38 protein-coding genes, 2 tRNA genes and 1 pseudogene are annotated in these 43,879 nt (G+C 72.9%); 13 read left to right on the top strand and 28 right to left on the bottom strand.

The features are described 5' to 3' along the window. From AB4039_RS24220 to AB4039_RS24200, 5 genes are all read right to left on the bottom strand, one after another. Positions 1–1,466 (bottom strand): HD-GYP domain-containing protein (locus tag AB4039_RS24220; RefSeq protein WP_442271806.1); only part of this gene is annotated, 1,466 nt, incomplete at its 3' end. Between the two features lie 173 nt (positions 1,467–1,639). Continuing rightward, positions 1,640–1,942 carry a mycothiol system anti-sigma-R factor gene (gene rsrA / locus AB4039_RS24215; protein WP_030225838.1) on the bottom strand — a complete coding sequence of 101 codons (303 nt, stop codon included), beginning with the start codon at positions 1,940–1,942 and terminating at the stop codon, positions 1,640–1,642. Continuing rightward, complete coding sequence (locus tag AB4039_RS24210; RefSeq protein ID WP_007266438.1) at positions 1,939–2,583, bottom strand: sigma-70 family RNA polymerase sigma factor; 645 nt, start codon at positions 2,581–2,583, stop codon at positions 1,939–1,941. Before AB4039_RS24210 ends, rsrA begins: the two co-directional genes overlap by 4 nt. Before the next feature lie 335 nt (positions 2,584–2,918). Beyond that, positions 2,919–3,563, bottom strand: a complete 645-nt coding sequence (locus tag AB4039_RS24205; RefSeq protein ID WP_442271805.1) for an alpha/beta hydrolase family protein — start codon at positions 3,561–3,563, stop codon at positions 2,919–2,921. 24 nt (positions 3,564–3,587) lie between these two features. After that, positions 3,588–4,403, bottom strand: coding sequence for an SOS response-associated peptidase (locus AB4039_RS24200; RefSeq protein WP_266842176.1), 816 nt, complete (start codon positions 4,401–4,403; stop codon positions 3,588–3,590). Positions 4,404–4,456: 53 nt separating this feature from the next. Between AB4039_RS24200 and AB4039_RS24195 the strand changes: the two genes are divergently transcribed. From AB4039_RS24195 to AB4039_RS24180, 4 genes are all read left to right on the top strand, one after another. Continuing rightward, a complete protein-coding gene (locus tag AB4039_RS24195) occupies positions 4,457–5,170 on the top strand; it encodes a M50 family metallopeptidase (protein WP_266842175.1) in 714 nt (237 codons plus the stop codon). Positions 5,171–5,223: 53 nt separating this feature from the next. Beyond that, positions 5,224–6,573 (top strand): 3-phosphoshikimate 1-carboxyvinyltransferase, encoded by a 1,350-nt coding sequence (aroA, locus tag AB4039_RS24190; RefSeq protein WP_266842174.1) that lies wholly within the window; start codon positions 5,224–5,226, stop codon positions 6,571–6,573. Positions 6,574–6,581: 8 nt separating this feature from the next. Further along, positions 6,582–7,592, top strand: a complete 1,011-nt coding sequence (gene rsgA, locus AB4039_RS24185; RefSeq protein ID WP_030225857.1) for a ribosome small subunit-dependent GTPase A — start codon at positions 6,582–6,584, stop codon at positions 7,590–7,592. 91 nt (positions 7,593–7,683) lie between these two features. Next, positions 7,684–8,007: a DMT family transporter gene (locus tag AB4039_RS24180; protein WP_030225858.1), complete on the top strand. Its 324-nt coding sequence runs from the start codon at positions 7,684–7,686 to the stop codon at positions 8,005–8,007. Here AB4039_RS24180 and AB4039_RS24175 read toward each other — a convergent pair. Further along, positions 7,973–8,701, bottom strand: a complete 729-nt coding sequence (locus AB4039_RS24175) for a TetR/AcrR family transcriptional regulator (RefSeq protein ID WP_442271804.1) — start codon at positions 8,699–8,701, stop codon at positions 7,973–7,975. The genes AB4039_RS24180 and AB4039_RS24175 overlap by 35 nt on opposite strands. A gap of 152 nt (positions 8,702–8,853) precedes the next feature. Here AB4039_RS24175 and hisN point away from each other — a divergent pair, with 152 nt between their 5' ends. Together hisN and AB4039_RS24165 are read left to right on the top strand one after the other, a co-directional pair. Next, a complete protein-coding gene (hisN, locus tag AB4039_RS24170; RefSeq protein WP_442271803.1) occupies positions 8,854–9,657 on the top strand; it encodes a histidinol-phosphatase in 804 nt (267 codons plus the stop codon). Positions 9,658–9,822: 165 nt separating this feature from the next. After that, the gene (locus AB4039_RS24165; RefSeq protein ID WP_266842168.1) at positions 9,823–10,215 is read left to right on the top strand and encodes a CBS domain-containing protein; all 393 of its coding nucleotides are present in this window, start codon (positions 9,823–9,825) and stop codon (positions 10,213–10,215) included. Positions 10,216–10,343: 128 nt separating this feature from the next. Here the strand turns inward: AB4039_RS24165 and AB4039_RS24160 are convergent, their stop codons facing one another. Continuing rightward, entirely contained in the window at positions 10,344–11,816 is a 1,473-nt protein-coding gene (locus AB4039_RS24160; RefSeq protein ID WP_266842166.1) for a catalase, read from the bottom strand. A gap of 127 nt (positions 11,817–11,943) precedes the next feature. Here AB4039_RS24160 and AB4039_RS24155 point away from each other — a divergent pair, with 127 nt between their 5' ends. Further along, complete coding sequence (locus AB4039_RS24155; RefSeq protein ID WP_266842165.1) at positions 11,944–12,360, top strand: Fur family transcriptional regulator; 417 nt, start codon at positions 11,944–11,946, stop codon at positions 12,358–12,360. Between the two features lie 152 nt (positions 12,361–12,512). On the opposite strand, the gene AB4039_RS24150 is transcribed toward AB4039_RS24155, so the two are convergent. The 4 genes from AB4039_RS24150 to AB4039_RS24135 form a co-directional block, all read right to left on the bottom strand. Next, a tRNA-Met gene (locus AB4039_RS24150) sits at positions 12,513–12,586 on the bottom strand. Between the two features lie 58 nt (positions 12,587–12,644). Then, complete coding sequence (locus AB4039_RS24145) at positions 12,645–14,501, bottom strand: tetratricopeptide repeat protein (protein ID WP_266842164.1); 1,857 nt, start codon at positions 14,499–14,501, stop codon at positions 12,645–12,647. A 215-nt stretch (positions 14,502–14,716) separates the two neighbouring features. Continuing rightward, positions 14,717–14,790, bottom strand: a tRNA-Met gene (locus tag AB4039_RS24140). A 53-nt stretch (positions 14,791–14,843) separates the two neighbouring features. Next, complete coding sequence (locus AB4039_RS24135) at positions 14,844–17,738, bottom strand: UPF0182 family protein (RefSeq protein WP_266844019.1); 2,895 nt, start codon at positions 17,736–17,738, stop codon at positions 14,844–14,846. Positions 17,739–17,896: 158 nt separating this feature from the next. Between AB4039_RS24135 and AB4039_RS24130 the strand changes: the two genes are divergently transcribed. Beyond that, positions 17,897–18,469: a PPA1309 family protein gene (locus AB4039_RS24130; protein ID WP_266842163.1), complete on the top strand. Its 573-nt coding sequence runs from the start codon at positions 17,897–17,899 to the stop codon at positions 18,467–18,469. A gap of 52 nt (positions 18,470–18,521) precedes the next feature. Here AB4039_RS24130 and AB4039_RS24125 read toward each other — a convergent pair whose 3' ends face one another. From AB4039_RS24125 to AB4039_RS24110, 4 genes are all read right to left on the bottom strand, one after another. Further along, entirely contained in the window at positions 18,522–19,610 is a 1,089-nt protein-coding gene (locus AB4039_RS24125; RefSeq protein ID WP_266842161.1) for a YlbL family protein, read from the bottom strand. Between the two features lie 199 nt (positions 19,611–19,809). Then, positions 19,810–20,016, bottom strand: coding sequence for a hypothetical protein (locus AB4039_RS24120; RefSeq protein WP_266842160.1), 207 nt, complete (start codon positions 20,014–20,016; stop codon positions 19,810–19,812). A 166-nt stretch (positions 20,017–20,182) separates the two neighbouring features. Further along, complete coding sequence (locus AB4039_RS24115; protein ID WP_266842158.1) at positions 20,183–20,644, bottom strand: molybdopterin synthase catalytic subunit; 462 nt, start codon at positions 20,642–20,644, stop codon at positions 20,183–20,185. A gap of 109 nt (positions 20,645–20,753) precedes the next feature. Next, positions 20,754–21,875: an SDR family oxidoreductase gene (locus AB4039_RS24110; RefSeq protein WP_442271807.1), complete on the bottom strand. Its 1,122-nt coding sequence runs from the start codon at positions 21,873–21,875 to the stop codon at positions 20,754–20,756. Positions 21,876–22,112: 237 nt separating this feature from the next. Between AB4039_RS24110 and AB4039_RS24105 the strand changes: the two genes are divergently transcribed. Continuing rightward, a complete protein-coding gene (locus tag AB4039_RS24105) occupies positions 22,113–23,534 on the top strand; it encodes a zinc-dependent metalloprotease (protein WP_266842154.1) in 1,422 nt (473 codons plus the stop codon). Beyond that, entirely contained in the window at positions 23,531–24,061 is a 531-nt protein-coding gene (locus tag AB4039_RS24100; RefSeq protein ID WP_442271802.1) for an NUDIX hydrolase, read from the top strand. The genes AB4039_RS24105 and AB4039_RS24100 overlap by 4 nt, the downstream gene beginning before the upstream one ends. A 72-nt stretch (positions 24,062–24,133) precedes the next feature. Here the strand turns inward: AB4039_RS24100 and AB4039_RS24095 are convergent, their stop codons facing one another. The 4 genes from AB4039_RS24095 to AB4039_RS24080 all read right to left on the bottom strand — a co-directional run bounded on the left by AB4039_RS24095 (position 24,134) and on the right by AB4039_RS24080 (position 27,997). Next, positions 24,134–24,889 carry an AIM24 family protein gene (locus tag AB4039_RS24095; protein ID WP_442271801.1) on the bottom strand — a complete coding sequence of 252 codons (756 nt, stop codon included), beginning with the start codon at positions 24,887–24,889 and terminating at the stop codon, positions 24,134–24,136. A 17-nt stretch (positions 24,890–24,906) separates the two neighbouring features. Then, positions 24,907–25,587 (bottom strand): AIM24 family protein, encoded by a 681-nt coding sequence (locus tag AB4039_RS24090; protein ID WP_266844018.1) that lies wholly within the window; start codon positions 25,585–25,587, stop codon positions 24,907–24,909. A gap of 29 nt (positions 25,588–25,616) precedes the next feature. Next, positions 25,617–27,326 carry a TerD family protein gene (locus AB4039_RS24085; RefSeq protein WP_442271800.1) on the bottom strand — a complete coding sequence of 570 codons (1,710 nt, stop codon included), beginning with the start codon at positions 27,324–27,326 and terminating at the stop codon, positions 25,617–25,619. Positions 27,327–27,457: 131 nt separating this feature from the next. Further along, positions 27,458–27,997 carry a M48 metallopeptidase family protein gene (locus tag AB4039_RS24080; RefSeq protein WP_266842148.1) on the bottom strand — a complete coding sequence of 180 codons (540 nt, stop codon included), beginning with the start codon at positions 27,995–27,997 and terminating at the stop codon, positions 27,458–27,460. Positions 27,998–28,264: 267 nt separating this feature from the next. Between AB4039_RS24080 and AB4039_RS24075 the strand changes: the two genes are divergently transcribed. Beyond that, a complete protein-coding gene (locus tag AB4039_RS24075; protein ID WP_442271799.1) occupies positions 28,265–29,371 on the top strand; it encodes a ThiF family adenylyltransferase in 1,107 nt (368 codons plus the stop codon). Positions 29,372–29,509: 138 nt separating this feature from the next. After that, positions 29,510–30,838 (top strand): ABC1 kinase family protein, encoded by a 1,329-nt coding sequence (locus AB4039_RS24070; RefSeq protein WP_266842145.1) that lies wholly within the window; start codon positions 29,510–29,512, stop codon positions 30,836–30,838. A gap of 31 nt (positions 30,839–30,869) precedes the next feature. Here AB4039_RS24070 and AB4039_RS24065 read toward each other — a convergent pair whose 3' ends face one another. The 5 genes from AB4039_RS24065 to AB4039_RS24045 form a co-directional block, all read right to left on the bottom strand. Continuing rightward, complete coding sequence (locus AB4039_RS24065) at positions 30,870–31,076, bottom strand: hypothetical protein (protein WP_266842144.1); 207 nt, start codon at positions 31,074–31,076, stop codon at positions 30,870–30,872. Positions 31,077–31,198: 122 nt separating this feature from the next. Further along, on the bottom strand, positions 31,199–31,531 hold the full coding sequence (locus AB4039_RS24060) for a hypothetical protein (protein WP_030225914.1): 333 nt from the start codon (positions 31,529–31,531) through the stop codon (positions 31,199–31,201). Beyond that, entirely contained in the window at positions 31,528–31,899 is a 372-nt protein-coding gene (locus AB4039_RS24055) for a WhiB family transcriptional regulator (RefSeq protein WP_030225917.1), read from the bottom strand. Before AB4039_RS24055 ends, AB4039_RS24060 begins: the two co-directional genes overlap by 4 nt. 183 nt (positions 31,900–32,082) lie before the next feature. Continuing rightward, the gene (locus AB4039_RS24050; protein WP_373915907.1) at positions 32,083–32,400 is read right to left on the bottom strand and encodes a hypothetical protein; all 318 of its coding nucleotides are present in this window, start codon (positions 32,398–32,400) and stop codon (positions 32,083–32,085) included. A gap of 167 nt (positions 32,401–32,567) precedes the next feature. Beyond that, positions 32,568–34,736 carry an ATP-dependent DNA helicase UvrD2 gene (locus tag AB4039_RS24045; RefSeq protein WP_442271798.1) on the bottom strand — a complete coding sequence of 723 codons (2,169 nt, stop codon included), beginning with the start codon at positions 34,734–34,736 and terminating at the stop codon, positions 32,568–32,570. A gap of 229 nt (positions 34,737–34,965) precedes the next feature. Here AB4039_RS24045 and AB4039_RS24040 point away from each other — a divergent pair, with 229 nt between their 5' ends. After that, positions 34,966–35,226 carry a mycoredoxin gene (locus AB4039_RS24040; protein ID WP_266842139.1) on the top strand — a complete coding sequence of 87 codons (261 nt, stop codon included), beginning with the start codon at positions 34,966–34,968 and terminating at the stop codon, positions 35,224–35,226. A 69-nt stretch (positions 35,227–35,295) separates the two neighbouring features. On the opposite strand, the gene nudC is transcribed toward AB4039_RS24040, so the two are convergent. The 4 genes and pseudogenes from nudC to AB4039_RS24020 form a co-directional block, all read right to left on the bottom strand. Then, positions 35,296–36,249 carry an NAD(+) diphosphatase gene (nudC, locus tag AB4039_RS24035; RefSeq protein WP_442271797.1) on the bottom strand — a complete coding sequence of 318 codons (954 nt, stop codon included), beginning with the start codon at positions 36,247–36,249 and terminating at the stop codon, positions 35,296–35,298. 85 nt (positions 36,250–36,334) lie between these two features. Beyond that, complete coding sequence (locus AB4039_RS24030; RefSeq protein ID WP_442271796.1) at positions 36,335–37,744, bottom strand: dipeptidase; 1,410 nt, start codon at positions 37,742–37,744, stop codon at positions 36,335–36,337. Between the two features lie 10 nt (positions 37,745–37,754). Then, positions 37,755–41,780, bottom strand: a complete 4,026-nt coding sequence (locus AB4039_RS24025; protein WP_442271795.1) for a UvrD-helicase domain-containing protein — start codon at positions 41,778–41,780, stop codon at positions 37,755–37,757. Positions 41,781–41,823: 43 nt separating this feature from the next. Beyond that, a pseudogene (locus AB4039_RS24020) lies at positions 41,824–43,800 on the bottom strand (PD-(D/E)XK nuclease family protein); the annotation flags it as partial. Positions 43,801–43,879: the final 79 nt, after the last annotated feature.

The following is a 43,879-nucleotide window of genomic DNA, read 5'->3' as shown; positions in this document are numbered from 1 at the left end:
GCCGCGAGCCCCGGCGGCTGGGCGGGCACGGCGGGCAGCGCCGGACCCGCGGTGGCGGCCGGACCCACGGTGGCGGCCGGACCCGCGGTGGCGGCGCCGGCGCCGATCACCTGGAGGTCGTCGTCGGAGGTGACCACGGGGTGCCAGCCGTGCCGCCCGATGGCGGTGACCAGCGCCCGCACCATGGCCGGGTCGAACTGGGACCCGGAGCAGCGCTCCAGTTCCGTCAGGGCGACCGACACCGGCCGGGCCCGGCTGTAGGAGCGGGTCGAGGTCATCGCGTCGAAGGAGTCGGCCACCGCCACCACCCGGGCCAGCACCGGGATCTGCTCCCCGCTCAGCCCGTAGGGGTACCCGGAGCCGTCGACCCGCTCGTGGTGGTGCAGGATCGCGGACCGGGCCTCGCCCAGGAAGCCGATGCCCCGGACCATCTCGTGCCCGTACTCGGGGTGCAGCTCGATGACGCGGCGTTCCTCGGGGGTCAGCGGCCCGTCCTTGCGCAGCAGCCGGGTCGGTACGCCGAGCTTTCCGACGTCGTGCAGGATCCCGGCGATGCGGACGACCTCCAGGCGGTCGTCGGCCATGCCCAGCTCGCGGGCGATCATCGCGGAGGCCTGGCCGACGCGTTCGCTGTGGCCGCGCGTGTAGCGGTCCTTGAGGTCGACGGCCTGCACGAGGGCGCGGATCGTGGCCCGGTGGGCGGCGCGCTCGCGGTGGTACTGGGCGAAGACCCAGCAGGAGACGGACATCGGCAGGAGGACGAGCAGGGCGGCCGGGATCCCGTAGGGGCTGCGCCACATCACGGCCATCATCAGTCCGGCGAGGCCGTGCACGCAGTGCGGGGCGAGGGACCTGGTCAGGAGTCCGTGCCAGGCGTCGGCGGCCGGCCGGCGTTCGGCGGCGGCCAGGATCCCGCCGTCGAGGGCGGTGAGCACCAGGCAGAAGGCGACGGCGGCGGCCGCGGCGGGGAGCATCAGGGAGGGGAAGCCGGCCACCCAGAGGGAGGGGTCCGCGCCGTGGCCGGTCCCGCCCGGGGGGCCCGTGGCGCCGGCGGATGCCCCGGGTCCGGCCGTCGGCTCCCGGCCGCCGAGGAGCCCGTAGACCCGCCCGGCCAGGTGGGCGGCCATCGCCTGCTGAGCTCCGTGCCACACCCGGCGGACCCCGGCGGGCCGCCGGACGACGCTCTGGGCGAGCGCGCCCGGCACGGCCACGAGCGCGGCGGCCGCGGGCGGCAGCAGGAAGACGGCGGCCATCACGACGGGGAAGAAGGAGCCGAGGCCTTCGGGCGCCCGGCGGCCCGCCGGGGCGAGCACCCGGACCAGTTCGCAGGCCAGGGAGAGCGCGGCGAGCAGGAGGACGGCCGTCCAGGGCGTCGCGGGGTCCGTCAGCGCGGGGGCGGCACACGCGGCGGCGGCGAGCACAGCGGCCAGCACGCAGGCGCGCGCCGTCGGCGGAAGTGCCCGCATGGCGCTCGCCTCCCCCCTGTGCCGTGCGCACCGGGTGCCGAAGTGAACCGGCACCGAGAGGGGAGAATAGGCGGGCCCTGCGGGAAAGCAGGGCCCATTTTCGCATTGAGCCGTACGGGCGCCCCCGGATTAGCACCTTCGAGTGAACGAAGTGGCTTTCCGGGGGCGGTTGTTCAGCCGGTCGCGGGACCGGCGGTCACGTCGTGGTCGGGCACGGCCTGGCCCGAGCGGATCAGCTCGATCCGTCCCATGACCTTGGAACGCAGATCGCTCGGCACGTCGTCCGAACCGCAGCAGCGCTTCACCAGCTTCTTGACGGCCTGCTCCAGGCCGTACTTCTCAAGACAGGGATTGCACTCGCCGAAGTGGGTCTCGAACTTGGTGCAGTCACTGTCGGGCATCTCGTGGTCCAGGAACTCATAGAGATGGTCCAGAACCTCGGCGCACTCCGTCTCGTGCGGCTCTCCGCAGCTCATGAGCCCGAGCCTTTCAGGTCGTTCGACTCTCCCGCGCCCGCGGGGACCAGCCCGCGCTCACGGGCATAGTCCTCCAGCATTCCGCGGAGTTGACGGCGGCCACGGTGCAGTCGCGACATGACCGTACCGATGGGTGTACCCATGATGTCCGCGATCTCCTTGTACGCAAAGCCCTCTACGTCGGCAAGATAGACCGCGATGCGGAACTCTTCCGGAATGGCCTGCAGGGCTTCCTTCACGTCGGAATCGGGCAGGTGGTCGAGCGCCTGCGATTCCGCGGAACGCAAACCGGTCGACATGTGCGACTCGGCGCGCGCCAGCTGCCAGTCCTCGATCTCCTCCGCCGCGCTGCGCTGCGGCTCGCGCTGCTTCTTGCGGTAGGAGTTGATGAACGTGTTGGTCAGAATGCGGTACAGCCACGCCTTGAGATTGGTGCCCTCGCGGAACTGGTGGAAGGAGGCGTACGCCTTCGCGTACGTCTCCTGGACCAGGTCCTCGGCGTCGGCCGGGTTGCGCGTCATGCGCAGCGCGGCGGAGTACATCTGGTCGAGGTAGCCGAGGGCGTCCCGCTCGAAACGCGCGTTGCGCTCCGCCGTTGTCTCCTGCGCCTGGCCTTCGTCGGTCCCAGCGACAGGACCCACCTCCTCCGACAGCGTGGCGGCTCCGAAAGCGGATCCGCTCGAATCGGAGAATAGTCGACCATCCCGGCCTTCCGCCGCCCGAAGCGAGGCGCGCTTGGGGGCAGGCAGCACCGTCCAGTCCAGGTCAGCGGCCTGCGGACGGTTCTGGCTGATGACCTGGGTCATGCGCTCCCTCTCCTCCGACGAATTCCCCTACGTTCCGACACTCCACACAACAGGCGGGCCGTGCAGGGCATTCCCGGGCCCGCCAAGGGCTTTCGGCCGTATTCCGGTCCGGCCGGGGCCGGGTGACCGGGATCACTGCGGAATCCGTCAGGTCGGGCGCGCGGCCGCGCTCATCCGATGAGCCGGTCGAGCCACGGGCCCACCGCACCGGTGATCACGGCGAGGGTTTCCTCCTGGGTCGGGCCCGCCTTCTTCGGCACGGCGAAGCCGTGGTCGGCGTGGGCCACCTCCACCAGCTCGTACGGGTCCGCCCCGGCCGGCGCCGGGAACTCCTCGGGCCGCCCGAAGGGGTCCCGGCCGCCCTGCACCACCAGCACCGGCCTGTCGGCGCCCAGCAGCTCCGCCTCCCGGGACTTCTCGGGCCGGCCCGGCGGGTGCAGCGGGAACGCCAGCGCGAGCACCCCGGCCGCGTCGAGCCCGGCGGYGGTCCGGCAGGCCACCCGGGCCCCCGCGCTGCGTCCGCCGGCCACCACGGGCAGGCCCGGCCGGCGCAGAGCGGGCCACACGGCCCGCCAGCCCGCGTCCAGCGTCCCGGGGGCGGCGGCGACCTTCTTGCCCGCGACCCGCCAGGGCTGCTCGACCAGGGCGACGGTGACCCCGCGCGGGRGCAGGGCCGCGGCCAGGGCCGCGAGGTCCCGGGCCTCGATGCCGCCACCGGCACCGTGGCCGAGTGCCAGGACGAGCCGCGCGGCGCGGGCGGGGTGCCAGGTGACGCGGGCCTCGCCCGCCGGGGTGTCGACGCTCTCGGTGGTCATCCCCCGATCATGCCGGTCACCGGGTCAGAAGAGGGTGCCCTCCTCCGGCGCGGCCAGCTCGCCGAGCAGCTCCGGCCCGTTGTTGCGGACGTTGCTGACGGCGGTGGACACCGGGTAGGCGCGCATCAGCCCGCCGGGCGGCGGGGCGAGGAGGCCGCGCAGCTCGTCCTCGTCGGTGCGGGCGGGGTCCAGCCAGGCGTCCCAGCGGTCCGGGGTCAGCATGAGCGGCATCCGGGGGTGGATGTCGGACAGCGAGCGCGGGCCCTCGTCGGGAGCCGAGCCCAGCGGCCCGGTCTCGGCCTCGGCGGTGATCACCGAGCAGGTGGCCCACCAGGCCTGCGGGTGCTCGGCCGGCAGGGTCCCGTCGCGCCAGAACTCGTAGATGCCGGCCATCGCGAAGACGGAGCCGTCGGTGGGCAGGACGAAGTACGGCTGCTTGCGGGACCGCTTCTTCTTCCCCTCGACCTCCAGCTGCCGCTCGTCGTGCGCGGTGACCCACTCGTAGTAGCCGTCGGCGGGGACGATGCAGCGCCGCTGGGCGAAGGGCCGGCGGAAGGACGGCTTCTCGTGCAGGGTCTCGGACCGCGCGTTGATCATCCGGGCGGCGCCCTCGGGGTTCTTCGCCCAGGAGGGGACCAGGCCCCACTTCAGCACCCGCAGCTGGCGAACCGGACGCGGGTCCCGCGCGTCTTTGAGGGGACGGTCGAGGACGACGTGGACCTCCTTCGTCGGCGCCACGTTCCAGTCGGGGGCCAGGGTCTCCTGCGGCTCCCACCGCTCGACACCGAATATCGCCGCCAGCTCCCGGGGCGTCCGACTCGCCGCAAACCTTCCGCACATGGCTGACACACTGCCATGGCCCCCGCCCTCCACCGCAAGGAGTCCGCCACCCCATGGACAGCACCACGACGGCCGGTCTCTGGGACCGGCTGACCGGCATACAGCCCGAGCCCGCCTGGTGGCTGGTGGTCCTGACGGGCCTGGCCGCCCTGTCGGTGGTGGGGCCGCGGCCGGTGTGGCTGCTCTCGCGCAACGCGATCACCATCGCGCACGAGGGCGGGCACGGGCTGCTGGCCCTGCTGACCGGCCGGCGCCTCGACGGCATCCGGCTGCACTCGGACACCAGCGGGGTCACCGTCAGCAGCGGCAAGCCCACCGGGCTCGGGATGATCCTGACGGCCGCCGCCGGTTACACGGCGCCCTCACTGCTGGGCCTGGGCGGGGCGGCCCTGCTGTCGGCGCACCGGATCACGCTGCTGCTGTGGGCGGCGACCGCGCTGCTGCTGGCGATGCTGGTGATGATCCGCAACGCGTACGGGCTGCTGACGGTGGTGCTGACCGGCGCCGCGTTCGTCCTGGTGTCCTGGCTGGCGCCGTCCGGGGTGCAGGCGGTGTTCGCGTACGCGGTGGTGTGGTTCCTGCTGCTCGGCGGGGTGCGGCCGGTGTTCGAGCTCCAGGCCAAGCGCCGGCACGGCGGAGCCCCCGATTCGGACGCCGACCAGCTGGGGCGGCTCACCCATGTGCCCGCGCTCGCCTGGCTGCTGCTCTTCCACGCCGTCGCGCTGTGCTCGCTGATCGGCGGCGGTCGCTGGCTTCTCGGCCTCTGAGACGGGCCCGCGATCAAGATCTGGGCCCGGGGGAAGCCACTAAAGTGGTGGCCATGACCGAGACCCCCGCGCTCCACGCCCTCTGGCCCGCCCCCCTCGCGGACGGACCCGTCCACGCCACCGTCACCGTGCCGGGGTCCAAATCGGTCACCAACCGCGCCCTCGTCCTGGCCGCCCTCGCCTCCGAGCCGGGCTGGGTGCGCCGCCCGCTGCGTTCGCGCGACTCCCAGCTGATGTCGGACGCGCTGCGCGCGCTGGGCGTCGGCATCGAGGAGACCGTCTCCTCCAGCTCCAGCTCCACCTCCGGCGACGGCGCGGGCGGCGAGGCCTGGCGGATCATCCCGGCGGCCCTGCACGGCCCGGCCACCCTGGACGTCGGCAACGCGGGCACGGTCATGCGCTTCCTGCCGCCCGTCGCGACCCTGGCCGCCGGCGACATCCGTTTCGACGGCGACGCGCGGTCCTACGAGCGCCCCCTCGGCGAGGTCATCAACGCCCTGCGCGCCCTCGGCGCCCGGATCGACGACGACGGCCGCGGCGCGCTGCCGATGACCGTCCAGGGCGGCGGGGCCCTGGAGGGCGGCACGGTCGAGATCGACGCCTCCAACTCCTCGCAGTTCGTCTCGGCGCTGCTGCTCTCCGCCCCGCGCTTCAACCAGGGCGTCGAGGTCCGCCACACCGGCGCGACCCTGCCGTCGATGCCGCACATCCGGATGACGGTGGAGATGCTGCGCGCGGCGGGCGCCCAGGTCGACACCCCCGAGGCCGGCGGCGAGAAGAACGTGTGGCGGGTCGCGCCGGGCGCGCTGCTCGGCCGCGACATGGTCGTCGAGCCGGACCTCTCCAACGCCCAGCCGTTCATGGCCGCGGCCCTGATCACCGGCGGCACGGTGACCGTGCCGGACTGGCCGCGCCGCACCACCCAGCCCGGTGACGCGCTGCGCCGGATCTTCACCGAGATGGGCGGCTCCTGCGAGCTGACCGACGCGGGCCTGGTCTTCACCGGCACCGGCAAGATCCACGGCATCGACGTGGACCTGAGCGAGGTCGGCGAGCTGACCCCCGGCATCGCGGCGGTCGCGGCGCTGGCCGACTCGGAGTCGGTGCTGCGCGGTGTCCAGCACCTGCGCCTGCACGAGACGGACCGGCTGGCCGCGCTCACCGCGGAGATCAACGGGCTCGGCGGCGACGTCACCGAGACCGCCGACGGCCTGCACATCCGCCCGCGCCCGCTGCGCGGCGGCGTCTTCCACACCTACGACGACCACCGGATGGCCACGGCCGGAGCGGTGATCGGCCTGGCCGTCAAGGGCGTGGAGATCGAGAACGTCGCGACGACCGCGAAGACCCTGCCGGACTTCCCGACGATGTGGACAGAGATGCTCTCGGGAGCGGGAGCGTAGGGCCGGTCATGCGCAGGTACGGCAAGCACACCGACGAGGACGACATCCGCCAGCGCCCGAACCCCAAGGGCAACCGGGCGCGGACGAACATCCGGCCCAAGCACGAGGACGCCTCCGAGGGCTTCGTGCTGACCGTGGACCGCGGCCGGCTGACCTGCCTGGTCGGGGACCGCACGATCACCGCGATGAAGGCCCGCGAACTGGGCCGCAAGGCGGCGGTGGTCGGCGACCGGGTCTGGATCGTCGGTGACCTGTCCGGCAAGAAGGACACCCTCGCGCGGATCGTGCGCATCGAGGAGCGCAAGTCCGTCCTGCGGCGCACCGCCGACGACGACGACCCGTACGAGCGGGTGGTCGTCGCCAACGCCGACCAGCTGGCCATCGTCACGGCGCTGGCCGACCCCGAGCCCCGGCCGCGCATGATCGACCGCTGTCTGGTGGCGGCGTACGACGCCGGGCTGGAGCCCCTGCTGGTGCTCACCAAGTCCGACCTGACCTCCGCCGACAAGATCCTGGAGATCTACTCCACCTTCGGGCTGAACTACGTGGTGACCAACCGCGAGGAGCTGGCGACGGGCGGCGCCGCCGACCGGGTGCGCGAGCGCCTGAACGGCCGGATCACCGCCTTCGTCGGCCATTCCGGCGTCGGCAAGACCACCCTGGTGAACTCGCTGGTCGCCGAGGGCCGCCAGCGGGCCACCGGCCACGTCAACGCGGTGACCGGCCGCGGCCGCCACACCACCACCTCGGCGCTCGCCCTGCCGCTGCCCGCCGGGGACGGCTGGGTCATCGACACCCCGGGCGTGCGCTCGTTCGGCCTGCACCACGTGGACCCGTCCCGGGTGATCCTGGCCTTCCCGGAGCTGGTGCCGGGGACGGAGGGGTGCCCGCGCGCGTGCAGCCACGACGAGCCGGACTGCGCGCTCGACCAGTGGGTGGAGGACGGCCACGCGGACCCGGCGCGGCTGTATTCGCTGCGTCGGCTGCTGCAGACGCGGGAGCGTCGCGAGGGCGACTGAGCGGGCGGCGGGGTTTGCAGGGCGTCCTGTCTGGTAAATGCATCATCGCACCAAGTGACGCGACGTCACGCGAGGCGGGGAGGCAATCGACATGGCGTGGCTGCTGGTCGTGGTCGCGGGAATCCTGGAGACCGGCTTCGCCGTCTGCCTGAAGCTGTCCCACGGTTTCACCCGGCTGTGGCCCACGATCGCCTTCGCCTGCTTCGCCCTGGGCAGTTTCGGCCTGCTGACGCTGGCGCTGAAGAAGCTGGACGTGGGCCCCGCCTACGCGGTCTGGACGGGCATCGGGGCCGCCGGGACCGCGATCTACGGCATGGTCTTCCTCGGCGACCTGGTCTCCACGCTCAAACTCGTCTCGATCTCGCTGGTGATCCTGGGCGTCATCGGGCTCCAGCTCTCCGGTTCGGCGCACTGAGCGGCGCCCTGAGCGGCGCACCGGAGGTCGCCGCCGGAGGCGACCCGGCCGGCAGTCCGAGCAGCCTCAGCAGCTCGGCGGCGGCCCGGTCCCCGATGGCGTCCTCCCCGGGGGCTATCACGTAGGACAGGGCGAGGCGGACGGCGAGCTCGCAGCGCCAGGCCGGTTCTCCCGGGCTCAGCGCGGCCGCGGCCCGGTCCCGTACCGTCCGGGCCAGTTCCCCCGGAGCGAGAGCCTGCCGGGTCCCCGGCGGGGGCGGCGCGGGCAGCGCCGGCTCCCAGCCGCCGGTGAGCAGGGCCCGTACGAGGGGCCGGGTGCGGGCGGCGCGCACGGTCCACTCCGCGACGGCGGCGAGCCGGCCGGCGGCGTCCGTGTCCGTGTCCGTGTCAGCATCTGTGTCGGCAGCCCGGTCCGTGTCCGTGTCAGCATCTGTGTCGGCAGCCCGGTCAGTGTCCGTGTCCGGTACGGAGGAGGGTCCGGGGGCCAGCGCCCGGTCGACCCCGTCGAGGTACTCCTCGGCCGCCCGGCGCACCAGGGCGCGGCCCAGGCCGTCCTTGCCGCCGAACTCGTTGTAGAGGGTCTGCCGCGAGACCCCGGCGGCGGCCGCGACCTCCACCATCCGCACGGCCGGCCAGGGGCGCGCGGACAGTGCCGCTCCGGCCGCTCGCAGCAAGGACTCCCGGCCCGCCGGCATCGTCGCCTCCCCTGCTGTCGGTCTCCCGCTGTCGGTTTCCCGCTGGGCTCCCCCGTCAGAGTTGACGGGTCGACAGATCCTGTCAAGGGTGCCTCCCGGCCGCACTGTGGACCTCGTTCGCCGGGCCGCCCCGGTGTCGATACTGTTCGGGCATGTCCACGTATGCCGATGATCTGCGCCTTGCCCTCGAACTCGCCGACGCGGCGGACGCCGTCACGATGCGGCGGTTCCGCGCCCTCGACCTCCAGGTCGAGACGAAGCCGGACATGACCCCGGTCAGCGAGGCCGACAGGGCCGCCGAGGAGGTCGTCCGGGCGGGGATCCTCGCGGCCCGGCCCGCCGACGCCATCCTGGGCGAGGAGTTCGGGCTCCGGGGCGAAGGCCCGCGCCGCTGGGTCGTGGACCCGATCGACGGAACGAAGAACTACGTCCGCGGGGTGCCCGTCTGGGCGACGCTGATCTCCCTCATGGCGGAGGGCGGCGACGGGGTGTTCCGCCCGGTCGTCGGCGTGGTCTCCGCCCCCGCGCTGGGCCGCCGCTGGTGGGCCGCGCAGGGCTCCGGGGCCTTCTCGGGCGGGGCGCTGGGCGAGCCGACGCCCCTGGGGGTCTCGAAGGTCGCGGGCCTGGGCGACGCCTCCTTCGCGTACTCCTCGCTGAGCGGCTGGGAGGAGCAGGGCCGGCTCCCCGGGTTCCTGGACCTGACGCGCGCCTGCTGGCGCACGCGGGGTTACGGGGACTTCTGGCCGTACATGATGGTCGCGGAGGGTTCGCTGGACCTGTGTGCCGAGCCCGAGCTGAACCTGTGGGACATGGCGGCGATCGCGGTCGTGGTCCAGGAGGCGGGCGGCCGGTTCACCGACCTCGACGGCGTCGAGGGCGTCCACGGCGGGAACGCGGCGGCGTCCAACGGCCTGCTGCACGACGAGATGCTCGCGCATCTGCGCCCCCGGGCCTGACCCCACTGCGCGGTCGAGTGCGCTCAGCGCGCCCTCTTGATGACTCTCCGTACTCGTGGGAATCTGAGACTCCCCCGCTTGTGCACTTGTGAAGCGATTCTCGAAAGGGGCGCCCACGGGTGCACCCACCCAAGCGGCGGACTCACCCAGGAGGTGGCTCTCTTCATGCTCGTCCGTGACGCCATGAGCACCGTGATCCTCACCCTCGGACCCGCGCACACCCTTCGACAGGCGGCCTGCCTGATGTCCGGCCGGCGCGTCGGCGCGGCCGTGGTCCTCGACCCCGACCACAGCGGCGTCGGCATCCTCACCGAGCGCGACATCCTCAATTCGATCGGCGCGGGTCACGATCCCGACCGGGAGTCGGTGGGCGCGCACACCACGAACAACGTCGTCTTCTGCACCCCGGAGGCCACCGTGCAGGAGGCCGCCGAGGCCATGGCGCTCGGCGGCTTCCGGCACCTGATCGTCCTGGAGGACGGCGGCCCGGTGGGCATCGTCTCCGTCCGCGACGTCATCCGCTGCTGGGTGCGGGCGCGGCGCAGCATCGCTGCGTAGACCGAAGGGCCGGCCCCCTTGCGGGGGCCGGCCCTTCGGCTCTCGGCGCGCGGCCGTCGATCGAGATGCCCGCACGGCGGGCGACCGCCTCCGCGGCAGCGGCGGAGGTCCGGCCGCGAAGGAGGCTGTCAGCCGCGAAGGGCCTGGACCGCGGCCTCCAGCCGCTTGCCGAAGTCGCCGTCCGCCTGGCGGAAGTTGTTGATCGCCCGCTCGGCGATGTCGTCACGGGAGACCTTGGCGATGAAGCCGGACAGGTTCTCGATCAGACGGGACTTCTCGTCCTCCGACATCAGGCGGTAGAGGTCGCCCGCCTGGACGAAGTCGTCGTCCTCGGAGTGCGACGGGGTGGCGTGGTTGCCCGTGCCGCCGGTCACCGCGGCGGACTGCCACAGCGGGCGGTCCGTCTGGAAGGGGCCGCCGAAGCTGTTCGGCTCGTAGTTCTTCGCGCCCTTGTGGCGGCCGTCGTACAGGAAGCCGTCACGGGAGTTGGTGCGCGCCTCGGTGGCGTGCGGGCGGTTCACCGGCAGGTGGTCGGCGTTGATGCCGACGCGGTAGCGGTGGGCGTCGCCGTACGCGAAGAGACGGCCCTGGAGCATCTTGTCGGGGGACGGACCGATGCCGGGGACGAAGTGCGCCGGGGAGAAGATGGACTGCTCGACCTCGGCGAAGACGTTCTCCGGGTTGCGGTTGAGCTCCAGCTTGCCGATCTCGATCGGCGGGTAGTCCTCGTGCGGCCACACCTTGGTGAGGTCGAACGGGTTGAAGCGGTACCCGTCGGCGTCGGCCGCCGGCATGATCTGGACCTGGACGGTCCAGGTCGGGAACTCGCCGCGCTCGATGGACTCGCGCAGGTCGCGCTGGTGCGAGTCGGGGTCCTCGCCGGCCAGGGTGTTGGCCTCGGCCTGGGTGAGGTTCTTGATGCCCTGGTCGGTCTTGAAGTGGTACTTGACCCAGAAGACCTCGCCGGCCTCGTTGTTCCACTGGAACGTGTGCGAGCCGTAGCCGTTCATGTGGCGGTAGGACGCCGGTATGCCGCGGTCGCCGAAGAGCCAGGTCACCTGGTGGGTGGACTCGGGCGACAGACCCCAGAAGTCCCAGACGTTGTCCGGCTCCTGCGAGCCCGTGTACGGGTCGCGCTTCTGGGTGTGGATGAAGTCGGGGAACTTGATCGCGTCCCGGATGAAGAAGACCGGGGTGTTGTTGCCGACGAGGTCGTAGTTGCCCTCCTCGGTGTAGAACTTCAGCGCCCAGCCGCGGGGGTCGCGGCGGGCGTCGGCGCCGCCGAGGCTGTCCGCGACGGTGGAGAAGCGCAGAAACGTTTCCGTCTCCTTGCCGACCTCGGAGAGGAACTTCGCGCGGGTCCACTGCGTCACGTCACGGGTGACGGTGAAGGTGCCGTAGGCACCGGCACCACGGGCGTGCACCACGCGCTCCGGGATGCGCTCGCGGTTGAAGTGGGCGAGCTTCTCCAGGAGGAGCTGGTCCTGGACGAGAACGGGCCCACCCACGCCAGCGGTCTCGCTGTTCTGGTTGTCGGCGACCGGAGCCCCGGCCTCCGTGGTGAGCGGTCCCTGCTGCGTCACGTGCGCCTCCTGCGTCATTCCTGCGTGTCCTGTCCTTGGCGTTTGCTGCATCCGATCCTACGATGGACTTTGTCTAAGTCAAGTAAGCATCCAAGTCCACACCGGTTCGGGATCTGCACCGAATCCCCACTGTTAGGCTGGCTGTATGAGTGACCTGCTGGAACGACTTCGCGGACGCGGCTGGCGCATGACGGCCCAGCGGCGCGTCGTGGCCGAAGTGCTCGACGGCGACCACGTCCACCTGACGGCCGACGAGGTCCACGCGCGAGCCGTGACCAAACTGCCCGAGATCTCCAGGGCGACGGTCTACAACACCTTGGGCGAGCTGGTCACTCTCGGCGAAGTCCTGGAGGTCTCGACGGACCGGCGGGCCAAGCGGTACGACCCGAACGCCCACCGCCCCCACCAGCACCTGGTCTGCGCCCAGTGCGGGGCCATCCGCGACGTCCACCCGGCGGGGGACCCGCTGGCCGACCTGCCCGCCGCCGAGCGCTTCGGCTTCGTGGTCTCGGCGGTCGAGGTGACGTACCGCGGCGTCTGCCCGAACTGCGCGGGCGCGTAGCCGCGTAGCGCGCTCACGGGCGAACGGAAAAAGGCCGGGGCCATGGCCCCCGGCCTTTTCGCTACCCTCCGGCCGCCACGAAGGGGCGGTCCGTTTACGATCAGAAACGACTCAAGGCCCGGATCCATGGGATCCGGGCCTTGGGCCTTCAGTAGCGGGGACAGGATTTGAACCTGCGACCTCTGGGTTATGAGCCCAGCGAGCTACCGAGCTGCTCCACCCCGCGTCGGTAAACACGACTGTACGTGAGGCCACCCGGCAGATGCAAATCAGTTAACCGGCACTCAGGCCGACAGCTCCTCCGCCAGCGCGTCGCGCAGCCGGGCCGCGCGCTCCGAGACCTCCGCCGGGCCCAGCTCCATGGCCCGCACGCACCACTTCTGCCCCTCGGACAGGTCTCCGTGCCGGGCCGCGAGCAGGCCCAGCCGCAGCGCCGCCCTGCCGTGCCCCGCCACCGCGGCGCGGGTCCACCACAGGGCCGCCTCGGGCTCGTTGCCCTCGCGGGCCAGCAGCAGCCCCAGGTTGAACGCGCCGTTGCGGGAGCCGGCCTCCGCCGCCTCCCGGTACCAGCGCGCGGCCACCGTCAGGTCGCCCCGGGCGGCGGCCAGCATCCCGACCCGGACCTGGGCCCGCCGGTGACCCTGCTCGGCGGCGCGCTCGTACCACTCCTCGCTCTCGGTCCTCGCGGCCCCGCCGACCGGCTCGCCCAGCGCCACCGGCTCCGGCGGCGGGGCGAGCGACTCCAGCAGGGAGGCCAGCCGGAACGCCGCCTCGGCGCTGCCGCCGCCCGCCGCGCAGCGCAGGTGCCGCTCGGCGGCCCGCTCGGCCCCGTCGCGCACCAGGGCGATCCCGACCTGGAGCGCGGCGTCGGTGTGGCCGGCCGCGGCGGCCCGCTCGTACCACTTCAGCGCCGTACGGTCCTCGTCGCGGCTGGCGAAGAGGATGCCCAGGTTGAAGGCGGCGTCCACGCTGCCGGCCTCCGCCGCCTTGGAGAACCACGGCTCGGCCCCGGCCGCGTCACCGCCCTGGAGGAGCAGGATGGCGAGCGCGTTGGCGGCCTCGCGGTGGCCCGCGTAGGCGGCCCGGCGGTACCACTGCTCGGCCTGCGCCGTGCGTTCCTGCGCGGCGCAGAGCAGGGCGAGGTTGTACGCGCCGTTCTGGTCGCCCGCGTCCATCGCGGCCCGGTACCACTTCTCGGCCGTCTGGGTCTCGCCCCGGGCGGCGTGCAGCGCGCCCAGGGCGTTCGCCGCGTTGCCGTCGCCGTCCTGGGCGGCCCGCAGCCACCACGACGCCGCGCTCTCCTCGTCCCCCGCGTCGCGCAGCAGGAAGCCGAGGGCGCACGCCGCCCGGGCTTCGCCCTGCTTCGCCGAGCTGAGGTACCAGCGTCCGGCCTCCTTGAGCTCGCCGCGCGCCTCCAGCAGGGCGCCCAGGTGCAGCCCGGCGCGCCGGTGCCCGCGTGCGGCGGCCTGGCGGTACCACTGCTCGGCCTCGGCGGGGTCGCCCTTGCGCAGGTGTCGCGCCAGTCGGTAGGCCGCCTCGCGGTGCCCCTGTTCGGCGGCGGCGCGGAACCAGCGCTCGACGCCCTTGTCCCCGCGGTGCTCCAGCAGGTCGGCCAGGCCGTAGGCACCCAGGGCGTGGCCGGATTCGGCCGCCTGGCGCAGCCAGTACTCGGCGGCGGGCTCGTCCCCGCGCTCGCGGTAGTGGCGGCCCAGGGCGTGTGCGGCCGGGGCCGATCCGGCGACGGCGGCGACCCGCCACCAGCCGGCGGCGTCGTCGGGGTAGCCGCGCTGGTGCAGGAGGACGCCGAGGTTGTTCGCGGCGGCGCGGTCGCCCGCCGCGGTGGCTCCGCGCAGGTACGGTTCGGCACCGGCCAGGTCGCCGCGGCGCAGCAGCAGGGCCCCGAGCACGCTCATGGCGCCCGAGTCGCCCTTGTCGGCGGCGAGCCGGTGGCGGGCCTCCAGCTCGGCCTCGGTGGCACCTTCGGCCTCGCCGAAGGCTTCTTCCGCGAACACCGCATCGGTCAGTGCGGTTTGCGCGTTGACAGACTGAGCCGCCTCACCGGACTCCGTACCCGACTCGGCCTCCGCCCTCACAAACCGCCCTGTCTCCAGCAGAGTTGACCTGTCCCCCATAAATCCCATCGTCGCATCACCTGCTACCCGCGTACACCTGGTATGTCGCAGCCAGTGAGGTCACTACAGCGTTTTGTCGACATGCCCACAGAGAGACAAGTCAAACACGCCCACACCCCAACTCACCCGCCCCAGTGACCCCGTGTCTCCCGGCTTCTTCTTCCGGCCCCCGCCCGGACATGACGAAGGCCCGGATCCCATTGGATCCGGGCCTTCGTTTTCAGTAGCGGGGACAGGATTTGAACCTGCGACCTCTGGGTTATGAGCCCAGCGAGCTACCGAGCTGCTCCACCCCGCGTCGGTGAAACCACAGTATCACGACGCGGGGTGGGGCCTTGACCACGTGGTTGCCTAGCCGCCCGTCTTGGGCGCCGTCAGCTTCGCCTCGGCGTCGATCGCCCGCTTCAGCGCGGCCTTGATGTCGTCCTGGGCCTTGCCGTAGGCCGTCCAGTCGCCGGACTGCCGGGCCTTCTCCGCCGCGTCGATGGCCTTCTGGGCGTCCTCCAGGGCCGCCTTGACCGTCGGGTCCTGGGCGGTGGGCGGAGTGACGGTGCCCTCGCCCGGCGGGGTCGTCGTCGGGGGCGTCGGCGTGGTGGGCGTGGTGGGGGCCTCGGCCCCGAAGACCACGTTCAGCGCCTTCTCCAGGGTGTCCTCGAAGGCCGTCTGGCCGCCGTAGGTCACGAGCACCTTGCGCAGCAGCGGGTACTTGAGCCCGGAGCTGCGGACGTACACCGGCTCCACGTAGAGCATGCCGCCGTCCAGCGGGACCGTGAGCAGGTTCCCGTACTCGACCTCGGAGTCGCCGCCGCGCAGCAGACGGATCGACTCGGCGATCTTCGGCTCGGAGTTGAACTTGCTCTGGACCTGCTTGGGGCCGTCGACCGGGCTGCTGGTCGGCAGCTTCAGGAGTCTGATCTTGCCGTAGTCCGGGGTCCCCGGATCCGCGTTGACCGCCATGAAGGCGCTGAGGTTGTCCCGGCCGTTCGGCGTGAAGGTCGTCGTGAGGGAGAAGACCTGGTCCTTCTCCTTCTGCGCCGGCATCTTCATCGACAGGTAGTACGGCGGAACCGCCGTGCCGGCCTTGGTGGTCGGGTCGTCCGGGACCTGCCAGGCCTCGCTGCCGCTGAGGAAGGTCTGCGGGTCGGTGACGTGGTACCGGGTGAGCAGCTCGCGCTGGACCTTGAAGAGGTCCTGCGGGTAGCGCAGGTGGTCCATGAGCGCCTTGTCGATCGCGCTCTTGGGCTTCACCGTGCCCGGGAACGCCTTCATCCAGGTCTTCAGGACCGGGTCTTCGGTGTCCCACTGGTACAGGCTGACCGTGCCGTCGTACGCGTCGACGGTGGCCTTCACCGAGTTGCGGATGTAGTTGACCTGGTTCTCCTGGGCCACCACCGCGCGCTGGCTGTTGGTCAGCGAGTCGGTCGTGCTGTCGCCCAGCGTGGTGCGCGAGGCGTACGGGTAGCCGTTCGTCGTCGTGTAGGCGTCGACGATCCACTTGACCCGGCCGTCGACGACCGCCGGGTACGGGGCCCCGTCGATCGTCAGCCAGGGTGCGACGGCCTCGACGCGCTCCTTGGGCGTGCGGTTGTAGAGGATCCGCGAGCCCTCGCCGATGGCGCCCGAGTACAGGATCTGCGGCTCGCTGAAGGCGAGCGCGTACGCGGCCCGGTTGACCGGGTTGTCGAGGTTGACGCCGGAGTCGCCCTTGTAGCTGGTCTCCTTCTCGCCCTTGTCGTCCGAGTAGTCGAGCTCCTTCTGCGGACCGCCGACGATCGAGTACTGCTTCGTCTGCTCGCCGTAGTAGATGCGCTGCTCGAAGTCCGTGCCGAACATGCCCTTGGAGGGCAGGTCGGACTGGGTGAAGTCGGGGGCGCCCTTGTCGGTGGCGGTGTTGCCCTTGGCGGCGACCACGCCGAAGCCGTGCGTGTAGCGGAAGTGGTCGTTGATCCAGTTGTTCTTCGGGATGCCGCCGATGTTGAGCTCGCGGAGCCCGATGACCGTGTCCTGGCCGCTGTAGCGGTCCACGGCGAGCGTGGACGGGAAGGCGTAGTAGCCCTTGACCTGCTGGAGCTGCTGGAAGGCCGGGGAGACGATGTTCGGGTCGAGGAGCCGGATGCTGGCGGTGGTGTCCGCCGTCTTGCGCAGCTGGTCCTTGTTCGTGCCGGCGTTGGGCACGCCCGGGTAGTCCTTGACGTCGCTGCCGGCGATCCCGTAGGCGTCGCGCGTGGCCTTGATGTTCTTCTCGACGTACGGGGATTCCTTGGCCTGCTCGTTCGGCTGGACCTGGAACTTCTGCACGATCGCCGGGTAGAGCCCGCCGATCAGGATCGCCGACAGGACCATCAGGCCGAAGCCGATGACCGGCAGCTGCCAGGTGCGGCGCCACAGGGTGGCGAAGAAGAGCAGCGCGCAGATGGCCGCGATGGCGACGAGGATCGTCTTCGCGGGAAGGTAGGCGTTGGCGTCGACGTACCGCAGGCCGGTCCAGTTGTCGGCGGCCTTGAAGTCGCTGGACTTCACGGCGAGGCCGTACCGGTCGAGCCAGTAGGCGACGGCCTTGAAGGTCACGAAGAGGCCGAGCAGCACCGACAGGTGCCCGGTCGCCGCGGCGGTGGCCCGGGCGCCCGGGCTGGTCACGCGCAGGCCGCCGTACAGGTAGTGCACGACGACGGCGGCGATCACCGAGAGCACGACGGCGGCGAAGCCGAAGCCGAGCAGGAAGCGGTACCAGGGCAGGTCGAAGGTGTAGAAGGACACGTCCAGACCGAACTGGGGGTCCTTGCGCCCGAAGGGCACCCCGTTCACGTACATCAGCCAGGTCTTCCACTGGCCGGCCGCCGAGGCGCCCGCGATCAGTCCGACGACCGCGGCGATGCCCAGGAGCAGCCACTTCTTGTACGGGGCGACGCTCATCCGGTAGCGGTCGAGGCTCTGCTGCTCCATCGACATCGCGCTGAGCGGCGGCCGCAGCCGGTGCGCCAGCCAGATGTTGAACCCGACGGCACCGGCCATCAGCAGGCCGAAGACGGCGAAGAGGCCGATCTTGGTCCACAGGGTGGTGGTGAAGACCGTGGAGTACTTGACGGAGCGGAACCAGAGCCAGTCCGTCCAGAACCCGGCGAACATGATGAACGCCATGGCCAGGACGGCCAGGACGCCCAGGGTCATCAGAAGAGTCCGGGCGCGCCGGGAGGGGCGGCCGACTCTCATCCGTGGCCCGGAGGGGCCTCCGCCGCGGTCCGGCATCTGGAAAGCCAAGGTGCGCACCTCGAAAGTCGCTGGGGTCTGGTCGGTCTCTGGCGTACTGGAAAAGTGTCCAAAGCTGGGCCCCCGATCGTAGGGCCCACTCATGCAACTTACTGAGGCTTTAGTCAGTTCCCGCTATCGGGGAGAAAGGAGGCAGGATGTTGTCCATGTCCAACCTTTCTCCCTCCCCCGGCACCCCGATGGCGGCCGGTCCGCTGACCCGCGCCGTCCTCGAAATCGACGAGTACGCCTCCACCCTCGGCTGGGACAAGCCCGCCCGGCTCTTCGCCCTGGTCGACACGGCCCGCCTGCGCCGCTCGGAGCCGGGCCTCACGAACCAGCTGGGCCTCGACCGGGACGACGCCGGCAAGAGCCAGCTGACCCCGATCGAGCAGGACCAGGTCCCGGCCGGGATGCCGCTGGACAAGTTCCTGGGAACCATCGCGTGGCCCGACGCGATCGTCGGCTGCGCCCTGACCGTGGAGCGGCTGATGCTGCCGCCGTCCGCGGAGGCCTCCGTACCGGAGGGGCTCAGCGACAAGCAGCTGGCCAAGTGGGTCGCCGGGCACCCCGACCGGCAGGAGGTCCGCCTGACGGTGGGCGTGCTGCGCGACGGGTCGCGGGAGTCTGCCGTGCGGCTGCGGGAGAAGGACTCCTCCAGTGAGGTGCTGACCGGGGCGACCCTGGTGCCGGGCCTGGCCGAGGCCCTGGCCGCGACCTTCCTGGACTAGTCGGGCCGGCCGGGCGGGACCCGGCGGGTCCGGGTGCGGCGGGGTCCGGCGGTCAGGACTTCGTGCACCGCGGCAGGCCCGCCGTGTCCCCCTTGCCGATCTTCTCCAGGGCCTTGGTGGCGTCGTCGATGGTGGAGACCTTGACCAGGGTCAGGCCGTCGGGGGTGTGCGCCGAAGCGGAGGCGCAGTTCTCGGCCGGGGTGAGGAAGTACTCGGCGCCGGCCTGGCGGGCGCCGATGGTCTTCATCTGGATGCCGCCGATGGGGCCGACCTTGCCGGTGTCGTCGATGGTGCCGGTGCCCGCGATGAACTTCCCGCCGGTCAGGCTCTGCGGGGTGAGCTTGTCGACGATGCCGAGGGCGAACATCAGCCCGGCGCTGGGGCCGCCGACGTCGGCGAGCTTGATGTCGATCGGGAACGGGAAGGCGTGGTCGGTCCCGGCCCGGATGCCGACGATGGCGTGGCCGTCGTCGGGCGCCTTGCCCGCGGTGATGGTGACCTTGGTGCTGCCGGTGGGCTCGCGGTTCTCCTTCTCGGCCGCGGCGGCGTCGGCGGCCGGGACGATGGTGAACTCCACCGGCTCCCCGGGCTTGTGCTTGGTGACGAGCTTCGCCACGTCGCCCGGCTCGTTGACCGGAGCGCCGTCCACGGCCTTGATCACGTCCCCGGCGTGCAGCTTCCCCTCGGAGGGGCTGCCCTTGACGACGGTGGAGACGATGACGCGGGCGGTGACCGGGATGCCGAGCTGCTTGAGGGCGGCCACCTTGGCGCTCTCCTGCGACTGGCTGAACTCCTCGGCGTTCTCCTGCGTCGATTCCTTGTCCGTCTTGCCGTTCGGATAGAGGTTCTCGTGCGGCACGACGATGTTGTCGCCGGCCACCCAGCCGTAGACCGCTTCCAGCAGGTTCATGTCGTAGTCCGCACCGGTGACGCGGACCGTGGTCATGTTGAGGTGACCGCTGGTCGGGTACGTCTTGTGGCCCGAGATGTTCAGGACCGGCTCGCCGCGCGAGTCGCCGAGCGTGTTCACGGTGGGGCCCGGGCTCATCTCGGAGTACGGGACCCTGACGAACACTCCTACGCAGAGCAGCGCGAACAGCACGAGGAAGGAGGCGAGCATCGTCGCGGTGCGGCGTGGCATGGCTCGACAGTACGTGACGGCCTTTGCGGGCGGCCCCCGGGGCCGGTCCGTACGGGGTCCCCGGGCGGAACTCTCAGGGGATTCTCAGCGGAGCCGAACCTTCCGGCGGAGGGGCTCGCGGTACTGCCCGCGGTGCCTCCCCGCGGAGCCGTCCGGCGGTGCTTCCCGGCGGGACTCTCGGCGGGACTCTCGGGACGCGTCAGACGGCGTCGGAACCGGAGTGCGCCTTCTCTTTCATACGGGCCCGATGGGCCCGGTCGACCTCGTCCATGACCTCGCGGAACCTCGCGTAGCCGGCGAGCTCGGATATGTCGCCTTGCGTGCGGTCGCGTGCCGCCCAGCTGCCCCATATCGCCGCCCCGATCGCGGCGAACAGCGGAATCAGCAACCACGCCAGTGACGCCATGGACGTGCCTCCCTGCCCCGAAAGTACGTGTCGTCGATGACTCCAACGCTCGTGCCCGGGAAGGGGTTACGCAAATCGAGGGCGTGTTGCGCGGCCGAACGGGTGTGAGGCTACTCCCCGGCGGGGAGACCCCGGCGTCCGGGGTGCCCGTTCCCGGCCGTGCGCGTCAGCAGGCGCCGACCCACTCCTCCGTGCCGTTGGAGAACGTCTGGTGCTTCCAGATCGGGACCTCGTGCTTGAGGTCGTCGATCAGCATCCGGCAGGCCTCGAAGGCCTCGCCGCGGTGCGGGCAGGAGACGGCGACGATCACGGCGAGGTCGCCCACCGCCAGGTCGCCGACGCGGTGGACCGCGGCCAGCGCGCGGACCGGGTACTTCTCGATGACCCGGTCGGCGACGCGCCGCATCTCGGCCTCCGCCGTGGGATGGCAGGAGTAGCCGAGCGAGTCCACGTCGGCGCCGCCGTCGTGGTTGCGCACCGTGCCGACGAAGAGGGTCGTACCGCCCGTGGCGTCGTCGCCGACGGCCCGGAAGACCTCGTCGATGGAGAGCGGGGCGTCACGGATCTGGAGCAGCCGGATCGGGTCCTGAGCGGCCTGCTCGCCGGGGTGGTCGAAGTGCGGTGCCATGTCTTCCATCGTGCCCTAGCGGCCGGGGTCGTGGAATAGCCGATTCGCCCGGGCCCGGCCCGCCCGGTTGGGAGCCTCCTACAGGAGCCCCGCCGGGCGGGGCTCCTGTTCAGATGCCCCGGCGCCGGCGGGCCCGGCGGACCGCGGCGGCGGCGCCCAGGAGGGCCACCGTCGCACCCGCGGCGCCGGCGGCGGTGGCGGCGTCCTTGCGCCCCAGCCTGCGGCCCGCGACGGTGTGCCGGCCCGCCACCTCCTGGAGCAGCTCGGCGAGCACCTCCTCGTTGGTCCAGCGGGGCCGCCAGCCCGCCGCGTGCAGCCCGCTGACGCTGACCACCCACGGGTGCATCGTGTACGCGAGGTCCCCGGCCGGGGACGGGGTCAGGCCGATCCGGTGCAGCCGGGCCGCCGCGCCCAGGGCGACCGCCGAGGGCAGCTCCATGCGGCGGATGCCGCTCAGCTCCTCGACCTCCTCCTGCTCCAGCCAGCCCTCGCAGCCGACGGCCAGCTCGCCCTCGGCCTTCTCCAGCGCCGCGTACTCCAGGGCGCTGACCAGGTCCTCCACGTGGCAGAACTGCCAGGTGGGCCGGGATCCGGCGACGACGAGCAGGCGCGGGGACTCGAAGTACCGGGTCAGGGCGGTGTCGGTGCCGCCGACCAGCACCGCCGGGCGGACCACCGTCACGTTCAGCCCGGGGTGCGCCCGCGGGGCCCGGCGGCCCAGGCGCTCGATCTCCAGCAGGTCGCCGACACCGGTCGCCTCGGCGGTGGCGCGCAGCTCGGAGTCCTCCGAGAGCGGGATGTCGTTGTCCGGGAGGGCCCCGTAGACCATGGCGGAGGTGCACAGCACGACCCGGTGCACGCCGGCCGCCGCGGCGGCGGTCAGGACGGTCTGGGTTCCGCGTACGTTGTACGCGGTACGGGCCGCGGGGTCGGTCTCCAGGTCGAGGTCCAGCGCGAGGTGGACCACGACGTCCGCGCCGCGCAGCTTCTCCGCGATCGCGGGGTCCCGTACGTCGAGCACGTGCCACTGCGCGGACGCGCAGTCCCCGCGCCGCTCGTCGATGGCGACGACCTGCTTGACCTCGTCGGACACGGCGAGCCGGGCGACCAGGGCCGCGCCGACCCCGGACGCGGCGCCGGTCACCGCGATCACGGGGCTGTGCCGGCGTGGTTCGGCCTGGTTTCGCGACTGGCGAACGCCGGGGGCGCTGTCGCCGTGCTCGGGGCGGATTTCGGCGTCGTGCGGCGCGCGAGCCTGCGGATCTGGGGAACTCACCGGGCGTCTCCAGCGGTTGTCTTCAGTAGGGACGCGTCGTGACGCGTACCCACCAGGTGATGTCCATCCTGCCGCAGCCCAGGAGTCGGCGGAGCACCGAGCCCGGAAGCGGGAGTGGTGTCTACGCTGGGTGGTGTTGTCGGACCATTGCCCGTCGGCTCCCGCCGACGGCCCTACGAGCCGAGGAAACCCGTGAGCGACACCCCATTCGGATTCGGCCTTCCGCCGGAGGAGCCGGAGAACGGCGACGAGGGCAAGAAGGGCGGGCAGGGCGGTCCCGCGAATCCGTTCGGGTTCGGCCCTGGCGGCCTCCCTGGCGGTGCGGACAATCCCTTCGCCGCGATGTTCGGCTCGATGAACCCGAACGACCTCGGCGCCGCCTTCCAGCAGCTCGGCCAGATGCTGAGCTACGAGGGCGGTCCGGTCAACTGGGACATGGCCAAGGACATCGCCCGCCAGACCGTCGCCCAGGGCACCGCGGACGGCGTGAAGGACGTGAGCGTCGGCGTCGCCGAGAAGTCGGCCGTCGAGGAGGCCGTGCGCCTCGCCGACCTGTGGCTGGACGGGGTGACCTCCCTCCCGTCCGGCGCCAACACGGCCGTGGCGTGGAGCCGCGCCGAGTGGGTCGAGGCGACCCTGCCGGTGTGGAAGGAGCTCGTCGACCCGGTCGCCGAGCGCGTCGGCGCGGCCATGGGCAGCGTGCTGCCCGAGGAGATGCAGGCCATGGCGGGCCCGCTGCTCGGGATGATGCGCTCCATGGGCGGGGCCATGTTCGGCCAGCAGATCGGCCAGGCCGTGGGCACGCTCGCCGGCGAGGTCGTCGGATCCACCGACATCGGGCTGCCGCTCGGTCCGGCCGGGCGGGCGGCGCTGCTGCCGCTGAACATCGAGGGCTTCGGCAAGGACCTCGGCGTCCCCTCGGACGAGGTCCGGCTGTACCTGGCCCTGCGCGAGGCCGCCCACGCCCGGCTCTTCGCCCATGTGCCGTGGCTGCGCTCGCACCTGTTCGGCGCGGTCGAGGGCTACGCCCGCGGCATCAAGGTGGACACCTCGAAGCTGGAGGACGTGGTCGGCCAGCTCGACCCGTCGAACCCTGAGCAGCTGCAGGAGGCGCTCCAGGGCGGCATGTTCCAGCCGCAGGACACCCCGGAGCAGAAGGCCGCGCTGGCCCGTCTGGAGACGGCGCTCGCGCTGGTCGAGGGATGGGTGGACGCGGTCGTGCACGAGGCGGCCAAGCCCCGTCTGACCTCGGCCGACGCGATGCGCGAGACCATGCGCCGGCGCCGCGCCTCGGGCGGCCCGGCGGAGCAGACCTTCGCGACGCTGATCGGGCTGGAGCTGCGTCCGCGGCGGCTGCGCGACGCCTCGCGGCTGTGGGCCTCGCTCACCGACGCGCGCGGTGTGGACGGCCGCGACGGGCTGTGGGAGCACCCGGACATGCTGCCGACCGCCTCCGACCTGGACGACCCGGACGGTTTCGTCCACCGCGAGCAGCTGGACTTCTCCGAGATCGACAAGATGCTCGGCGAGGCCGCCCGCAAGCGCGACGAGGACGGCCGCGGCGGCGACCAGGACGGCGAAGAGAACGACCAGGACGGCGAAGAGAAGAAGTGAGCCTGCACGAAGACGCGGTCCTGGTCCTGAAGCGGTACGAGGGCCAGCCCGAGCTCCGCGACCTGTACCTGGAGCACCTGGCCGCCCACCCGGACGGGGTCTACAAGCCCTGCGGGGCCGGTCACCTCACCGGCAGCGCGCTGGTCGTGGACCCGCAGCGCGGGCGCGTCCTGCTGACCCTGCACAAGAAGCTCGGCATGTGGCTCCAGATGGGCGGGCACTGCGAGCCGGGCGACACCACGCTCGCCGAGGTGGCGCTGCGCGAAGCCGTCGAGGAGTCGGGGATCGCCTCCGGGCTGACCCTGCTGCCGGGCGGGCCGGTGCGCCTGGACCGGCATCCGATCCCGGCGCCCTGCAACTGGCACCTGGACGTGCAGTACGCGGCGCTGGCTCCGGCCGGTGYCGTGGCGGAGATCAGCGAGGAGTCGCTGGACCTGCGCTGGTTCCCGTACGAGGAGGTGGCGGCGGTGGCCGACACCTCGGTGGTGCGGCTGCTGGAGGCGACCCGGGCGCGCCTGGGCGCGTAGGGCCGCCGGTACGGCGGAGGGGGCCGGTCCGGGCGGACCGGCCCCCTCCGCCGTCGCGCGGGGTGCGGTGGCTCAGTTCCAGGCGTTGTTCTGGTTCTGGGCGTGGGCGCCGTGCTGGCCCATGCCGTACTGGGCGGCCATGCCCTGTCCGAGCTGGGCGTTCTGCGGCGGGAGCAGCTCGCTGGGCTGGACCAGGGCGAAGCCGGTGCCGAGGAAGCTGAGCTCCCAGCCCTCTCCGGTGTTGCCGCGGCGCCGCCACACGCCGGTGGAGTGCGTCTGGGCCTGCATCTGCACGCGCAGGGAGGTGGACCAGGCGACGATGGCATCGGCGTCGGCGTTGACGTACTTGTCGGGGGTGACCTGCATCATCAGCGGCTGACCGGAGGTCATGAGCGCGACCTTGCCGCGGCCGCTGATGTTGAGCTGGTACTTGCCGGAGCCGGAGATGCCGTACTGGCTGTCGACGGCGATGGCCTCGGTGTGCAGGGTGGAGTCCAGGGCGAGCACGTAGCTGCTGTCGACGGTGAGGCCGTCCTGGTCGACGTCGACGACGTGGACGTGCTGGGCGAGGTTGGCCAGGTAGACGGTGCCCTGCCCGGAGCAGCGCATCAGGTCCCGGCCCTCGCCGGTGCGGGCGCGGGCGGTGCGCTGGGTGGTGCTCTGGTACTCGCCGTCGAAGTCGACGATGCCCTGGTAGGCCACCATCGCGCCCTTGCGGGCGAGGACGTCGTCGGAACCGGTCAGCGAGACCCGCAGGAGCTGCGGGTTCTGGACGGTGTACCGGTCCTGGGACTGCGCTTCCGCGTAGCCGAAAAGTGAGCTCTGCATGATGTGTCCGCTCCCCCTCAGCCCCGGGTCCGGAGCCGGTCGGTGCTGTCCTCGCTGGGCTGTACGACGACGATGCCCTGGCCGGAGAAGGCCATCTGGTAGGCCTCCCCGCTGCCCCGGCCGATCATCGACGAGGCCTTGAAGCTGCGCTTCCCCTTGACCTTGAGGTTCGGGGACCAGGCGACGAGCGCGTCCGGGTCCACGTAGGTCTCGTCCTCGCCGCGGCCGCAGTCGACGACGATCGGGGTGCCGCGGGAGGTGATGGCGACCCATCCGGTTCCGGACACCTGGACGTTGAACAGGCCCTGGCCCGCGAACTTCGCCATGCCCTTGACCCGCTCGACGCCCCACTTGAGGTGGGCGTCGAAGGCGAGGAGGTTGGTGCCGTTGACGGAGAGGGCGTCGTTGTTGAGGTTGACGCAGACGACGTCGGCGCCGTAGTCGGCGAGGTAGAGCAGGCCGTCGCCGGTGCACTTCATCAGCGGGGCGCCCTCGCCGGTCAGCCACTGCGAGGCCATCTGGCGCACGGCCGGGGGGTTGGGCTCGTACTGGACGAAGCCCTCGTAGGCGACCATCGAGCCGGTGCGGGCGAAGAGGTCCTGGCCGCTCTGCATGGCGACCTTGAGCATGGCGCGGCCGTGGTTCTCCATGCGGGCCGTGACGGGGGTGGGGGCGTAGCCCGCGAGCTGCTGGTTCATTGCGTTCATGGCGTTCATGTGGGGCTCCCTCAGACCTCGTACGGCTGGACGACGATGAAGTTGCCGGGAGCGCCGCGGAACTGGAGGTTCACGGTCTCCCCGCTGTGGCCGGGGTAGGCGTTGCGCCGCAGGCGCACCTGGCTGGAAATGATCACCTGGGAGGCGGCCGACCACGCGACGATGGCGTTGCTGTCCGCGAAGGTGGTCGGGGTGACGGGGAGGACGACGGGGGCGCCGTGCGTCTTGACGATCACCGTGCCGGAGCCCTGGAAGAGCATCGTGAACAGGGCGCCGCCGGGGATGCCGTGGCCCTCGATCCGGCGGACCTCGTGCTGGAGGGACTCGTCGAAGGCGAGGACGCTCTCGGCGGAGACGCAGATGCCGTCGCCCTGGAGCTCGATGGCGTGCAGGTGGGCGCCGTTCTCGGCGAGGAAGACCTGGCCGCGGCCCGAGCAGCGCATCAGCTGCATCTCCTGGCCGGTGGCGTTGCCGACGATGCGGCCGGCGAAGCCCGCGCCCTTGTAGCTGAAGTCGACCTTGCCCTGGTAGAGGACCATGCTGCCCTGGCGGGCGAGGACGGGCTGGCCGCCCATCGACAGGTCGACCCGCATGAGCTGCTGGTTCTGCGGGGTCCAGCGGGCGCCCGTGGGGGCTTCCTTGTACGGCTGGAGGGCGGCGGCGAGGCCGTGGCCGGCGGCCTGCGGGGCCTGGCCGTAGGCGGGCGGGGGCTGCTGGCCGTGGGCCGGCTGCTGCTGGCCGTAGCCGGGCTGCTGACCGTACTGCTGGCCCGGGACCTGGCCGTACGAGGGCTGCGGCTGCTGGCCGTAGGGCGCGGGGGCCGGGGCGGGCGGCGGGACCTGGGCGCCGTACGAGGGGTGCGGCTGCTGCTGGCCGCCGTACGAGGGCGGGCCGGGCTGCTGCGGCGGGTGGGGCGGCTGGCCGTACGGGGCCGCGGAGGCGGGCGGGGCCAGCGGGGCGATCATGGTCGGCGCCGAGTGCACCGGTGCGGGGGCCGGGGGCTGGGGCTGCTGCGGCGGGGCCGCGTAGGGCGCGGGCTGCGGCGGCTGGGGCTGCTGCGGCGGCTGCTGCTGGGCGGGGGCGGCGAAGGCCGGAGCCGGGGCGGCCGTCTGCGGGGGCGGGGCGAAGCCGGGCGCGGCGGGCTGCGGCGGGGCCTGGGCCGGCACCTGCTGCTGCGCCGGCTGCTCCTCCTCCTCGGCGACCTCGCCGCCGAAGTTCTTCAGCAGCGCGGCGAGTCCGCCGTCGAAGCCCTGGCCGACGGCGGCGAAGCGCCACACGTCCTTCAGGTAGAGGTCGCCGATCATCAGCGCGCGTTCGGTGCTGAACTCGGAGCCGGTGAAGGAGTACCGGACGACTTCCTCGCCGCCGGCCACGATGCGGATGTAGCCGGGGCCGATCTGCGACATCTGGCCGGCCCCGTCGAGGGTGGCGCTGAAGGACAGCTTCCGGACGGCCGCCGGCACGCGGTCGAGGGTCACCCGGAAGGATTCCGTGTCACCGGCCTGCGGGCCGAGCTGCTGGATGGACTCCTCGGGCGACTTCGGCTGGTTGTAGAAGACGAAGTAACGGTCGTCCGAGAGCTGCTCGTTGGCGTCGAGGCCGAAGCAGCTGATGTCGAAGGTGAGCCCGGGCCCGGCGATCTGGACGCCCACGTACAGATCGGTGCCCGCTGTCAGATCACTGATCTTGGCCTTGTGGCCGCGTTGGAATTCCCTGGCCATACGTCCGACCGTCCCCCATCCCGACTGTGAATGCGTACCGCTGAATGCGTGCCGCTCAGGCTAACGGCTCCCGCGGACATCCGGCCAAGCCGGTACCGACCCGGTACACAATCGCGTTCCGTGACAGAAGGTCATTCCTCGCGGGCGCCCGGAATCCGGGGGAGGCGTTCCGCGGCGACCACGCCTTCGAGGAATCCGCGGGCCCGCTCCGTCTTCGGGTAGTCGTCCAGCAGCTCCCAGAAGCGGGGGCCGTGGCCGGGCACCAGGAGGTGCGCCAGCTCGTGGAGCAGCACGTAGTCGACGACGTACTCCGGCATGCCCTGCAGGCGGTGGGAGAGGCGGATGCTGCCCTCGGCCGGGGTGCAGGAGCCCCAGCGGGTGTTCTGGTTGGTGACCCAGCGGACCGAGCGGGGGCGGGCGCGGCCGGCGAAGTACTGCTCCGACAGGTGCTCGGCGCGTTCGGTGAGTTCCGTGTCGCCGAGGGTGCGCTTGCTCTCCTGGGCGGCGAGCTTGTCCAGCATGACGCCCACCCAGCGCCGCTCCTCCGCCTCGGACATCCGGGCAGGGATCAGCACGACCGTCCGGTCACCCTCGCGGTAGGCGGATACGGTCCTGCGGCGGCGCGCGCTCCGGCGGACTTCCACGGCGCGCTGGGGTGGGTCGGCGGACACGCCTCGAAGGTACCCGGTCGTCGTGGTGGAAGTCCCGCGCGTCCGCCGGTCGAACGAGATCGAGGCGCGGGCGGCGCCGGAGGGGGGTCCGAACGGGGCGCCTCCGGACCCTCGCTCTCCATCTCATATGCCTAATACACCCCGCCTGTGGACAAACTCCCGCACGCCCGGCGGAAGACGGGCATGGTGGCGGAAGAAGAGAAGGCGCGGCGGAGGGGCGGTGGTCCCCGGCCGCGCGTCGGGACGCACCACCACGAGGGGGAAGCCGTGTATCCGAAGGTGAAGCCGGCCCTGGCACGGGCCTGGAGGGATCTGCAGACGGTCCAGTTCGGTGTGACGCCCGCGCACGCGGTGGTGCTCGGGCCGGTCGACACGGCCACGGGCTCGCTGATCGACCGGATCGACGGCACGCGGGGCATGGACCTGCTGCGGACCGAGGCCCGGGGGATGGGGCTCCCGGAGGGGCAGGTGGACGAGCTGGTGCGGCGGCTCGCGCGCGCCGGCCTGCTCGACGACGTCACGGCGGGAGGGGCGCGGGCCCAGGCGGTGCGGCGCCGCCCCGAGGCCCTGGAGCGGCTCGGGCCCGATCTGGGCTCGCTCTCACTGGTGCACCGTGAGCCGGGCGGTGACTTACGGGGCCTCGCGGCACGCCGGGCGATACGGGTCCAGGTGCGCGGGAGCGGCCGGGTGGGGGCGGTGGTCGCCGCCGTCCTGGCGTCGGCCGGGGTCGGGGCGGTCGACGTGCTCGACGGGGGCCGGGTGACCGTGGCCGACGTGGCGCCGGGAGGGCTCGGTCCGGCCGATGTGGGCCGGCTGCGGGCCGAGGCCGCGAGGGCCCTGGTACGGGGGTCGGCGCCGGGGAGCCCTCCGCGCGCCGGGGATCCCGAAGGGCCGGAGCCCTGCCCGGCGCTGGTGGTGGTCGCGCCCCGGGACGGGCTGCAGGCATGGGCCCCCGATCCGGCCGCCGCGGCCGACTGGGTCGCCGCGGGCACCCCGCACCTGTACGCGGGGGTGCTGGAGGGGACGGGGCTGGTCGGCCCGCTGGTGCTGCCGGGCGCCACGGCCTGCGCCGGATGCATGGAGCGCGACCGCGTCGACCGGGATCCGGCCTGGCCGAGGATGCTGGTCCAGTGGCGGTCGGCGCACCGCCGCCGGGATGCGGGCGCCTGCGACGTGGGGCTGTCCACGGCGGTGGCGGGGCTGGCCGCGGCACACGCCCTGGCCTTCCTCGACGGAGAGCTGCCCGCCTCCACCGCCGCCCGCTGGGAGGCCGCACTTCCGGGGGCGCACTGGGAGCGGTCCCCGCTGCGCCCCCATCCGGACTGTCCCTGCGCGGCGGCGCCCGCCGTGGCCGCCCCGGCGGTGCGGTCGTGAACGGCCGGAGTCGCGGCGGACCGGGGGCGGGTGCCCGGGTCCGCGGGCCAGGGGGCTCGTGACAGGATGCGTCGGGGGCCGAGGGGCCGTCCCGGATCCGCCGCTCGCGGCGCAGCCGTCTGGGAACAGGAGGGGCATATGTCTGATCTTCCCCGGAAGGCGGTCACCCGTACCGTCAAACTGGCCGCGCTGCCGCTCGGCATCGCCGGCCGGGCGACCTGGGGGCTGGGCAAGCGGATCGGCGGGAAGTCGGCCGAGATCGTCGCCCGGGAGCTCCAGCAGCGCACCGCCGAGCAGTTGTTCCGCACGCTCGGCGAGCTGAAGGGCGGCGCCATGAAGTTCGGGCAGGCCCTGTCGGTGTTCGAGTCGGCGCTTCCCGAGGAGGTCGCGGGCCCGTACCGGGCGGCGCTGACCAAGCTTCAGGAGGCGGCCCCGCCGCTGCCGACGGCGCGGGTGCACCAGGTGCTGGCGGAGCGGCTCGGCGAGGACTGGCGGGAACTCTTCGAGGAGTTCGAGGACAAGCCCGCCGCGGCCGCCTCCATCGGGCAGGTGCACCGGGCGGTGTGGCACGACGGCCGGCAGGTCGCGGTCAAGGTCCAGTACCCGGGGGCCGGAGAGGCGCTGCTGTCGGACCTCAGGCAGCTGAGCCGCTTCGCCGGACTGCTCGGGCCGCTGATCCCGGGCATGGACGTGAAGCCGCTGATCACCGAGCTGCGCGACCGGGTCGCGGAGGAGCTGGACTACGAGCTGGAGGCCGAGGCGCAGCGCGCGCACGCGGACGCCTTCGACGCCGACCCGGACGTGGTGGTCCCGGACGTGGTGCACCAGGGCGACCAGGTGCTGGTGACGGAGTGGATGGAGGGCACCCCGCTGTCGGAGGTGATCGCCGACGGCACGCGGGAGGAGCGCGACCGAGCCGGACAGCTGCTGGCCCGGTTCCTCTTCTCGGGGCCCGCGCGCACGGGGCTGCTGCACGCCGATCCACATCCGGGCAACTTCCGGCTGATCGAGGGGGCGGACGGCCGGATGCGGCTGGGCGTGCTCGACTTCGGCACGGTCGACCGGCTGCCGGGCGGCTGGCCCAAGCCCATAGGCCGGTCCCTGCGGTTGACCCTGGACGGGGACGCCGAAGGGGTCTACGGCCACCTGTGTGCCGAGGGGTTCGTGAAGGAGTCCATCGAACTCGACCCGGACGCGGTGCTCGACTACCTCAAGCCGATCATCGAGCCCGCCGAGGCGGACGAGTTCACCTTCACCCGGCCGTGGCTGCGCGGCCAGGCGGCGCGGATCGCCGATCCCCGCTCCCCCGCGCACCAGTTGGGGCGGCAGATCAACCTGCCGCCCTCGTACCTGCTGATCCACCGGGTGACGCTGAGCACCATCGGGGTGCTGTGTCAGCTGGGTTCGACGGTGCGGCTGCGCGACGAACTGGAGTCCTGGCTGCCGGGGTTCCTGCCCGAGGACTGAGTCCCGGGGTCCGGCCCGGTGTCGGCCCGGGTCACCACCAGGCGGAGTCGAGGCGGCCCTCGATGGCCCGGAGGTTGGCCCGCGCGCAGTCGACGCAGAAGTACTGTCTGGTGCCGTTCTCCACCGAACAGGTCCAGGTGGGCGGGGCTCCGTCCGGGGAGCGGGCGCCGCAGCGCGCGCAGACGACGGGCTGGGCCCCGGGTCCCGGAGGGTCGGGGTGGGGAGTCTGCTGGTCCACCTCCAGACGATATCCCCGCGGAGGGCGTCCGGGCCCCGCAACGCACCGGGGGGACCGGTCCGTTCGGACCGGTCCCCCCGGTGCCGGGTCACCCGCTCGGTGACCCGGTGGCTCGGTGAGCCTCAGTGCATGACGGCCATGGCGAGCGCGCGCCGGGCGCGCATGGAGACGCGCTCGGCCCTGCGCTGCATGCGCCGTGCGGCGACCAGGCGCAGGGCGTGACGCTCGGCGTCCGCCTCACGCATGCGGTCGTCCATATGGGCACGGGCCAGGGCTTCTGGGATGAGTTGCATTTCGCGGGTCCTGTTCTGACGCGAGGTGATCGCGCCGGCGGTGATGAAGTCTGCGGTGGCGGAGCCGTGCGGCTGCTCGCTCGTGGTGGCGTAGGGGGACATGGGGGCCTGCTTCAGGGGGTCGCGCGTCAAGGGGCGGTCGATGGTTCCGATGGCGGTCATGCCGCTGCAACCGGGTTCTTGCGCGGACGGCCACGGGGACGCTTGCGCGCCACCACGACGCCCTGGACGAAGAGCTCTCCGCCCCAGACGCCCCAGGGCTCGCGGCGCTCCTGGGCGCCGGCGAGGCAGGCCTCGACCAGCGGGCAGGTGCCGCAGAGGGACTTGGCGTACTCGACGTCGGCCGGGGACTCGGCGAAGAAGACCTCGGGGTCGAAGGTGCGGCAGGGAACGGGTACGCCGAGGTTCTCGATGGCGTCGTCGAGCGCGGTGAGCGCGGTGAGGGGGGTCAAGGTGGAGTCCTCCGGGACTGCGGGCGGGGAGATCGTTCGGTTCTGCGGTACGGACGGGGCGTGCGCTTCGAGTTGCACGGTGTTTTCTTCCTCGTCTTGTTCGACTAGTCGTTCCGGCCGGTTGGCCGGTCGCGGCTTGGTACCTGGTCTTGCCAGTCCCGAGGCCCCTTCGCTCCGTCGTCCCCGTTCGGGGACAAACAGAAGGGCCGCGGATCCCGGGTGGGGTTCCGCGGCCCTGAAGGCGCCGGCCTGATCATGCGATCAGGCTGGATCACTCCAGGGTTCGAGCCCGCGGAAGGCCCACATCAGGTGGTGCTGCTGCTTCTTCGTCTGCGTCTGGGATCCGGCACCGGCTGCGGCCGCGAAGCCATAGGCGCCATGCGCCTGGGCTTCCAGTACTGCCACCGGTGCCTGGGTCGGTCGCTCATTGCGCTCGCTGACCGCAAGGGTCGCCAGCAGGGCGGGCCGGTCAGCGGAAATCGCGGACAGACCGGTACCCAGGAGGGAGACGGAACCGAGCAGGCAGGAAGCGTCGACCGAGCGATCGGTCATTTTGGTGAAGGTCATGAAGCTGGTCACTGGTCTCGCCTCCTCTCGGCGTCTCGGGGACTCGGCCCGGAGGCCTGTCCCATGCGTATTCGGATAAGTACAGCACGGATCCGGGGCTTCGGAGAAGCCACCGTTTCCGTTGCTAAGAACCTATGGGGATTCGCTGGGCATGTGCAAACTATTTTTCCGACGAGTTTCTACGCGTCGTCAGGATCCGCGCCCGCAGGCTCCTGGCCTGCGCAGATGGCCAGGACATCGGCGCCGTACCGCTCAAGCTTGCGGCCACCCACGCCGGAGATCATCGAGAGCTCCCCCGCCTCGGCGGGCGCGGCCTCGGCGATGGCCATCAGGGTCTTGTCCGTGAACACGCAGTACGCGGGCATCCCCTGGAGCTTCGACTGGCCGGCACGCCAGTCGCGCAGCCGTTCGTAGAGGCCCTCGTCCATGTCGGACGGGCAGTCCTCGCAGCGCATCAGCTTGATGTCGCCGGCCTCGGTGAGGGTCCTGCCGCAGACCCGGCACAGCGCCGGTCCACGGCGGCCGCGCTTGCGGGCCGCTCCCGCGTCGGGCCCGCCCGGCCGGCTGCCGGGGACCACGGAGCCCGGCCGCAGGCCGTTCAGGAAGCGGCTGGGGCGACGGGAGGCCCTACCGCCCGGAGCCCGGGAGAGCGCCCAGGAGAGGGTCAGGTGGTGCCGCGCGCGGGTGACCCCGACGTACAGGAGCCGGCGCTCCTCCTCGACCTGTTCGTCGGTCTTGGCGTAGGTGATCGGCATCATGCCGTCGGTGAGGCCGACCAGGAACACGGCGTCCCACTCCAGGCCCTTCGCCGCGTGCAGCGAGGCGAGGGTGACGCCCTGGACGGTCGGCGCGTGCTGGGCGGCCTTGCGCTCCTCCAGTTCGACGGCGAGGTCGGCCAGGGTCACGCCGGGCCGGCTGCGGGCGAAGTCCTCGGCGAGGCGGACCAGCGCGGCCAGGGACTCCCACTGGTCGCGCACGGCTCCGGAGCCGGCGGGCGGTTCGGTGGTCCAGCCGGTGGAGCTGAGCACGRCCCTGACCTGGGAGCCCAGTTCCACCACGTCTTGCAGCAGCGGGTCGTCGCTGCCGCCGGAGCGTGCGGCTCCGCGCAGGGCGAGGACGGCCTTCTGGACCTCGGCCCGCTCGAAGAACCGCTCGGCCCCGCGCAGCTGGTAGGGGACCCCGGCGTCGGCCAGGGCCTGCTCGTACACCTCGGACTGGGCGTTGATCCGGTAGAGGATGGCGATCTCGCCGGCCGGGACTCCGGCCGCGATCAGGTCCCGGACCCGGCCGGCCACGCCCTCGGCCTCGGCGGGCTCGTCGGGGTACTCGGCGTAGGCCGGGTCCGGGCCGGGCTCGCGCTGGGAGACCAGCTCCAGGCGGTGCTCGGCGGCCCGGCCCCTGGCCTGGCCCAGCAGGCCGTTGGCCAGGTGGACCACCTGGGGGGTGGAACGGTAGTCGCGGACCAGCTTGACCACGGTGGCCTGCGGATAACGGGTGCGGAAGTCGAGCAGGTGGTCGGGCGTGGCCCCGGTGAAGGAGTAGATGGTCTGACTGGCGTCGCCGACGACGCAGAGGCTGTCGCGGTCGCCGAGCCACAGTTCGAGCAGGCGCTGCTGGAGCGGGCTGACGTCCTGGTACTCGTCCACCACGAAGTGCTGGTATTGGGCGCGGATCTGCTCGGCGATGTCGTGGCGGTCCTGGAGGACGCCGACGGTGAGGAGCAGCACGTCCTCGAAGTCGATCATCCCGCGGTCGCGCTTGAGCTGCTCGTACGTGCCGTAGATCTGGGCGATCTCGGCCAGGTCCCGGGGGGCCTCGCGGCCGGCCTTGAGGGCGGCGGCCGGATAGTCGGCGGGCACGGTCTGGGTGACCTTGGCCCATTCGATCTCGCCGGTGACGTCGCGCAGCTCGTTGCGGTCGAGGCGGATGCGGCAGCGGGCGCCGGCCTCGGCCACGAACTGGATCTTGCGCTCCAGGAGCCGGGGCAGCTCGCCCCCGATGGCGCGGGGCCAGAAGTACTGGAGCTGGCGCAGGGCGGCGGAGTGGAACGTGCGGGCCTGGACCCCGCCCGCGCCGAGGGTGCGCAGGCGGCCGCGCATCTCCCCGGCGGCACGGTTGGTGAAGGTGACGGCGAGCACGCTGGCCGGCATCAGCCGCCCCGAGCGGACCCCGTACGCGATGCGGTGGGTGATCGCGCGGGTCTTGCCGGTGCCGGCTCCGGCCAGCACGCACACCGGGCCGCGCAGGGTCGTGGCGACCTCGCGCTGCTCCGGGTCCAGGCCCAGGAGCACGGCGTCCGCGGCGTCTGCGTCGGCCGGGGAGACTGAGGAGTGCGTTGCTGCTGTCACCCCGCCATGCTGCCAGGTCCCGAGGGGCGGCCGGGATGACCGTCCACAGGCGAGGGGCGTCCGTCATACCGTCACACCGGCCCCACCAGCCGGAGCGTCCGCAACAGTCGGATCCGTCACACCGGCCGTCCCGGCCTGCGTACCGGGAATGGCGCGGGGGCGGGGGACGTTCGATTACTCGGACCGATCACCGAGACCCGGTCCACCGAGACCTCCCAGAGGAGCGAGCATGCAGGACACGGGCACCGTCACGATGTACAGCACCACCTGGTGCGGCTACTGCAACCGGCTGAAGAAGCAGCTGGACCGGGAAGGCATCGCGTACAACGAGATCAACATCGAGCTCGACCCGGAGTCCGCGAAGTTCGTGGAGCAGGCCAACGGCGGCAACCAGACCGTCCCCACCGTGCTCGTGAAGTCCTCCGCCGGCAGCGAGTCCGTCATGACGAACCCGAGCCTGGCCCAGGTCAAGCAGGCCCTCGCCGTCTGACCGGCCCCCGGCCCACATGCAGAGCGGCCCTCGCTTCGGCGGGGGCCTCCTGCATACGGGGGCCGGCCGTCAGACGGTCGTGGCCGGCTTCGGCAGGGGCTGGCCGTACCAGAGCTCGACCAGCCGGGCCGCGATGGAGATGCCCGACGGCGGCAGGACCTCGCCGGCCTCGATCGCGGCGCGCAGGTCCTCCCGGGAGAACCAGCGGGCCTCCTGGATCTCCTCGCCGTCGACCGTGATCTCCGAGCTGACGGCCCGGGCGGTGAAGCCCAGCATCAGGCTGTACGGGAACGGCCAGGGCTGGCTGGCGACGTACTCGACCGTGCCGACCTTGACGCCCGCCTCCTCCCACACCTCGCGGATCACCGACTGCTCGATGGACTCGCCCGGCTCCACGAACCCGGCCAGCGTCGAGAAGCGGCCCTCGGGCCAGTGCACCTGGCGGCCCAGCAGCGCGCGGTCCTGCTCGTCCGTGACCAGCATGATCACGGCCGGGTCGGTGCGCGGGTAGTGCTCGGCGCCGCAGCCAGGGCAGCGGCGGATGTGCCCGGCGGCCGCGACCACCGTGCGCTCGCCGCAGCGGGAGCAGAAGCGGTGCATGCGCTGCCAGTTCTCCAGCGCCACCGCGTGGACCATCAGCCCGGCGTCGCGCGGACAGAGCAGCAGCCCGGCCTCGCGCAGTCCGGCCGGGCGGGCGGACTGGTCCATGCGGCCCGGCAGGGAGTCCTTCTGCAGCGCGAAGTACCGTACGCCGTCCTCGTCCGTCCCCAGGAAGTAGCGGTGGGTCTCGGTGACCGGGGCCTCGAAGGCCGGGGTCATCACGATGGCGGTGCCGCCGTCGGGGGTGTCGTCGATCAGGACCTGGCCGCCGGAGACGACGAAGACGCGGGTCGTCGGGTGGCTCCAGGCGGCGGCGAGCCACGCCTCGTCGAGGCGGTGGTGCGCGGCGCGGTCGATTCCGCTGGGCGCGGCGAGCGAGATCGGGCGCTCGGGCTCGGTATGGGTGCTCACAGGTACTTCCAACTCCCCCGGTGTGTGGGACAAGGCAGGCTGCTCGGGTGGCGGTGCGGTGCGTGCGGTGCGTGCGGTGCGTGTTGCGGTGCGCGTGTCAGGCGGTTGCGGGCTTCCAGTGCTCGGCGAGGTCGCCCCACAGGTAGGCGGTGGTCTCCACTCCCTTGAGGAGGAGGTCGAGCTCGACCTTCTCGTTCGGGGAGTGCCAGCCGTCGGACGGCACGGAGATACCGAGGAAGAGGACGGGGGCGTCCAGCACGTCCTGGAGGTCGGCCGCCGGACCCGATCCGCCCTCGCGGGTGAAACGGACCCGCTGCCCGAAGGCGCGGCCCATGGCACGGACGACCGACTGCAGTGCGGGGTGGTCCAGCGGGGTCAGGCAGGGCCGGGTGGGGGCGCCGAAGACGATGGAGTGCCGGATCCCGGCGGGCACGCGGGCCGCGACCCAGTCCCGGACGGCCGCCTCGACCTCGTACGGGTCCTGCCCGGAGACGAGGCGGAACGACAGCTTCAGGTGCGCCGAGGCGGGCACGATGGTCTTGCCGCCGGGGCCCTGGTAGCCGCCGCCGATGCCGTTGACCTCGGCGGTCGGGCGGGCCCAGACGCGCTCCAGGGTGGAGTACCCGGCCTCGCCGGCGGCCGCGTGGGACTTGGCCGTACGGAGCCACTCGGCCTCGTCGAAGGGCAGCTCGGCGATCAGCGCGCGCTCGGTGTCACCGAGCTCGGCGATGCCGTCGTAGAAGCCCGGGATCGTGACCCGGCCGTCCTCGTCGTGCAGGGCCGCGACGAGGCGGGCGGCGGCGGTGGCCGGGTTGGGCACGGCGCCGCCGAAGGCGCCCGAGTGGATGTCCTGGTCGGGGCCGTGGAAGTCGATCTCGCAGTCGGCGACGCCGCGCATGCCGGTGCAGACGGTGGGGGTGGTCTCGGACCACATGCCGGTGTCGGAGACGATCACGACGTCCGCGGCGAGGCGCTCGGCGCGCTCCTCGACGAGGGCGCGGAAGTTCGGGGAGCCGGACTCCTCCTCGCCCTCGATCAGCAGCTTGAGGTGCACCGCGGGGGCCGCGGCGCCGGTGGCCGCGAGGTGGGCGCGCACGCCGAGGGTGTGGAAGAAGACCTGGCCCTTGTCGTCGGCCGCGCCGCGGCCGTACATGCGGCCGTCGCGGACCACCGGCTCGAAGGGCTCGGAGTGCCAGCCGTCCGCGAGGGCGGCGGGCTGGACGTCGTGGTGGCCGTAGACGAGGACGGTCGGGGCCGCCGGGTCCTCGCTGGGCCACTCCGCGAAGACCGCGGGCGCGCCGGGGGTCGGCCAGACCTCGGTGACCGGGAAGCCGGTCTCCTTGAGCTTCGCCGCGAGCCATTCGGCGCTGCGGCGCACGTCGCCCGCGTGCTCGGGCTGGGCCGAGACGGACGGGATGCGCAGCCACTCGGCGAGGTCGTCGAGGAAGGCCGCGCGGTGGGTGTCGATGTACGTGCGGACGACGCTGTCCGGCAGGGTTTCGCTCATGGCCCCGAGCCTATCCGTCCGCCTGAGCGTCACCGTCCGTGCCCGTTTCGCCTTGGAGGATCCGCTCAAGGCGGGCCCGTCCGGGCAGGTCACGGGGGCGGATGACGCGGCCGCTGCGGACGTGGAGGAAGGCGGCGGAGACCCGGTCGAGGGAGGTCCCGGTGACTTCCGCCCAGGCGAGGCGGTACACGGCGAGCTGGAGGGGATCGGCCTGGGTGGTGCGGCCGGTCTTCCAGTCGACCACCTCGTACGAGCCGTCGGGGTTCTTGTAGACGGCGTCGATCCGGCCGCGGATCACCCGGCCGGCGAGCGTGAGCTGGACCGGGGCCTCCATCCGGTACGGCGTCCGCTCGGCGTACTCGCTGCGCTCGAAGGCGGCCTTGAGGGCGTCGAGGTCGGCCTCGTCGGCGACCTCCTGGTCGGAGCCGGGCAGCTCGGTGGCGGGGTCGAGGAGGTCGAGGAGCGGCAGGGGCAGCTCGTCGAAGCGGGACTCCACCCAGGCGTGGAAGCGGGTGCCCTGGCGGGCGGCCGGCTGCGGAGGTCTGGGCATGGGGCGGGCGAGATCGCGTACGAAGCCCTGCTCGTCGGCGGCCAGGCGCATGAGCTGGCTCGCGGAGAGGGCGGAGGGCAACTCGACGTCGCGGACGGCCGCCCGTGCGCGGCGGAGTTCGCCTTCGAGGGCGTCGAGATCGCGGTCCCAGGAGGCGATGGCGCGGGCCTCTTCGGGGGTCGGGGGCGGGGCGGCGGAGCCGTTGGGGGCGCCGGGGGCGGAGGAGCCACCGGCCGGGCGGGGGCCGGGCAGCCGTGCGGAAYCGCTGCCGCGGGGGGCTTCGGCGGGGTGCGCGGTCTCCCCGGCCCAGAGGTCGTCGGACCCGCCGGGCTCCGCCGCCCGGGGGTCACCGGCCCGGGGCGCCGCCGCCGGGGCGTCACCGGCCCGGGACTCCCCCGCCCAGGCGTCGTCAGCCCAGGGCTCCAGCGCCCAGGGGTCATCGGCCGAGGACTCGGCCACCCAGCCGTCACCGGCCCCGGGCGCCGCCGCCCGGGGGTCATCGGCCCGGGGGGCCGCCGGGGCGTCACCGGCCCCGGGCGCCGCCGCCCAGGGGTCATCGGCCGAGGGCTCGGCGGAGCCGCCCGGTGCCTCGCCGGGCCAGGGTGCGTCGTACCAGGCATCGTCGGGCGCGGGCCCGGCGCCGCCCATGGTGGGTTCCCCGCCGCGGGTGGCCTGGGCTTGGCCCGGCCGCGCGGTGGTCCCGCCCGTCCGCCCCTGCCGGGGCCCGGCAGGGGCCCCGTTCCCGGAGGAGTCCGGCCAGGAGCTGCCGTCGTCGAACGGGTCCGGCCACGGGGCATCGTCCCCGGGCGAAGCCGGCCGACCCGGACGGCGGGCATCACCCGTGGACGGCGCCCGCCACCCGGCACCGCCCTCGGACGGGTCCGGCCACGCCTCCGTGTCGTACGACGGGTCCTCGCAGTGCGGGGGCCACAGGTACGGGTCCTCGGAGGGCGGGGGGCCCGCGGCGAGGTGGGATTCGACCAGGGCCGCCGCCCGGCGGCGCAGGGCCAGGGAGGCGGGGTCCAGGGGCAGGGGCCAGGAGTGGTCGGGAGCCGAGCCGGAGGCCAGGGCGGGGTTCTCCGCGTCGGCGTCGGGCTCCGGCGCCCAGGCCTCGATCTCCCCGAATCCGGCCTCGCAGTGCGCGCGCAGGGCGTCCAGGAACGCCGAGGGGCCGCGTCGGCGCTTCTGCGTCGGGCCCCACCAGTGGCCGGAGGCCAGCAGCAGGGAGCGCGGCCGGGTGAAGGTGACGTACCCGAGGCGGAGTTCCTCGGTCTGCTTGTGGGTCTTGAGGGCGGCCTTGAAGGACTTCAGGCCCGCCGAGGTCCACTCCGGGTCGGCGGGAAGGGTGGGGGCGTCGCCGCGCAGGCGGTACGGGAGGACCTTCGCGTACGAGGTCCAGGCCTCGGGCGGCTTCTCCTTCGGGAAGGAGCCGGCGCACAGGTCGGGGACGACGACCACGTCCCACTCCAGCCCCTTGGACTTGTGGGCGGTCAGGACCTTGACGGTGTTCTCCCCGCCCGGCAGGGCGTGGTCCAGGCCCTTCTCGTACTGGGCGGCCGTGCGCAGGAAGCCCAGGAAGGCGAGGAGGCTCGCCTCTCCGTCGAGCGCGGCGAAGCCGGCCGCGACGTCCATGAAGTTCGACAGGGTCTCGCGGCGCCGGGCGGCCAGCGCGTGCGGGGACGCGGAGAGCTCGACCTCCAGGCCGGTGGTGGCCAGCACCCGGTGCAGTACGTCCATCAGCGGATCGGCGAGCGAACGCCGCAGGTCGCGCAGCTCCTGCGCGAGGTGCGCGAAGCGCACCCGGGCGGCGGCRGAGAAGGGCAGGTCGTCGGGGGCGGCATGGCCCGCACCGTCGAGGAAGGTCTCCAGCGCGTCGGCGAGGGAGACGATCTCCGCCGGGTCCACGCCCTCGACCGCCGCCGCGAGCCTCCCGTCGGGGCCGTCGTCCGCGGCGGCGCGGGCCACCAGCTGCCGGGCCCGGCGGCCGAGCAGGGCCAGGTCGCGGGCGCCGATGCGCCAGCGCGGACCGATGAGGACCCGGACGAGGGCGGCGTTGGCCCCCGGGTCCTGGAGCACCTCGCACACCGAGACCAGGTCGGCGACCTCGGGGAGGTGGAGGAGGCCGGACAGGCCCACGACCTCCACCGGCACGTCACGGGCCACCAGCACGGCCTGGATCTGCGCGAAGTCCGCGGCGGAACGGCACAGCACCGCGATCTCGCCCGGTTCGGTCCCCGTACGCACCAGGTGGGCGACGGAGTCCGCGAGCCACTCCAGCTCCTCGGCGTGCGTCTCCAGCAGGGCGCAGCGCACCACGCCGTCGCGTTCGGCGCCCGGGGCGGGACGCAGCGCCTCGACCCCTTCGTGCAGGGCGCGCAGCGGGGCGGCGAGGCCGTTGGCCAGGTCGAGGAGGCGGCCGCCGCTGCGCCGGTTCTCGCTGAGGGAGAGCCGGGTGGCGGGGCGCCCGTCGGCGTGCGGGAAGTGGGCGGGGAAGTCGTCGAGGTTGGCGACGGAGGCGCCGCGCCAGCCGTAGATGGCCTGGCAGGGGTCGCCCACGGCGGTCACGGCGTGCCCGGTGCCCCCGCCGAAGAGCCCGGAGAGCAGCAGCCGCTGGGCGACGGAGGTGTCCTGGTACTCGTCGAGGAGGACCACGCGGAACTCCTCGCGCAGCAGGGTGCCGACCTCGGGGCGGGTGGTGGCGAGCCGGGCGGAGAGGGCTATCTGGTCGCCGAAGTCGAAGAGGTCCCGGGAGCGTTTGGCCGCACGGTAGCGGGCGACCAGTTCGAGCAGCTCCAGGCGGCCGCGGACGGCCTCGGGGACCTTGCGGAGGTCCTCGTTGGTCAGTCTGACGTCGGCGAGGGAGTCGAGCAGTTCCGTGTCGTACGCGCGCAGCCCGTCCGGCTCGACGAGGTGCTCGGAGAGTTCCCCGTCGAGCGCGAGGAGGTCGCTGACCAGGTCGGGGACGGATTTGGTGAGGGAGGGGTAGGGGCCGGGGGCTTCGCGGATCACCTTCGCGGCGAGCTGGAAGCGGGTGGCGTCGGCGAGGAGGCGGGCGCTGGGCTCCAGTCCGATGCGCAGGCCGTGGTCCTTCAGGAGCTGGCCGGCGAAGGCGTGGTAGGTGGAGATCCGCGGCTCGCCGCCGGCCGCTTCGGCCTCGGCCGGGGAGGGGTCCGGGTCGGTGACGCCGGCCCGGGCGAGGGCCTTGCGCACGCGTTCGGCGAGCTCGCCGGCGGCCTTGTTGGTGAAGGTGAGGCCGAGGACCTGCTCGGGGGCGACCGCTCCGGTGCCGACGAGCCAGACCACGCGGGCGGCCATGACGGTGGTCTTGCCGGAGCCGGCCCCGGCGACGATCACCTGGGGGGCGGGCGGGGCGGTGACGCAGGCCAGCTGTTCGGGCGTGAAGGGGATCCCGAGGAGCTCCTTGAGCTGCTCAGGATCGGTGAGTGCGGGCGCGCGCCCGGACTCGTACGCGGTCACGGCGGTCACCTCGAAAGGCTATCCGCCGCCACCGACATCGCGGTCCGGCGTCTCATTCGACGGTCTGCCGGCCCTCGGGACGGGCACTGCACGCACTGCGGAAGGAGCAGCGTTTGCAGTGTTCGCCGGTGGCCGGGGCGAAGCGTTCGTCCAGGACCCGGCCGGCGGCGGTGGCGAGCAGGTCGCCGACCCAGGCGCCGGACGGGCCGTCGTCGAGGGGCTGCTGTGCCTGGACCTTCGGGACCTCGTCGCCGCCTTCCTTCTTCGCGGCGCCCTGGCGCAGCTGCACGAGTTCGGCCCCGCCGGTCCCGGGGCGCAGGCCGTCGAAGACCTCGTCGACGGCGCCCTCGCGGACGGCGAGCTGGTAGACGGCGAGCTGGGGGTGGCGGGCGACCTCGTCCTTGGTGGGCGCGCCCTTGCCGGTCTTGAAGTCGACGACGTAGGCGCGGCCCTGCGGGTCGGCCTCGACGCGGTCCATGGAGCCGCGGATGCGGACGGCGTACTCGCCGGCGTCGAGGGTGACGTCGAAGTCGTGCTCGGTGGCCACGGGGACGCGGCCGGCGCGGTCGGTGGTGTGCCAGCGCAGGAAGCGTTCCAGGGCGGCGCGGGCGTTGTCCTTCTCCTGGCGGGACTTCCAGGGGGCGTCGAAGGCGAGGGCGTCCCAGACGGAGTCGAGGCGTTCCATCAGGACGGCGAGGTCGGCGGGGGTGCGGCCGGAGGCGACCTCGTCGGCGAGGACGTGGACGACGTTGCCGAAGCCCTGGGCGGCGGTGGAGGGGGCGTCGGCCTTGACCTCGCGGCCCAGGAACCACTGGAGGGAGCAGGTGTTGGCGAGCTGGTCCAGGGCGCTGCCGGAGAGGGCCACGGGACGGTCGCGGTCGCGCAGGGGGACGGTGGAGGCGGTGGGCTCGTACAGGCCCCACCAGCGCTGGGGGTGCGCGGCGGGCACCAGGGGGCGGTCCTCGTCGTCGGTGAGCGCGGCGAGGCGGGCGAGACGGCGGGCGGCGGCGTCGCGCAGGGCGGGCGAGGCGTCGGGGTCGACGGTGGTGGCGCGCAGTTCGGCGACGAGGGCCGGGACGGCGAGGGGGCGGCGGGGGCGGCCGGTGACGTCCTTGGGGGTGACGCCGAGTTCGGTGAGGAAGCGGGAGGGCTGGTCGCCGTCCTCGGCCGGCGCCTTGACGGCGGTGACGACGAGGCGGTGGCGGGCGCGGGTGGCGGCGACGTAGAACAGCCGGCGCTCCTCGGCGAGGAGGGCGCCGGGGGTGAGGGGCTCGGCGAGGCCGTCGTGTCCGATGCGGTCGGCTTCCAGGAGGGAGCCGCGGCGGCGCAGGTCCGGCCAGAGGCCCTCCTGGACGCCGGCGACCACGACGAGGCCCCACTCGAGGCCCTTGGAGCGGTGTGCGGTCATCAGGCGTACGGCGTCGGTGCGGACGGCGCGGGTGGTGAGGGTGTCGGCGGCGATGTCCTCGGCTTCGAGCTGTTCGAGGAAGTTCAGGGCGCCGCGGCCGCCGGTGCGTTCCTCGGCGCGGGCGGCGTTGTCGAAGAGGGCGCAGACGGCGTCGAGGTCGCGGTCGGCGTTGCGGCCGGAGGTGCCGCCGCGGCGGGCGCGGCGCTCCAGGCGCTGCGGCCAGGGGGTGCCGTCCCACAGGGTCCACAGGGCCTCTTCGGCGGTGCCGCCGCCCTGGAGGAGCTCGCGGGCCTTGCGCAGGAGCAGGCCGAGGCGCTGCGCTCCGCGGGCGTACGCGGGGTCGTGCGCGGTGAGCCGTTCGGGCTCGGCGAGGGCGCGGGCCAGCAGGACGTCGGAGGGTGCGGGGACGGTGACCCCGGCGGCCCGCTCCTCGTCGCGCAGGGCCCGGCCGAGGCGGCGCAGGTCGGCGGGGTCCATCCCGCCGAGCGGGGAGGAGAGCAGCTCGATGGCGGCCTCGACCCCGACCCACCCGTCGCCTCCGGCGGTTTCGGCGGCTTCGGCGGCTTCGGCGGCTTCGGCGGCTTCGGGCTCCGGGGCGTCGGCCTCCGGGGCCCCGCCGGGGCCGGGCAGGCCCGGACCGGCCGGTGCCCGCCAGTTGTCGGTTCATCGTGCGTTCGCCTCGTCAGCGGTCGTGTAGTGG

Source organism: Streptomyces sp. M-16 (assembly GCF_052114405.1).
Classification (GTDB): Bacteria; Actinomycetota; Actinomycetes; order Streptomycetales; family Streptomycetaceae; genus Streptomyces.
This window is presented reverse-complemented; position numbering and strand designations above follow the sequence as displayed.

Bases quoted from the DNA above. Each gene is read 5' to 3' on its own strand.
- rsrA (WP_030225838.1), bottom strand. From the start codon at position 1,942: ATGAGCTGCGGAGAGCCGCACGAGACGGAGTGCGCCGAGGTTCTGGAC.
- AB4039_RS24200 (WP_266842176.1), bottom strand. From the start codon at position 4,403: ATGTGCGGAAGGTTTGCGGCGAGTCGGACGCCCCGGGAGCTGGCGGCG.
- AB4039_RS24195 (WP_266842175.1), top strand. From the start codon at position 4,457: ATGGACAGCACCACGACGGCCGGTCTCTGGGACCGGCTGACCGGCATA.
- aroA (WP_266842174.1), top strand. From the start codon at position 5,224: ATGACCGAGACCCCCGCGCTCCACGCCCTCTGGCCCGCCCCCCTCGCG.
- rsgA (WP_030225857.1), top strand. From the start codon at position 6,582: ATGCGCAGGTACGGCAAGCACACCGACGAGGACGACATCCGCCAGCGC.
- AB4039_RS24180 (WP_030225858.1), top strand. From the start codon at position 7,684: ATGGCGTGGCTGCTGGTCGTGGTCGCGGGAATCCTGGAGACCGGCTTC.
- AB4039_RS24175 (WP_442271804.1), bottom strand. From the start codon at position 8,701: ATGCCGGCGGGCCGGGAGTCCTTGCTGCGAGCGGCCGGAGCGGCACTG.
- hisN (WP_442271803.1), top strand. From the start codon at position 8,854: ATGTCCACGTATGCCGATGATCTGCGCCTTGCCCTCGAACTCGCCGAC.
- AB4039_RS24165 (WP_266842168.1), top strand. From the start codon at position 9,823: ATGCTCGTCCGTGACGCCATGAGCACCGTGATCCTCACCCTCGGACCC.
- AB4039_RS24160 (WP_266842166.1), bottom strand. From the start codon at position 11,816: ATGACGCAGGAGGCGCACGTGACGCAGCAGGGACCGCTCACCACGGAG.
- AB4039_RS24155 (WP_266842165.1), top strand. From the start codon at position 11,944: ATGAGTGACCTGCTGGAACGACTTCGCGGACGCGGCTGGCGCATGACG.
- AB4039_RS24145 (WP_266842164.1), bottom strand. From the start codon at position 14,501: ATGGGATTTATGGGGGACAGGTCAACTCTGCTGGAGACAGGGCGGTTT.
- AB4039_RS24135 (WP_266844019.1), bottom strand. From the start codon at position 17,738: ATGCCGGACCGCGGCGGAGGCCCCTCCGGGCCACGGATGAGAGTCGGC.
- AB4039_RS24130 (WP_266842163.1), top strand. From the start codon at position 17,897: ATGTTGTCCATGTCCAACCTTTCTCCCTCCCCCGGCACCCCGATGGCG.
- AB4039_RS24125 (WP_266842161.1), bottom strand. From the start codon at position 19,610: ATGCCACGCCGCACCGCGACGATGCTCGCCTCCTTCCTCGTGCTGTTC.
- AB4039_RS24120 (WP_266842160.1), bottom strand. From the start codon at position 20,016: ATGGCGTCACTGGCGTGGTTGCTGATTCCGCTGTTCGCCGCGATCGGG.
- AB4039_RS24115 (WP_266842158.1), bottom strand. From the start codon at position 20,644: ATGGCACCGCACTTCGACCACCCCGGCGAGCAGGCCGCTCAGGACCCG.
- AB4039_RS24095 (WP_442271801.1), bottom strand. From the start codon at position 24,889: ATGCAGAGCTCACTTTTCGGCTACGCGGAAGCGCAGTCCCAGGACCGG.
- AB4039_RS24090 (WP_266844018.1), bottom strand. From the start codon at position 25,587: ATGAACCAGCAGCTCGCGGGCTACGCCCCCACCCCCGTCACGGCCCGC.
- AB4039_RS24085 (WP_442271800.1), bottom strand. From the start codon at position 27,326: ATGGCCAGGGAATTCCAACGCGGCCACAAGGCCAAGATCAGTGATCTG.
- AB4039_RS24070 (WP_266842145.1), top strand. From the start codon at position 29,510: ATGTCTGATCTTCCCCGGAAGGCGGTCACCCGTACCGTCAAACTGGCC.
- AB4039_RS24060 (WP_030225914.1), bottom strand. From the start codon at position 31,531: ATGACCGCCATCGGAACCATCGACCGCCCCTTGACGCGCGACCCCCTG.
- AB4039_RS24040 (WP_266842139.1), top strand. From the start codon at position 34,966: ATGCAGGACACGGGCACCGTCACGATGTACAGCACCACCTGGTGCGGC.
- AB4039_RS24030 (WP_442271796.1), bottom strand. From the start codon at position 37,744: ATGAGCGAAACCCTGCCGGACAGCGTCGTCCGCACGTACATCGACACC.